Origin of the sequence: Pseudomonas sp. SWRI99, assembly GCF_014270125.1 — a bacterium.
Taxonomy (GTDB): domain Bacteria; phylum Pseudomonadota; class Gammaproteobacteria; order Pseudomonadales; family Pseudomonadaceae; genus Aquipseudomonas; species Aquipseudomonas hamedanensis.
On sequence record NZ_JABWQR010000042.1, the window covers coordinates 1 to 40,924 of the forward strand.

General features: G+C 60.0%; 31 protein-coding genes. 18 read left to right on the plus strand and 13 right to left on the minus strand.

Going from position 1 to position 40,924, the window contains the following annotated elements; genetic code table 11:
* Window positions 1-199: 199 nt before the first annotated feature.
* Both HU743_RS25365 and HU743_RS25370 read right to left on the minus strand, forming a co-directional pair.
* Window positions 200-1,303, minus strand: a complete 1,104-nt coding sequence (locus HU743_RS25365; RefSeq protein WP_007949927.1) for a GlxA family transcriptional regulator — start codon at window positions 1,301-1,303, stop codon at window positions 200-202.
* A 601-nt stretch (window positions 1,304-1,904) separates the two neighbouring features.
* Complete coding sequence (locus HU743_RS25370; protein ID WP_186549264.1) at window positions 1,905-3,281, minus strand: L-serine ammonia-lyase; 1,377 nt, start codon at window positions 3,279-3,281, stop codon at window positions 1,905-1,907.
* 436 nt (window positions 3,282-3,717) lie between these two features.
* Between HU743_RS25370 and HU743_RS25375 the strand changes: the two genes are divergently transcribed.
* The 3 genes from HU743_RS25375 (at window position 3,718) to choV (ending at window position 6,763) form a co-directional block, all read left to right on the plus strand.
* Entirely contained in the window at window positions 3,718-4,665 is a 948-nt protein-coding gene (locus tag HU743_RS25375; protein ID WP_186631576.1) for a choline ABC transporter substrate-binding protein, read from the plus strand.
* Window positions 4,666-4,742: 77 nt separating this feature from the next.
* On the plus strand, window positions 4,743-5,588 hold the full coding sequence (choW, locus tag HU743_RS25380; protein WP_186622747.1) for a choline ABC transporter permease subunit: 846 nt from the start codon (window positions 4,743-4,745) through the stop codon (window positions 5,586-5,588).
* Window positions 5,585-6,763 (plus strand): choline ABC transporter ATP-binding protein, encoded by a 1,179-nt coding sequence (gene choV, locus HU743_RS25385; RefSeq protein ID WP_016772804.1) that lies wholly within the window; start codon window positions 5,585-5,587, stop codon window positions 6,761-6,763. Before choW ends, choV begins: the two co-directional genes overlap by 4 nt.
* A gap of 227 nt (window positions 6,764-6,990) precedes the next feature.
* On the opposite strand, the gene betT is transcribed toward choV, so the two are convergent.
* Both betT and HU743_RS25395 read right to left on the minus strand, forming a co-directional pair.
* A complete protein-coding gene (gene betT, locus HU743_RS25390; protein ID WP_186652009.1) occupies window positions 6,991-8,988 on the minus strand; it encodes a choline BCCT transporter BetT in 1,998 nt (665 codons plus the stop codon).
* A gap of 63 nt (window positions 8,989-9,051) precedes the next feature.
* The gene (locus HU743_RS25395; RefSeq protein ID WP_186652011.1) at window positions 9,052-9,279 is read right to left on the minus strand and encodes a hypothetical protein; all 228 of its coding nucleotides are present in this window, start codon (window positions 9,277-9,279) and stop codon (window positions 9,052-9,054) included.
* 138 nt (window positions 9,280-9,417) lie between these two features.
* Here HU743_RS25395 and betI point away from each other — a divergent pair, with 138 nt between their 5' ends.
* The 9 genes from betI to yccS all read left to right on the plus strand — a co-directional run bounded on the left by betI (window position 9,418) and on the right by yccS (window position 23,552).
* On the plus strand, window positions 9,418-10,011 hold the full coding sequence (gene betI / locus HU743_RS25400) for a transcriptional regulator BetI (RefSeq protein ID WP_042561476.1): 594 nt from the start codon (window positions 9,418-9,420) through the stop codon (window positions 10,009-10,011).
* An 88-nt stretch (window positions 10,012-10,099) separates the two neighbouring features.
* Entirely contained in the window at window positions 10,100-11,572 is a 1,473-nt protein-coding gene (betB, locus tag HU743_RS25405) for a betaine-aldehyde dehydrogenase (protein ID WP_186652013.1), read from the plus strand.
* Window positions 11,573-11,780: 208 nt separating this feature from the next.
* The gene (gene betA, locus HU743_RS25410) at window positions 11,781-13,484 is read left to right on the plus strand and encodes a choline dehydrogenase (RefSeq protein WP_186652015.1); all 1,704 of its coding nucleotides are present in this window, start codon (window positions 11,781-11,783) and stop codon (window positions 13,482-13,484) included.
* 279 nt (window positions 13,485-13,763) lie between these two features.
* Window positions 13,764-15,206: a TldD/PmbA family protein gene (locus tag HU743_RS25415; protein ID WP_186549277.1), complete on the plus strand. Its 1,443-nt coding sequence runs from the start codon at window positions 13,764-13,766 to the stop codon at window positions 15,204-15,206.
* Window positions 15,206-16,543, plus strand: coding sequence for a TldD/PmbA family protein (locus tag HU743_RS25420; protein WP_186652017.1), 1,338 nt, complete (start codon window positions 15,206-15,208; stop codon window positions 16,541-16,543). Before HU743_RS25415 ends, HU743_RS25420 begins: the two co-directional genes overlap by 1 nt.
* 213 nt (window positions 16,544-16,756) lie before the next feature.
* A complete protein-coding gene (gene mdtD / locus HU743_RS25425; protein WP_186549281.1) occupies window positions 16,757-18,184 on the plus strand; it encodes a multidrug transporter subunit MdtD in 1,428 nt (475 codons plus the stop codon).
* A gap of 232 nt (window positions 18,185-18,416) precedes the next feature.
* Entirely contained in the window at window positions 18,417-19,802 is a 1,386-nt protein-coding gene (gene dbpA / locus HU743_RS25430; RefSeq protein WP_186549283.1) for an ATP-dependent RNA helicase DbpA, read from the plus strand.
* Window positions 19,803-19,980: 178 nt separating this feature from the next.
* The gene (locus HU743_RS25435) at window positions 19,981-21,159 is read left to right on the plus strand and encodes an NAD(P)/FAD-dependent oxidoreductase (RefSeq protein WP_186652019.1); all 1,179 of its coding nucleotides are present in this window, start codon (window positions 19,981-19,983) and stop codon (window positions 21,157-21,159) included.
* 218 nt (window positions 21,160-21,377) lie between these two features.
* Window positions 21,378-23,552: a YccS family putative transporter gene (gene yccS, locus HU743_RS25440; RefSeq protein WP_186652021.1), complete on the plus strand. Its 2,175-nt coding sequence runs from the start codon at window positions 21,378-21,380 to the stop codon at window positions 23,550-23,552.
* Window positions 23,553-23,667: 115 nt separating this feature from the next.
* On the opposite strand, the gene HU743_RS25445 is transcribed toward yccS, so the two are convergent.
* Window positions 23,668-24,405 (minus strand): transporter substrate-binding domain-containing protein, encoded by a 738-nt coding sequence (locus HU743_RS25445; protein ID WP_186631599.1) that lies wholly within the window; start codon window positions 24,403-24,405, stop codon window positions 23,668-23,670.
* A 255-nt stretch (window positions 24,406-24,660) separates the two neighbouring features.
* Here HU743_RS25445 and HU743_RS25450 point away from each other — a divergent pair, with 255 nt between their 5' ends.
* Window positions 24,661-25,113 carry a GNAT family N-acetyltransferase gene (locus HU743_RS25450; RefSeq protein WP_186652023.1) on the plus strand — a complete coding sequence of 151 codons (453 nt, stop codon included), beginning with the start codon at window positions 24,661-24,663 and terminating at the stop codon, window positions 25,111-25,113.
* A gap of 114 nt (window positions 25,114-25,227) precedes the next feature.
* Here HU743_RS25450 and HU743_RS25455 read toward each other — a convergent pair whose 3' ends face one another.
* From HU743_RS25455 to HU743_RS25465, 3 genes are read right to left on the minus strand one after another with little or no spacing between them, the layout of a single operon-like run.
* On the minus strand, window positions 25,228-25,524 hold the full coding sequence (locus HU743_RS25455; protein ID WP_186652025.1) for a winged helix-turn-helix domain-containing protein: 297 nt from the start codon (window positions 25,522-25,524) through the stop codon (window positions 25,228-25,230).
* A gap of 18 nt (window positions 25,525-25,542) precedes the next feature.
* On the minus strand, window positions 25,543-26,037 hold the full coding sequence (locus tag HU743_RS25460; protein WP_186652027.1) for a M48 family metallopeptidase: 495 nt from the start codon (window positions 26,035-26,037) through the stop codon (window positions 25,543-25,545).
* Window positions 26,038-26,082: 45 nt separating this feature from the next.
* A complete protein-coding gene (locus HU743_RS25465) occupies window positions 26,083-28,206 on the minus strand; it encodes an EAL domain-containing protein (RefSeq protein ID WP_186631607.1) in 2,124 nt (707 codons plus the stop codon).
* 314 nt (window positions 28,207-28,520) lie between these two features.
* Here HU743_RS25465 and HU743_RS25470 point away from each other — a divergent pair, with 314 nt between their 5' ends.
* From HU743_RS25470 to HU743_RS25485, 5 genes are all read left to right on the plus strand, one after another.
* Window positions 28,521-29,189 carry a polysaccharide lyase family 7 protein gene (locus HU743_RS25470; RefSeq protein ID WP_186549299.1) on the plus strand — a complete coding sequence of 223 codons (669 nt, stop codon included), beginning with the start codon at window positions 28,521-28,523 and terminating at the stop codon, window positions 29,187-29,189.
* A 228-nt stretch (window positions 29,190-29,417) separates the two neighbouring features.
* Window positions 29,418-34,250 (plus strand): hypothetical protein, encoded by a 4,833-nt coding sequence (locus HU743_RS25475; RefSeq protein ID WP_186652029.1) that lies wholly within the window; start codon window positions 29,418-29,420, stop codon window positions 34,248-34,250.
* Window positions 34,251-34,966: 716 nt separating this feature from the next.
* Window positions 34,967-35,656, plus strand: a complete 690-nt coding sequence (locus HU743_RS25480; protein ID WP_186652037.1) for a transposase — start codon at window positions 34,967-34,969, stop codon at window positions 35,654-35,656.
* A 113-nt stretch (window positions 35,657-35,769) separates the two neighbouring features.
* Complete coding sequence (locus HU743_RS27390) at window positions 35,770-35,898, plus strand: hypothetical protein (protein ID WP_273509091.1); 129 nt, start codon at window positions 35,770-35,772, stop codon at window positions 35,896-35,898.
* A 279-nt stretch (window positions 35,899-36,177) separates the two neighbouring features.
* Complete coding sequence (locus HU743_RS25485; RefSeq protein WP_186652031.1) at window positions 36,178-36,450, plus strand: hypothetical protein; 273 nt, start codon at window positions 36,178-36,180, stop codon at window positions 36,448-36,450.
* Window positions 36,451-36,551: 101 nt separating this feature from the next.
* Here HU743_RS25485 and fba read toward each other — a convergent pair whose 3' ends face one another.
* The 5 genes from fba to epd all read right to left on the minus strand — a co-directional run bounded on the left by fba (window position 36,552) and on the right by epd (window position 40,798).
* Complete coding sequence (gene fba / locus HU743_RS25490; RefSeq protein ID WP_008081027.1) at window positions 36,552-37,616, minus strand: class II fructose-bisphosphate aldolase; 1,065 nt, start codon at window positions 37,614-37,616, stop codon at window positions 36,552-36,554.
* Between the two features lie 307 nt (window positions 37,617-37,923).
* On the minus strand, window positions 37,924-38,256 hold the full coding sequence (locus HU743_RS25495; protein WP_186631629.1) for an MliC family protein: 333 nt from the start codon (window positions 38,254-38,256) through the stop codon (window positions 37,924-37,926).
* 57 nt (window positions 38,257-38,313) lie between these two features.
* On the minus strand, window positions 38,314-38,535 hold the full coding sequence (locus HU743_RS25500; protein ID WP_186549309.1) for a hypothetical protein: 222 nt from the start codon (window positions 38,533-38,535) through the stop codon (window positions 38,314-38,316).
* A gap of 34 nt (window positions 38,536-38,569) precedes the next feature.
* The gene (locus HU743_RS25505; protein WP_186652033.1) at window positions 38,570-39,733 is read right to left on the minus strand and encodes a phosphoglycerate kinase; all 1,164 of its coding nucleotides are present in this window, start codon (window positions 39,731-39,733) and stop codon (window positions 38,570-38,572) included.
* Between the two features lie 12 nt (window positions 39,734-39,745).
* Complete coding sequence (epd, locus tag HU743_RS25510) at window positions 39,746-40,798, minus strand: erythrose-4-phosphate dehydrogenase (RefSeq protein WP_186652035.1); 1,053 nt, start codon at window positions 40,796-40,798, stop codon at window positions 39,746-39,748.
* Window positions 40,799-40,924 lie beyond the last annotated feature (126 nt).

Sequence of the window (40,924 nt, forward strand, 5' to 3'; positions counted from 1 at the left end):
CGCGTAATGAGTCCACTTTTGCCAGTGTGAGGCTGTAGACCCGCACAGCTTTTGTGGCGAGGGAGCTTGCTCCCGCTGGGCCGCGAAGCGGCCCCAGACCGGCAAATGCATTGTTCCAGATAAAATCGCATTCGCAGGTTTCACGAGCGCCTCGCGCTCGAGCGGGAGCAAGCTCCCTCGCCACAAAAGCTGTGCGGGTCTACAGCCTCACACTGGCAAAAGTGGACTCATTACGCGCCTGACTCAGCGCCGACATCGGCCCCGACAGCGGCGACATCACAATGGCCTGCGGCAGCGGCAGCATCGCCACTTGCTGGGTGGTGTTGGAGCCCACGCGCTCGTCACGCGGCGGAATGCCGAAGTATTCGCGGTAGCACTTGGAGAAGTGCGGCGTCGAAACGAAACCACACACCGAGGCCACTTCGATGATCGACATCGGCGTCTGCTTGAGCAGTTGCCGGGCGCGGATCAGGCGTAGCTTGAGGTAATAGCGCGACGGCGAGCAGTGCAGGTATTTCTGGAACAGCCGCTCCAGCTGGCGACGCGACACCGCGACGTAGACCGCCAGTTCGTCCAGGTCGATCGGCTCTTCCAGGTTGGCCTCCATCAGCGCGACGATTTCCTGCAACTTCGGCTGGTTGGTGCCAAGCATGTGCTTGAGCGGCACGCGCTGGTGATCCTGCTCGTTGCGGATGCGCTCGTAGACGAACATTTCCGAGATCGCCGCCGACAGTTCACGGCCGTGATCGCGGCTGATCAGGTGCAGCATCATGTCCAGCGGCGCGGTGCCGCCGGAGCTGGTGAAACGGTTACGATCGAGGGTGAACAGGCGTGTGCTCATCGCCACCCGCGGGAAGGCTTCCTGCATCGCCGCCAGACATTCCCAGTGCACGCTGCAATCGAAACCGTCGAGCAGACCGGCGCAGGCCAGCGCCCAACTGCCGGTGCACACCGCACCGAGACGCTTGGACTGACGCGCCTGGCTTTGCAGCCACGAGACGTGTTCACGGGTCACGGTGCGCTGGATGCCGATGCCGCCGCAGACGATCACAGTGTCCAGCGGCGGGGCTTTGTGCATGGAGGCGTCAGGGGTGATTTGCAGACCGTCACTGGCCCACACCTGACCGCCATCGACGGTGAGGGTGCTCCAGCGATACAGCTCGCGACCGGACAACTGGTTGGCCATGCGCAGTGGTTCTACTGCGGACGCCAGAGAAATCAGCGTGAAATTGTCCAGCAGCAGAAAGCCGATGGATTGAGGCGCACGGTTCTGGGGTTGGGCCCCGGAGTTGAACGACGTCATCGCGGTATCTCCTCACACAAAGCGGGTGATGGCCTCAGGCGGAGGCTCTTGTTATTGCCGGCGTACTCACGGGGAGACGGGCTTTGTTATGACAGAGCAATTGCCATGCCTAAAATTGGATGAGCGTTCAATAACTCCTGAAAACGACCTCGCGACGTGTCTATTCGAGACCTCGGAACAGGGCATTTCGAAGTGCCATCAAGCGCTGCCAGGGGCCTGCTGCGCAGTCTGTGAGCAGATCGGTAGCACTTGTGGGAACGGGCCTGCGCGCGATTCAGACAGAGTGTCACCGCAAGCACGGGCGATGGACGGTCAAGTAGCGACTAGACAGTCACGACCGACAACGACTCTTGTCTGATTGCGACGCGCCAAAAGGTGGCGTGGCTGGGTTGTGGTGTTCGTTTGTTGAGCAGTTTTGACTGGTCTGATCTCATCACAATGAATGTGGTTCATGGCCCATTGTGGCGAGGGAGCTTGCTCCCGCTCGGCTGCGCAGCAGTCGCAATCAGCTTTGATGCATTTCGATTGCAGAACCGCGAGTCTGATTTGGGCCTGCTTCGCAGTCCAGCGGGAGCAAGCTCCCTCGCCACAAGAATATGCGTCAGCATTCAACGGCGCTGACCGCCAATCCACCCCGGGAGGTTTCTTTATATTTGTCATGCATATCCGCGCCGGTGTCGCGCATGGTGCGGATCACCCGGTCCAGCGAGATAAAGTGCTGACCGTCGCCACGCAGGGCCATTTGCGCGGCGTTGATCGCTTTCACTGCCGCGATTGCATTGCGCTCGATGCATGGCACTTGCACCAGGCCACCGACCGGATCGCAGGTCAGGCCCAGGTTGTGTTCCAGGCCAATCTCCGCCGCGTTGCACAACTGCTCCGGCGTAGCCCCGAGAATCTCCGCCAGCCCCGCCGCCGCCATGGCGCAAGCCGAACCGACTTCGCCCTGGCAACCGACCTCGGCGCCAGAGATGGAAGCGTTCTTCTTGCACAGAATCCCGACCGCCGCCGCGCCGAGGAAATAGTCGACGACGTTGGCGTCCGTGACCGCTTCGCTGAACTTCATAAAGTAGTGCAACACCGCCGGGATGATCCCCGCTGCGCCATTGGTCGGTGCCGTGACCATGCGCCCGCCCGCGGCGTTCTCTTCGTTGACCGCGAGGGCGAACAGGTTGACCCACTCCATCGCGCTGAGGGTTGAGCCGATCACATTAGGCTTGCCCAACTCCTGCAGGCTGCGGTGCAACTTCGCCGCGCGCCGCCGCACGTTCAAACCGCCGGGGAGGATGCCTTCGTGTTTGAGGCCCTGCTCGACACAGTCCTGCATGGCCCGCCACAGCTTCATCAGCCCGGCGCGGATTTCTTCTTCGCTGCGCCAGACCTTTTCGTTGGCCATCATCAGTTCGGCGACGCGCAAATTGTTCTTCTTGCACAGGTCGAGCAGCTCGACCGCACTGGAAAAGTCGTAAGGCAATTCGGTGCGATCCAGATCGACCACGCCGCTGCTGGCTTGCGCCTCATCAACGACAAAGCCGCCGCCGACCGAATAATAGGTGTCGCGGTGCAGCTCACCGGATTCACCTTCGGCAACCAGGGTCATGGCATTGGGATGGAACGGCAGGTTTTCGTCGATCAGGCGCATGTCGCGCGCCCAGACGAACGGCACCGACAAGCGACCATCAAGTAACAGCGTGTGGGTTTCGCGCAGTGCCTGAATGCGCGGGCCGATTTGCAACGGATCGATTGCGTCCGGCCATTCGCCCATCAGACCCATGATGACGGCGTTGTCGCTGCCGTGGCCGATGCCGGTGGCCGACAGCGAACCGAACAACTGCACCTCGATGCGCCGCACCTGCTCCAACTGATGCTTGCCGCGTAGCGACTCGACGAACAATGCGGCGGCGCGCATCGGCCCGACAGTGTGGGAACTGGAGGGGCCGATGCCGATTTTGAACAGGTCGAAAACGCTGATAGCCATTGCTGCGAAGCTCCTGAAGATGCCGGTCCGGATGTGAAAAGCACCCGCTGGCGGAGCTGCTACGCTCAAGCTGCGATCCGCCGAATGCCCGCATCATCGGGCTTTTGCCGGCTCGTGCGGCGTCTGACACCGACGCACTCATGTCCACCAGCGCCGTAGTGTTTTCACCCCGCAAATGCGCCGTTTTTATGCAGTTCAGAAGGTCATCGGGGGCGGAAAAAAGCTGTAAGCGACGTCACCGACACTGGAAGCGACCATCCCTGTACTGGATACGACCCTCCCTGTAGGCGTCAGATTTTCACTGGTACATGATCGGGATGACTCGATTGCAAGGCGCTGCGGTACAGCTGTCTCCAGAACGCCACCCAACCGCAACCTATAAGTGCGGTGGTCCACAGTCGGAACACTGCCAAAAAAAACACCAAGGAGTCCATCCATGAAAGGTTCCCCGTCGTTGTTGTTGGCTGCCCTGCTGAGTCTGCCATTACTGGCGCAAGCTGCAGAACCGGCACAGTGCAGTACCGTTAATTTCTCCGATGTCGGCTGGACCGACATCACCGCGACTACCGCCACCACCTCCGTGGTGCTCAATGCCCTCGGCTACAAGACCAAGACCACCATGATCTCGGTGCCCGTGACCTACAAGTCGCTGGCCGACGGCAAGAACATGGACGTGTTCCTCGGCAACTGGATGCCGACCATGGAGAACGACATCAAGGCCTACCGTGACGCGGGCACCGTGGAAACCGTGCGCACCAACCTCAAAGGCGCCAAATACACCCTGGCCGTGCCGCAAGCGCTGTACGACAAAGGCCTGCATGACTTCGCCGACATCGCCAAATTCAAGAAAGAACTCGACGGCAAGATCTATGGCATCGAGCCGGGCAACGACGGCAACCGCCTGATCCAGAGCATGATCGACAAGAACGCCTTTGGCCTGAAGGACGCCGGTTTCAAAGTCGTCGAATCGTCCGAGGCCGGCATGCTCTCGCAGGTCGACCGTGCACAGAAACGCGACACCGCCGTGGTCTTCCTCGGCTGGGCGCCGCACCCGATGAACAAGCGTTTCAAGATTCAATACCTGACCGGCGGCGACGATTTCTTCGGTCCCGACTTCGGTGCCGCCACCGTGGCCACCAACACCCGCAAGGGCTACGCCACCGAATGCAGCAATGTCGGTCAGTTGCTGAAAAACCTGGAGTTCACCGTCGACATGGAAAGTGAACTGATGGGCAACATCCTTGACGACAAAATGAAGCCTGACGCGGCCGCCAAGGCCTGGCTGAAAAAGAATCCACAGGTGCTCGAAACCTGGCTCGCTGGCGTGACCACCATTGACGGTAAACCTGGCCTGGAGGCCGTGAAAGCCAAGCTCGCGCCTTGATTCCAGAGGCACCGCTTATGCCGGGCAGGCGTGCCTGCCCGGGCTGTTAATTTCCTTGCATGCGGACGTTCACTACCATGCTGATTGATCAGAAAATACCTTTAGGCCAGTACATCGCGGGCTTCGTCGAATGGTTGACGCAACACGGCGCCAACACCTTCGACGCAATCGCCGTGACACTGGAAACGATGATCCACGGCGTGACGTTTGCGCTGACCTGGTTCAACCCACTGGTCTTGATTGGCCTGATCGCGCTACTCGCTCACATGATCCAGCGCAAATGGGGCCTGACTGCGTTCGTGGTCGCCTCGTTCCTGCTCATCCTCAACCTGGGTTACTGGCAGGAAACCATGGAAACCCTCGCCCAGGTGCTGTTCGCGACCCTGGTCTGCGTGTTGATTGGCGTGCCGCTGGGCATCATCGCCGCGCACAAACCGATGTTCTACACCATGATGCGGCCGGTACTCGATCTGATGCAGACCGTACCGACCTTCGTTTACCTCATTCCTACCCTGACCCTCTTCGGGCTGGGTGTGGTGCCAGGCCTGATCTCCACGGTGGTGTTCGCCATCGCGGCGCCGATCCGCCTGACCTATCTGGGCATCCGCGATGTCCCGCAAGAACTGATGGACGCCGGCAAGGCCTTCGGCTGCTCGCGTCGCCAACTGCTCTCACGGATCGAACTGCCGCACGCCATGCCGAGCATCGCGGCCGGCATCACCCAGTGCATCATGCTGTCGCTATCGATGGTGGTGATCGCGGCACTGGTCGGCGCCGACGGACTTGGCAAACCGGTGGTCAACGCACTGAACACTGCTGATATTGCGCTGGGCTTCGAAGCAGGCCTGGCAATCGTACTGCTGGCGATCATGCTCGACCGTATCTGCAAACAACCCGACGCTAAAGTAGGGGGTGACGCATGAGCATTATTCGCTTCGAAGACGTCGACGTAATCTTTTCCAAGGATCCACGCGAGGCGCTCAAGCTGCTCGACCAGGGCATGACCCGCAACGAGATCCTGAAAAAGACCGGTCAGATCGTCGGCGTGGAAAAAGCCACGCTGGACATCAACAAGGGCGAAATCTGCGTGCTGATGGGCCTGTCCGGCTCAGGCAAGTCGAGCCTGCTGCGCTGCATCAACGGCCTCAACACCGTGAGCCGCGGCAAGCTGTTCGTCGAGCATGAAAACCGCCAGATCGACATCGCTTCCTGCACCCCGGCCGAGCTGAAAATGATGCGCACCAAGCGCATTGCCATGGTGTTCCAGAAGTTCGCCCTGATGCCCTGGCTGACGGTGCGCGAGAACATCAGTTTCGGTCTGGAAATGCAGGGCCGACCGGAGAAGGAACGCAAGAAACTGGTCGATGAAAAACTCGAACTGGTCGGTCTGACCCAATGGCGCAACAAGAAGCCCGACGAACTCTCCGGCGGCATGCAGCAGCGCGTCGGCCTGGCCCGTGCGCTGGCGATGGACGCCGACATCCTGCTGATGGACGAACCGTTCTCGGCCCTTGACCCGCTGATCCGCCAAGGCCTGCAGGACGAACTGCTGGAGCTGCAACGCAAGCTGAGCAAGACCATCGTGTTTGTAAGCCACGACCTCGACGAGGCGCTCAAATTGGGTAGCCGCATCGCGATCATGAAAGACGGCCGGATCATCCAGTACAGCGTGCCGGAAGAAATCGTGCTCAACCCGGCGGACGACTATGTACGCACCTTCGTCGCCCACACCAACCCGCTCAACGTGCTCTGCGGGCGCAGCCTGATGCGTACGCTGGACAAGTGCAAACGCATCAACGGCTCGGTGTGCCTGGATCCGGGCGGCGATTCGTGGCTGGATCTGGCCGAAGGCAACACCATCAAGGGCGCGCGGCAGAACGGTTCGGTGCTGAACCTGCAGAACTGGGCACCGGGCCAGGCGGTGGAAGGCCTGGAGCGCAAGCCGACGCTGGTGGACTCGAACATCGGCATGCGTGACGCATTGCAGATTCGTTATCAGACCGGCAACAAACTGGTGCTGCACGACAACAACCATGTGGTCGGAATTCTGGGGGACAGCGAGTTGTATCACGCGTTGTTGGGCAAGAATCTGGGGTAAACCCGCAGACACAAAAACGCCGCGAGACTATCGCGGCGTTTTTGTTTGTACAGATATTGAACTTGAAATATGGACAACTGTGGCGAGGGAGCTTGCTCCCGCTCGGCTGCGAAGCAGTCGTGAATCCGGATAACACGTTCTGACTGAATCACCGCGCTGTCGGGTTTGGGGCCGCTTCGCAGCCCAGCGGGAGCAAGCTCCCTCGCCACATCACTGCACCGCCAAACCTAGCTGTATACCCGGCCAAGAAGCTGCCGATGGCTCTCGAACTGATCCAGCACATCCCGGGTGATCTGCTCCGGGGTGAAGCCCATCAAGTCGTAATCCTGGCTACCGTTGTGCAGATACACCTCGGCCCGGTAATAACGCTGACGAGCCTCATCCGATTGCGCCGATTCGGTCGGGGTCGCCAGATAACCCTCCAGGCTCACTTCGTAAACGAAAGGGTTGCCCTCTTCCATCTCGACCCGCACGCCCATGCAGCGCTTGGCTTTACCCAACAGCGTCTGCACTTCAATTCCCTGATTGCGCAATTGCGCCGCCGCATCCTCCAGCGCCGGGGTTACGTGCTTGTCCATGAAACGCTGCACCACCGATTGGCTCGGCTGCAGATCCAGTTGCGTCAAACGCTCGCTGAATCCACGACGCCCGCGCTCGGCCAGTTGCGCTTGCTCCTGTTCAATCTGCACGTCCTGGCGCATCGCCTTGTGCAAGCCGAACATGAAGCAGATCAGCACCACCGAGAACGGCAGACCGGCCAGCACCACCATGGTCTGCATGGCTTCGAAATTACCGGCGAACAGCAAACCGATGGTCACCAGGGTAATCACCACCGACCAGAAGATCCGCAGCCAGTGCGGTGCGTCTTCATCGACGTTGCCGCCCTTGCACGACAGATTCGCCATCATCACCGCGCCGGAGTCGGCCGGGGTCAGGAACAGCACGAAGCCGACGAAGATCGACACACCAATGACAATCTTCGACGCCGGGTAATGCTCCAGCAATTGATAGATCGCCATCGACGGCTGTTCCAGCGCCGTTTTGCCCAGCTCCACCGCGCCCTGGTTCATCACCAGATCCAGCGCCGAGTTACCGAAGATCGACAGCCAGGCCAAGGTGAAGCCCAGTGGAATCAGCAGCACGCCCGCGACCAGCTCACGCACGCTGCGGCCACGGGAGATCCGTGCGATGAACATGCCCACGAATGGCGCCCAGGAAATCCACCACGCCCAATAGAACAGCGTCCACAGGCCCAGCCAGCGATCAGACTTGGCGTTGTCGCCTTCATAGACGTACAGGTCGAACGTCTTCAGCACCACGCCATTGAGGTAGTCGCCGATGTTCTGCACGAAGCCGTTGAGCAAGTGCAGGGTCGGGCCGAACAGCAGAACGAAGATCAGCAGACCGCTGAACAGCACGATGTTCAGGTTGGACAGGCGACGGATGCCGTTTTCCACGCCGGACACGGCAGCGATGGTCGCCACGGTGCTCATGACGATGATCACGATCAGCAGATTGGTGTTGCTGTGTTCCATGCCGAACAGGTTTTCCAGCCCGGACGACACTTGCAACGAACCAATGCCCAGGTTGGTCACCAGCCCCAGCAGGGTCACGAACATGCCGAAGCCGTCGACCGCATGACCGGCCGCGCCTTTGACCCAACGCTCGCCAACCAGCGGATACAGCGCCGAACGCAACGCCAGCGGCTGGTTATGCCGATAGGCAAAGTACGCCACGGCCAGGCCGACCAGCGCGTAGATCGCCCAGCCGTGCAGGCCCCAGTGCAGGAACGTCAGTTGCACCGCCTGACGCGCGGCCATGTGGGTGGCCGATGTGCCTTCTGGCGGATTGAAATAGTGATCCAGCGGCTCGGACGCGCCGAAGTACAGCAGCGAAATACCGATGCCCGACGAGAACAGCATCCCCGCCCAGGCGCCGTAACTGAAATCCGGGGTGTCGTCCTTGCTGCCCAGTTTGAGTTTGCCGTACGAGGAAAACGCCAGACCGACCACAAACACCAGGTAGGCCGCGATCACCACCATGTAGTACCAGCCGAAGCTGCGCGACAACCAGGCCTGAGCGATACCCAACACTCTGCCGGCCTCTTGCGGGGCGATGATCAGAATGGCGGTCAACAACAGAATCAGCGCGGTCGAGGTGTAGAACACCCAACCGTTGACCGTCACCTTCTCGGGCGGGGTCTTTATTAGCGAGGCAGAACTCATGGCACAAATGCTCCAGGCAGTGCGAGAGAAGAACACAAGGCAACACGGGACCCGATCAATCGGTTAGTTGGCAGCCGACCGGCGGGTGATATAAAGACACTCCGAAAAAAGCCCGAACCTGCCGAAATGGCGTTGCGTATTCGCTTTCGTGGCCAGCGATGCCGGACGTTCATCCGAAACCTGGCCCCGAGCGTCTTGCCCTTTCAACACGTCCATCGAATCGCGAACCGCGCCATGCCCCACGCAGGTTTCGAGCCGTTTCAGGTGTCGGTTTTTATCGTCATCACGCATAGGAAAAATCTGTAGGCAGCGACGAATTGTCGCAGATCTTATTCTTTGTTGATTGAACGTTCAATCAAAACAAAATAGACTGGCCCTCAATCCGATCGGCGTCATTCGCCCCTCGGAAGGCCTAAGGAGATGTGCAAGATGCCCAAGGTCGGTATGCAACCCATCCGCCGCCAACAACTGATCGAAGCCACATTGCAGGCGGTCGATCAGGTCGGAATGGGGGACGCCAGCATTGCGCTGATCGCCCGTCTGGCCGGTGTCTCGAATGGCATCATCAGTCATTACTTTCAGGACAAGAACGGCCTGATCGCCGCCACGATGCGGTACCTGATGACCGCCCTCAGCGAGAGCGTCACCGCGCGCCGTCAGGCGCTGGCAGATGACAGCCCACGGGCGCATCTGCAGGTGATCATCGAAGGCAACTTCGACGCCAGCCAGGTCAATGGCCCGGCAATGAAAACCTGGCTGGCCTTCTGGGCCACCAGCATGCACCAGCCGTCTTTGCACAGGTTGCAGCGGATCAACGATCACCGTCTGTATTCCAACCTGTGCTGCCAGTTCCGCCGTGTGCTGCCGCTCGAAGACGCGCGCAGCGCCGCCCGAGGCCTGGCAGCTTTGATTGATGGCTTGTGGTTGCGCGGCGCGCTGTCGGGAGACGCTTTCGACACGGCGCAGGCGCAACAGATCGCTTACGAATACATGGATTTCCAATTGGCCAAGCAGGTGAGCTAGAGCACACAGAAAACGCTCAGCCCCTGAACTCCACCGCAGCGTGATCGCGGTGGGCAACGCCAACCACCAATGCACTTGCGAGGACACTATGGCCCGTTTCGAACTGCAAAAACTCTACATCGATGGCGCGTACACCGACGCTGGCAGCGATGCCACCTTCGAAGCCATCAACCCGGCGAACGGTGAAGTCCTCGCGCTGGTGCAACGTGCAACCAAGGAAGACGTCGAGCGCGCCGTAGTCAGCGCCGAAAAGGGCCAGAAAGTCTGGGCCGCGATGACCGCCATGGAGCGTTCGCGCATCCTGCGTCGCGCCGTCGACATCCTGCGCGAGCGCAACGATGAGCTGGCCGCGCTGGAAACCCTGGACACCGGCAAATCCTTCTCCGAAACCAAGTACGTCGACATCGTCACCGGCGCTGACGTGCTGGAATACTACGCAGGTCTGGTGCCCGCCATCGAAGGCGAGCAGATCCCGCTGCGTGACACTTCTTTCGTTTACACCCGTCGCGAGCCACTGGGCGTGGTTGCCGGTATCGGCGCGTGGAACTACCCGATCCAGATCGCCCTGTGGAAATCCGCACCTGCGCTGGCCGCCGGTAACGCGATGATCTTCAAGCCAAGCGAAGTCACCTCGCTGACCACCCTCAAACTAGCTGAAATCTACACCGAAGCCGGTGTGCCGAATGGCGTGTTCAACGTGCTGACCGGCAGCGGCCGTGAAGTCGGCACCTGGCTGACCGAGCACCCGCGCATCGAGAAAATTTCCTTCACCGGCGGCACCGACACCGGCAAGAAAGTCATGGCCAGCGCCTCGGCCTCGTCGCTCAAGGACGTGACCATGGAACTGGGCGGCAAGTCGCCGCTGATCATTTGCGACGACGCCGACCTCGATCGCGCCGCCGACACCGCGATGATGGCCAACTTCTACAGCTCCGGTCAGGTCTGCACCAACGGCACCCGTGTATTCGTCCCGGCGCACCTGAAAACCGCCTTCGAAGCCAAGATCGTTGAGCGCGTTGCACGCATCCGCGTCGGCAACCCGGAAGACGAAAACACCAACTTCGGCCCGCTGGTCAGCTTCGCCCACATGGAAAGCGTGCTGTCCTACATCGAAAAAGGTAAGGAAGAAGGTGCCCGCGTACTGTGCGGCGGCGGTCGTCTGACCGACGGCGAATTCGCCAAGGGCGCGTTCGTTGCGCCAACCGTGTTCACCGACTGCACCGACGAGATGACCATCGTCCGTGAAGAAATCTTCGGCCCGGTCATGGCGATCCTCTCCTACGAAACCGAAGAAGAAGTGATCCGCCGCGCCAACGACACCGACTTCGGTCTGGCCGCCGGTATCGTCACCCGCGACCTGAACCGCGCGCACCGCGTGATTCATCAACTGGAAGCCGGTATCTGCTGGATCAACGCCTGGGGCGAGTCCGACGCGAAAATGCCGGTCGGCGGCTACAAGCAGTCGGGTGTGGGCCGTGAGAACGGTATCAGCTCTCTCAATAACTTCACCCGCATCAAATCGGTACAGGTCGAGCTGGGCGATTACGTCTCGGTGTTCTGATCTGACGCCATTCTTAAGTCGGGCCCTTTGTGGCGAGGGAGCTTGCTCCCGCCGGGCTGCGAAGCGGCCCCGACTGCAGACACCGCGATTAATCCAGACAGAGCACGGTCGCAGTTTGCGACTGCTGCGCAGCCGAGCGGGAGCAAGCTCCCTCGCCACAGAGAGTGGCCACTCGACAGCCTGACCACATCCAAAGAGGGTGCATTCAATGTCCCAAGAATTCGATTACATCATCATCGGTGCCGGCTCGGCCGGTAACACCCTGGCGACCCGTCTGACTGAAGACGAAGGCGTCACCGTGCTGCTGCTTGAAGCCGGTGGCCCGGATTACCGCCTCGACTTCCGCACGCAAATGCCAGCCGCACTGGCCTTCCCGCTGCAGGGCCGTCGCTACAACTGGGCTTACGAAACCGATCCAGAGCCACACATGGACGGTCGTCGCATGGAGTGCGGTCGCGGCAAAGGCCTCGGCGGTTCTTCGCTGATCAACGGCATGTGCTACATCCGCGGCAACGCCATGGACTACGACGGCTGGGCGAAACTGCCGGGCCTGGAAGACTGGTCCTACCTCGACTGCCTGCCGTACTTCCGCAAAGCCGAAACCCGTGACATCGGCCCGAACGATTACCACGGTGGCGACGGCCCGGTCAGCGTGACCACGCCGAAAGCCGGCAATAATCCGCTGTTCCACGCCATGGTCGAAGCCGGCGTGCAAGCCGGCTATCCGCGCACCGAAGACTTGAACGGCTACCAGCAGGAAGGCTTCGGCCCGATGGACCGCACCGTAACGCCGAATGGCCGTCGTGCTTCCACCGCGCGTGGCTACCTCGACATCGCCAAGAAGCGCTCGACCCTGACCATCATCACCCATGCCCTGACCGACAAGATCCTGTTTGAAGGCAAGCGAGCGGTCGGCGTGCGTTACCTGATTGGCGACGCCGAAGAGCGCGTTGAAGCCAAGGCGCGCAAAGAAGTCCTGCTGTGCTCCGGCGCCATCGCCTCGCCGCAGATTCTGCAGCGCTCCGGGGTCGGCCCGGCGAAACTGCTGGAAAGCCTCGACATCCCGGTGGTTCACGACCTGCCGGGCGTGGGCGAAAACCTGCAGGATCACCTTGAGCTGTACCTGCAATACGCCTGCACCCAACCGGTCTCGCTGTACCCGTCGCTGCTCTGGTACAACCAGCCGGCGATCGGTGCCGAGTGGCTGTTCAACGGTACCGGCATCGGCGCCAGCAACCAGTTCGAGGCCGGCGGTTTCATCCGTTCGCGCCCGGAATTCGAATGGCCGAACATCCAGTACCACTTCCTGCCGGTGGCGATTAACTACAACGGCAGCAACGGTGTGAAAGAACATGGTTTCCAGGCGCACATGGGTTCCATGCGTTCGCCGAGCCGTGGTCGCATCCAGGTCAAATCCAAGGATCCACGCCAGCACCCGAGCATCCTGTTCAACTACATGGCCACCGAGCAGGACTGGCAGGAATTCCGCGACGGTATCCGCCTGACCCGGGAAATCATGCAACAGCCGGCACTGGACGCCTTTCGTGGCCGCGAAATCAGCCCGGGCATTGAAGTGCAAACCGATGAGCAGCTCGACAAGTTCATCCGCGAGCACGCCGAAACCGCGTTCCACCCGTCCTGTTCGTGCAAGATGGGCACCGACGAGATGGCCGTGGTCGATGGCGAAGGTCGTGTGCATGGCATGCAAAGCCTGCGCGTGGTCGATGCCTCGATCATGCCGATCATCACCACCGGCAACCTCAACGCGCCGACGATCATGATGGCCGAGAAAATCGCCGACAAGATCCGTGGCCGCAAGCCGCTGCCGCGCAGCAATGCGGCGTACTTCGTGGCAAACGGTGCGCCGGTGAAGGGCAAGCCGATGCGTGATATCACCCCGGTTACTCAGTAATCCAGTTACACCGCATCAAGGCTGATCGCGAGCAGGCTCACTCCTACAAGGATCTCCAGTGAACACAAACTCTGTGGACACTGACGATTAACTGTAGGAGTGAGCCTGCTCGCGATGAGGCCCTGCCATTCAGCACAAATCCCTCTGTTTCAAGTAAATCCCCCTACACCCCCTCTTCACTTGATCCTACCCCCACGCAGGCCTACTCTAGACCTCGCGCAACCGTTTCACCCCGCCCCGCCGTCGCTCTACCGCTTCCCCCTACAAGGAGGTTCCCGAATGTTCGATTTCCACCCCCAGCTCAAGCAGCGCTTCGCTGCCTTGCGCACGGGCGCTGAATTCTTTTCCCTGCGCTATGTGCGCGAATCCGGGCAGTACCTGTCGGTGCGCAAGAATGTCGCCGAACCGCCGAGCCTGAGCCGGGACGAAGGGGCGATGCTCACCGTGCGCGTCAATGGCGTCGAAGCCTACGCCGCGACCAACGACCTGTCGCAGCAAGGCCTGCAAGCGGCCCTCGAACGCGCCGAACAGCAAGCACGCCGGCTCAAGCCGCATGCCCTGCTCGACCTGCGCGAGCAACCGGTCTCAAGCGACCGCGCCGATTATTTTTCACCCAACCTGGAACAGCCCTTCCCGTCCCTGAGCGAATGCTTCGAACTGCTCGGTGCAGAGTCCGCCTCGGTGCCCAAGGACGAGCGCCTGGTCAATTGGCAGGTGAGCATCGGCATTACCCACGTCGAGCAGATTTATTTGAGCAGCGCCGGCGCCGAATTGCGCCAGGCCCAACGCTTCGTCTACCCGAGCCTCGACGTCACCGCCTACGACGGCAACGACAGCCAGACCCGCAGCCTGGGCCGTGAAAACTTCGGCCAACAGGGCGGCGCCGACGTGATCAGCCGTTGCGGCCTGGTCGGCGCCGGCCCGCAAGTCGCCGATCAGGCGCTGCAATTGCTGCTCGCCCCCAATACCCCGCAAGGCCCGCGCGATCTGTTGTTGATGCCGGACCAGATGATGTTGCAGATCCACGAGTCCATCGGCCATCCGCTGGAGCTCGACCGGATTTTGGGCGACGAGCGCAATTACGCCGGCACCAGTTTCGTCAAGACCAGCGATTTCGGCAGCCTGCAATACGGCTCAAACCTGCTTAACGTAACTTTCGATCCGGGCATTCCTGAAGAACTCGCCAGCTACGGCCATGACGACGACGGCACTGCGGCGAGCAAACAATTCCTGATTCGCGATGGCCTGCTGCTGCGCCCATTGGGCGGGGCGCTGTCGCAGTATCGCGCCGGCCTCGACGGCGTTGCCAACAGCCGCGCCTGCGGCTGGAACCGGCCGCCGATCGACCGCATGGCCAACCTCAATATCGAGCCGGGCGATCAGACGCTGGAGCAGATGATTGGCGGTATCGAACACGGCATTCTGATGAGCACCAACCGCTCGTGGTCGATTGATGATGCGCGCAACAAATTCCAGTTCGGCTGCGAATGGGGCCAGTTGATTGAGAAGGGTGAACTTAAAGGCGTGGTGAAAAATCCCAACTACCGGGCAATTTCCGCGCACTTCTGGAAAAGCCTGCGCGCGGTCGGCGACGCCAACACCGTCAAGGTGCTCGGCACACCGAACTGCGGCAAGGGCGAACCGAACCAGGTGATTCGCGTCGGCCATGCTTCGCCGGCCTGCGTATTCAGCAACATTGATGTGTTTGGGGGAGACGCCTGATGAACATTTCCAAGCGTCAGTCCGACGCCTTCAAGGTCATGGTCGACTGGCTGCGCGACAGTGTGCGCGAGCCGGAACAATTCACGCTCAGCTACGCCGCCGAAGCCTCGGCGTTCGTGCGCTTCAATCACGCCAAGGTGCGCCAGGCCGGGCAGGTGCAGCAGGCCAATGTCGGCTTGAAACTGATCAACGACGGTCGTCACGCCGACTTGCAGATCACCTTGTCCGGGGACCAGGAAGCCGATCTGCAACGTCTTGCCGAAGGCCTGCAACAACTGCGCGAAACCCTGCCATTGCTGCCGCAGGATCCGTATCTGCTGCTCAATCACAACGGCTGGCAGAGCACGCATGTACAAGCGCATCCGCTGCCGGACACCGAAGATGTCGTGGCCCAAATCTGCGCGGCCGCTGAAGGTCTGGATTTGGTCGGTTTTTACGCGGCCGGCCCGATCAGCCGGGGTTTCGCCAGTTCGGCGGGTGCGTTTGGCTGGCATGAGGCCAACAGTTTCAATTTCGACTTCAGTCTGTTTCACGAAAACGGCGAAGCGGTGAAAGCCAGCTACGCCGGCCACGACTGGAGCGATGAAGGTTTCGCCAGGCGTTTCGCTCAGGCACGCGAGCAACTTGAGTTCCTCGGTCGACCGTTACGCACCTTGGCGCCAGGTCAGTACCGCGCCTATCTGGCACCGGCAGCGCTGGAAGAAATCATGGGCATGCTCAGTTGGGGCGGCTTCTCGGCGCAGTCGATCGCCAGCAAGAGCAGTCCGTTGCAGAAACTGTATGTCGGCGATCAGGCGTTCAGCCCGTTGGTGTCGCTGGATGAAAAGGTCAGTGAATCGCTAAGCCCGGCGTTTTCCGCCGAAGGTTATCCGCGCAGCGATCTGCGCCTGATCATCGAAGGCCAGGCCGGCGATCAACTGGTCGGTTCGCGCAGTGCGGCCGAATACGGTTTGGCGGCCAACGGCGCGGGCGGCGGCGAAATGCCCAGTGCGTTGAACATGGCGGCCGGTGATCTGTCGCAAGAACAGATATTGAAAGAGCTGGGCACCGGGCTGTACATCAGCAACCTGTGGTACCTGAACTACTCGGATCAACCGGCGGCGCGCATGACCGGCATGACCCGCTTCGCGACCTTCTGGGTCGAGAACGGCGAGATCCAGGCACCGGTCAGCACCATGCGTTTCGACGATAGCGCCTACAGCCTGCTCGGTTCGCAGCTTGAGGCGCTGACCACGGAGCGCGAATTGCTGCTGTCGGCGAGTACCTACAGCCAGCGCAACACTTCGTCATCGCTGTTGCCGGGGGCGCTGGTCAGCCGACTGACCCTGACCCTGTAAGTCGCACCCCACCGAGGGGTGCACACTCAACTGTGGCGAGGGAGCTTGCTCCCGCTGGGTTGCGAAGCGACCCCAAAACCAGCCAACACGGTGTTTCAGTAGTTCCGCGTTGGCCTTATATACGACGGCTTCGCCGCCGAGCGGGAGCAAGCTCCCTCGCCACAGGGTTTCATTCAGAACGACAATCCGGATCAGCCATTCACAAGAGGTTCCATGCCCAACCGCCCGCCTCTCGACGCCATCACCGCCCGCTGGTTGCCGTGGGTCGTTGCCATTGCGTTTTTCATGCAGTCCCTCGACGGGACGATTCTCAACACCGCGCTGCCGGCCATGGCCAGCGATCTGGCCGAAGACCCGTTGCGCATGCAGGGCGTGATCATTGCCTACATGCTCACCGTGGCTCTGTTGATCCCGGCCTCAGGCTGGATCGCCGACCGCTTCGGCACCAAGAAAATCTTCTTCGGCGCAATTCTGCTGTTCAGCTTCGGCTCGCTGCTGTGCGCCTTGTCCAGCAGCCTGAGCATGCTGATCGGTGCACGGGTGATTCAGGGCCTCGGCGGTGCGCTGATGTTGCCGGTCGGGCGGTTGGTGGTATTGCGCGCCTATCCGCGCTCGGAACTGGTGCGGATCATGGGTTTCATCACCATCCCCGGCCTGCTCGGCCCGCTGATTGGTCCGACCATGGGCGGCTGGATGGTCGAATACCTGACGTGGCACTGGATCTTCCTGATCAATCTGCCGGTCGGGGTGATCGGTTGTTACGCGGTGTGGAAATTCATTCCCGACCTGCGCGGCACTGAGCGCACGCGCTTCGATAGCTTGGGCTTCCTGCTGTTTGGTGCGGCGATGATCTTGATCACCATCGCCATGGAAGGCCTCGGCGAACTGCACTTGCCACACCTGCGGGTGATGTTGCTGCTGTTCGCCGGCATGGCCTGTCTGGCGGCGTACTGGTTGCGCGCCGGGCATATCGAGAATCCGCTGTTCGCGCCGTCGCTGTTCAAGACCCGCACCTTTGCCGTCGGCATTCTCGGCAACCTGTTCGCGCGGCTGGGCAGCGGCGCCCTGCCGTTTCTGGTGCCGTTGCTGCTGCAAGTGGCCTTGGGCTATTCGCCGTCCCAGGCCGGCATGAGCATGTTGCCGCTGGCCGCTGCGGCGATGGTTGCCAAGTGGGTCGCGCGACCGCTGATCGAACGCCTCGGCTACCGCATCGTGCTCACCGGCAACACCCTGGCGCTGGGGATCATGCTGGCGAGCATGGGTCTGGTCAGCGAGCAGACGCCGTACTGGCTGCTGTTGTGCCTGCTGGCGGTGCTGGGGGCAATCAACTCGCTGCAATTCACGGCGATGAACACCGTGACGCTGATCGACCTTGACGATGCCAGCGCCAGCAGCGGCAACAGCTTGCTGTCGGTGGTGGCGCAGTTGTCGCTGAGCCTCGGCGTGGCGTGTGCCGGTGCGCTGCTCGGCGGCTTCACCGCCAAGGTCGGCAACGATGGCGTGGAAACCGTACTCGGTGCGTTCCAGTTGACCTTTGTCACAGTCGGCATCATGGCCATGCTCGCCGCGACGATTTTCTCGCAGCTGTCGAAGGAAGACGGCCGCCGCGCCAAGCGTCCTGAAGAGCACATCGAGCACTGATTTGATGCTGGAGGGATTTTGTGGCGAGGGAGCTTGCTCCCGCTGGGTCGCGCAGCGCCCCCCGCGTTTGACTTGAAAAGCAGAGGGACTGCTGCGCAGTCCAGCGGGAGCAAGCTCCCTCGCCACAGGTTTGTTTGCAGTTCGCGATTCAATCGCTGTTCGTCCAGAACTGTCGAGGAAATCGTCACGGGGCTGCTACACTGCGCGACATTTTGTTTTGCAGGCCAGTCCCGTGACCACCATCGCCACCGCTTTTAATACTCTGCCGCTGTCCGCCGCCATGCTGGCTAACCTCGAATCACTCGGTTATGCCCAGATGACGCCGATCCAGGCGCAGAGCTTGCCGGTGATCCTCAAGGGGATGGACCTGATCGCCCAGGCCAAGACTGGCAGCGGCAAGACCGCCGCGTTCGGCATCGGTCTGCTCAACCCGATCAACCCGCGCTACTTCGGTTGCCAGGCGCTGGTGATCTGCCCGACCCGCGAGCTGGCCGACCAGGTCGCCAAGGAAGTTCGCCGTCTGGCCCGTGCCGAAGACAACATCAAGGTCCTGACCCTGTGCGGCGGCGTGTCGTTCGGTCCGCAGATCGCTTCGCTGGAGCACGGCGCGCACATCATCGTCGGCACCCCGGGGCGCATTCAGCAGCACCTGCGCAAGGGTTCGCTGGTGCTCGATGGCCTGAACACGCTGATTCTCGACGAAGCCGACCGCATGCTCGACATGGGTTTCTACGACGCCATCGAAGACATCATCATCAAGACCCCGGAGCGCCGTCAGACCTTGCTGTTCTCCGCGACGTACCCGGTGGGCATCAAGCAACTGGCGTCGAAGTTCATGCGCGACCCGCAGACCGTCAAGGCTGAAGCCTTCCATGACGACACGCAGATCGAGCAGCGCTTCTACGAGATTTCCCCGGAAGAACGCATGAGCGCGGTGACCAAAGTCCTGCACCATTTCCGTCCGGCGTCCTGCGTGGCGTTCTGCTTCACCAAGCAACAGGTGCAGGAAACCGTCGATCACCTGACCGCCAAAGGCATTTCCGCGGTCGGCCTGCACGGCGATCTGGAACAGCGCGATCGCGATCAAGTGCTGGCGATGTTTGCCAACCGCAGCACCTCGGTACTGGTTGCCACCGACGTTGCCGCCCGTGGTCTGGACATCGATGCGCTGGACATGGTGATCAACGTCGAGCTGGCGCGCGATTCGGAAATCCACATTCACCGCGTCGGCCGTACCGGTCGTGCGGGCGAGAAAGGCATTGCCATCAGCCTCGTCGCGCCGTCCGAAGCACACCGTGCGCAAGCCATCGAACAATTGCAGAAAGCGCCGCTGAACTGGGACCAGATCGACAATCTGAAATCCCAGGGTCTGGCACCGCTGCAACCGCCGATGACCACCCTGTGCATCGGCGCCGGCCGCAAGGACAAAGTGCGTCCGGGCGACATTCTCGGCGCGCTCACAGGCGAAGCCGGCATTCCCGGCGCTCAGGTTGGCAAGATTGCGATCTTCGATTTCCAGGCTTTCGTGGCCGTGGAACGCACCGTCGCCATGCAGGCCTTGCAGCGCTTGAACGACGGCAAGATCAAGGGCCGTTCGTTGCGGGTGCGCATTCTCTGACAATATTTGGATGAACTGTGGCGAGGGAGCTTGCTCCCGCCGGGCTGCGAAGCGGCCCCCTCAATCTGTCAGCCACACCGAGATTGCAGGAATGACGACTGCTTCGCAGCCGAGCGGGAGCAAGCTCCCTCGCCACACAAGCTCTCCCCGTTTGAGTGATATTTCCGAGGACACCGTTTTGCGCTCTACCGAAGTCGTGATCATTGGCGCTGGCGCCGCCGGCTTGATGTGTGCCCTGACCGCCGCCGGGCGTGGGCGCGAAGTGTTGTTGCTCGACCATGCGAACAAGGCCGGCAAGAAGATCCTCATGTCGGGCGGTGGCCGCTGCAATTTCACCAACATGTACACCGAGCCGAGCAATTTCCTTTCGCAGAATCCGCATTTCTGCAAATCGGCACTGGCGCGTTACACCCAGTGGGACTTTATCGGTCTGGTCGGCAAACACGGCGTGCCGTACCACGAGAAGAAACTCGGCCAGCTGTTCTGCGATAACAAATCCAGCGACATCCTCGGCATGCTCCTTGACGAATGCGATCAGGCCGGCGTCGAGCTGCACCTGGACACCTCGATCCAGACCATCGAAAAAACCGACAGCGGTTATCTGCTCGACACCACCCTCGGTCAGGTTCAGTGCCAATCGCTGGTCATCGCCACTGGCGGCCTGTCGATTCCAACCCTGGGCGCGACCGGTTTCGGTTATCAGGTAGCGAAACAGTTCGGCCACGAACTGCTACCGACCCGCGCCGGCCTCGTGCCGTTCACCATCACCGATCAGCTCAAGGAGCTGTGCACCGAGCTGTCCGGCACCTCGGTGGATTGTCTGGTCAGTTGCAACGACCAGAGCTTCCGCGAAAACATCCTGTTCACACATCGCGGCCTCAGCGGCCCGGCGATCCTGCAGATTTCCTCGTTCTGGGAACCCGGCGACACGGTCGAGATCAACCTGCTGCCGGATCACGACGCCGCCACATGGCTGCAACAGCAAGTCGCCGAACGCCCGAACAGCGAGCTGAAAACCCTGCTTGGCGAAATCTTCACCAAGAAAATGGCCAATCTGCTGGCGGACAGCTGGCTTGTCTCCAAGCCGATGAAGCAGTACACCCACGCGGAACTGGCAGAGATTGCCGAGAAGCTCGGCAGCTGGAAGGTTGTCCCGGCGGGGACTGAAGGCTATCGCACCGCTGAAGTGACCCTGGGCGGCGTCGACACCCGTGAGGTCTCGTCCAAGACCATGGAATCGTTGAAAAGCCCCGGCCTGTATTTCATTGGTGAAGTGCTGGATGTCACTGGGCATCTGGGCGGGTTCAATTTTCAATGGGCCTGGGCCTCCGGTTACGCTGCTGCGCAGTACGCCTAACGCAGAACCCTGTAGGAGTGAGCCTGCTCGCGATAGCGGTGTATCAGTCGATGAATGCATTGGCTGACACACCGCTATCGCGAGCAGGCTCACTCCTACATTTGTCATGTGTGATGCAGTAAGGAACACTTTTTGCTGTCAGATGTGCTCGGCGCCATTGCGTCGGCGTCATTACTGGCTCAATTTAGCGGCATCGCCTCGGAAGGCCATCGCACTTCATGTCCTCGACCTCGTTTCGTCAGTCTTTGCGGCGCCTGTGGGCGCTGGATAAATTCAGCTACAGCGTGCGGGTATTCATCGCCCTGACCGGCAGCATGGCGCTGTGTTGGTATCAGGATGAAATGGGCCTGCTGATCCCGTTATTCCTGGGAATCATCGCCAGCGCCCTGGCCGAGACCGACGACAGTTGGCAGGGTCGCCTCAATGCGCTGGCAGTGACGCTGGTGTGTTTCAGCATCGCCGCGCTGTCGGTGGAGCTGCTCTTCCCCTACCCGATCATTTTTGCCGTGGCCCTGGCACTGGCCAGTTTCGGCCTGACCATGCTCGGTGCGCTGGGCGAACGTTATGGGGCGATTGCCTCGGCGACGCTGATCCTCTCGGTGTACACGATGATCGGCGTCGACCAGCGTGGCGGCGCGGTCACTGACTTCTGGCATGAACCGATGCTGCTGGTGGCCGGCGCGGCGTGGTACGGCCTGCTGTCGGTGCTGTGGCAGGCGCTGTTTTCCAATCAGCCGGTGCAGCAGAGCCTGGCGCGGTTGTTCCGTGAGCTGGGTTTTTACCTGAAGCTGAAATCCTCGCTGTTCGAGCCGATCCGGCAAATGGACGTCGAGGCTCGACGTCTCGAATTGGCGCAACAGAACGGGCGCGTGGTCGCCGCGCTCAATACGGCCAAGGAAATCATTCTGCACCGGGTCGGCAACGGCCGCCCCGGCTCGAAAGTCAGCCGCTACCTCAAGCTGTACTTCCTCGCACAGGACATTCACGAACGCGCCAGCTCATCGCACTATCCCTACAACGCGTTGGCCGAGGCGTTCTTTCACAGCGATGTGCTGTTCCGCTGCCAGCGTCTGCTGCGCCAGCAAGGCAAGGCCTGTCGTGCGCTGGCCGAATCGATTCAGATGCGCCAGCCGTTCACCTACGACGCCAGTTTTGCCGAAGCCCTGAGCGACCTCGACGCTTCCCTTGAACACCTGCGCATCCAGAGCAACCCGGCGTGGCGCGGCCTGCTGCGCTCGCTGCGCGCACTGGCGACCAACCTCGGCACCCTCGACCGTCTGCTCAGCGACGCGAGCAACCCCGATGCCCTCGCCGACGCCACCGACAGCAGCTTGCTCGACCGCTCGCCGCGCAATCTCAAAGACGTATGGATTCGCCTGCGTACGCAACTGACGCCGACCTCATTGCTGTTCCGCCATGCCCTGCGCCTGCCACTGGCGCTGAGCATCGGCTACGGCATGGTGCATCTGATACACCCTTCGCAAGGCTACTGGATCATCCTCACCACGCTGTTCGTCTGCCAGCCGAATTACGGCGCGACGCGGCGCAAACTCGGCCAGCGGATTATCGGCACGGCAATCGGCCTGACCGTGGCGTGGGCATTGTTCGATCTGTTCCCCAACCCATTGGTGCAGTCATGTTTCGCCATCGCCGCCGGGGTAGTGTTCTTTACCAACCGCACCACCCGCTACACCCTCGCGACGGCGGCGATCACCATCATGGTGCTGTTCTGCTTCAATCAGGTGGGCGACGGTTACGGACTGTTCCTGCCACGATTGTTCGATACGTTGCTGGGCAGTCTGATTGCGGGGCTGGCGGTGTTCATGTTCCTGCCTGACTGGCAAGGTCGGCGCCTGAACAAAGTGCTGGCCAACACCCTGACCTGCAACAGCATTTATCTGCGCCAGATCATGCAGCAATACGCCGCCGGCAAAAGCGACAACCTCGCCTATCGACTGGCCCGCCGCAATGCGCACAACGCCGATGCGGCACTGTCGACGACACTGGCGAATATGCTCATGGAGCCAGGGCATTTCCGTAAGGAAGCCGATGTCGGCTTCCGCTTTCTGGTGCTGTCGCACACGCTGCTCAGCTACCTGTCGGGGCTGGGCGCGCATCGCGAGACGCAACTGCCGGCCGATGTGCGTGAACACTTGATCGAAGGCGCCGGGGCGAAACTGGCCGCCAGCATCGACGAGATCGCCCAAGGCCTGGCGAGCAAACAGCCGGTCGCGATTCAAAGCGATGAAGAGGAAGCACTGGCCAATGAGCTGGAGCAGATGCCCGATGAAATCGATGAGGGCCAGCGTCTGGTGCAAACGCAATTGGCGCTGATTTGTCGGCAGTTGGGGCCGTTGCGCACGTTGGCGGCGCATCTGATCAAGGAGGTCTAGCTACAAGCTACAAGCTACAAGCTACAAGCTACAAGCTGCAAGCTGCAAGCTGCAAGCTGCAAGCTAAACACTGCCCCTGCTTCTAACTTGTCGCTTGTCGCTTGCAGCTGCCTGCTCACATCCCGTGTCGTCGCAACAACTTCTCGTAAGTCCCGTCGGTCTTCATCTCGGCAATCGCCCGATCAAACCCGGCCACAATCTGCTCATGCTGCGGGTTCTTCAGGCTGACCAGGATATGCAGGCTGTTCTCACTCAACGGCTTGGGTAGAAACTCCACCGAGTTACGCACCTTGGCCGATTCCCGCGCCAGGTAGTATTTCGCTACGTACTCGTCTTCCAGCGTCAGCTTGACCCGATCCGCCGCGAGCATGCGCACGCCCATGGCGAAGTTATGCACAGGGACTTTCTGCAGCGCGGTGTCGGCATCGAACGGCGCCGAGTACGCATAACCACGCACGACCGCAATCGGATAAGTGTGCAGCTGTTGCAGATTGCTGTATTCGACCGGAGTGTCCTTGCGCTTGAGGAAGCGAATGCGGTTAGTCAGGTATTCGCCAGAGAACTGGCCGATCAGGGTGCGCTCGTCGTTGTACCAGGCGTTGACCAGCACGTCGTAACGCCCTTCGCCAATCCCCAGCAACGCCCGCGCCCAAGGCACTTGTTCATAACCGCTGGCATAGCCGGAGCGGGCCAGCGCAGTGCTGACAATGTCGGTGGCCAGGCCACCGTTGACCAGCGCGTCGTCGGTAAAGGGCGGCCAATTATCGAACACCAGCCGCAGCTTCTGCGCCGCAGCGCTCTGGGCCAGCAGCAACAATCCGATCAAAGCAACGACTTGCAGCAATCGCAGCATGCTTGAACATCCTCAGCGGGCATCTGCCCGACGTGTCTTCACGTCAAAATCCAAGGCCCCTTACCGGCAAAACCCAAGCGTTGAACATTAGCTCATGCAAGCCGGTGCGCAGTGCTCACCAGCAGATTACACAAAGTCGGCATGACTGCGCGAAAGGAATGATGGCATTTTGACCTTTGTCCCCGACGCTTACGCCATACAGACATCTTCGGCGAGTGCGCTTAGTATCGGCCGACACGTTCAAGGAATCGAAAAATGACTATCGAGTGGATCTGCAAACATCACAGCGATCTGGGCAAAGAGCAGCTTTACGCGATTTTGAAGCTACGCTCGGACGTGTTTGTGGTGGAACAGAAATGCGCCTACCCGGATCTCGACGGTCAGGATCTTGAGGGCGACACCCACCACCTGATGGGATGGGAGGATGATCAGTTGATGGCTTACCTGCGCCTTCTGGATCCGGAGTCCCAGGGCGGTGACGTCGTCATCGGCCGCGTGATCACCGCGCCTGCCGGTCGCGGCAAAGGGCTGGGGCACGCGATGATGGAGCAGGCGCTGAAACAGGCCGAGAAGCACTGGCCGCAGGTGCCGATCTTTCTGTCGGCACAGGCGCATTTGCAGGGGTATTACGGTCGCTACGGGTTTGTCGTAGCGGGTGAGGAGTATCTGGAAGATGGCATCCCGCATATAGGCATGCGTCGTTCTTGAGGGCCCTTTCGCGAGCAAGCCCGCTCCCACATTTTGACCGGATTTTTCTGAAGAACTCGGTCTACTGTGGGAGCGGGCTTGCTCGCGAAGGCGTCAGCCCGATCACCGCGGGACTCAGGGATATTCGAGGACAGCCTTTATCTGCCGCAAATTCTGCTCTATCCACCCTCGATCAATCGCCCCCCACTCACGAATCCGATAGCGCCCGGCATGGTTGCGCGCGCCCTCCTCCTGCTCGAATTCACAGACAATATCCAGATCGGCCAGCGCAGCGATGGTGTCCTGCGCCGTGCGCCGGGGCATGCCAGTGACTTCGATCAACGCGGGCACACTCGGCGCCAGGCCGCTGTCGATCAGCCAGGCCACGTACAAACGACGGTAGAAACTGCTTTTGGTCTTGCTGACGTCCATCCACACCTTCCTGATTGGTCAAGCCTGCATATCGCGCCACGTCAGGTAAACGCGCAGATCGAACTCGATCTGGTGATACCCCGGCAGCATGTGTTCGCACAGCTTATAAAACGCCTTGTTGTGATCCGACTCTTTAAAGTGCGCCAGTTCGTGCACGACGATCATTTTCAGAAAATCCGGCGCGGCATCCTTGAACAGCGAAGCGATGCGGATTTCCTTATTGGCCTTGAGCTTGCCACCCTGCACCCGCGAGACCGTGGTATGCAGACCCAGCGCACGGTGGGTCAGGTCGAGGCGGTTGTCGAACAGGACCTTGTCGATGGCTGGGGCGTTGCGCATGTACTGCTGTTTGAGATCCAGTGCGTAGCTGTACAACGCCTTGTCGCTCTGCACGTCATGCCGCCCTGAATAGCGTTGATCCAGATAGTCACCCAGGCGCCCCTCGGTGATCAGTTGACGCACCTGATCCTGCAAACGCTCGGGATAGGCCTGGAGGTACTTCAATACAGTCATGGACGGGCAGCACGGTTCGAAAAAAGGTGCGCCAGTGTAGCGAATTCAGCCGGGCACTGCGCTCCAGTCAAACGGCTCGACGAAGCGAGCGGCGTCTTCGGCCATCAACGGACGCGCGACCAGGAAACCCTGCACATATTCGCAGCCATGGGCTTGCAGCCAGTGGTATTGCTCAAGGGTTTCGACCCCTTCGGCGATCACCAGCAAGCCGTATTGTCTGCACAGCGCGAGTACCGTACTGACCAGCGAAGCGTCTCTGGACGAATCAGGCAAGCGCGCGATCAGGCGACGGTCGAGCTTGAGCGTATCCAGTTCCAGATCGCGCAGATGCGCCAGCGAACACGGGCCGGAGCCGAAGTCATCGAGGGCCACGCGCACACCGAGATTGCGCAACAGACGCAGTTGCTTGCGGGTCTCGTCCGGGTTTTGCATCAGCGCCTCTTCGGTGATCTCCACCTCGAGCTGCCGGGGTTGCAAGGCGTGCCGCTCCATGACCTGGCGCAGCTCGGTGACCAGATTCGGCAGGCTGAACTGGGTGTTGCTCAAACTTACGCCAAGCACCAGATCTTCACCAAACAGCGATTCCCAGGCTTTGCGCTGGCCGGCGCCACGATGGTAAATCCAGCTACCGAGGCGACTGATCAACCGAGCCTCTTCCAGCAACGGCAGGAACAACCCCGGCGGCACATCGCCAACGCTCGGATGCTGCCAGCGCAACAAGGCCTCAAAGCCACGAATCACACCGCTGCCGATAGCCACCTGCGGCTGGTAGACCAGGTTAAAGTCACGATTGTCGATGGCGGCCCGCACGCTTTCTTCAAGCATCAGCCGCGAGCGCGCCCGGCCGTTCATTTCGGGGTCGTAGAAACGATACTGCTGACGCCCGGCCCGCTTGGCTTCGTACATGGCAATGTCGGAGGCGCGCAGCAAGCCATCGAGGTTCGAGCCGCAGTCCGGATACGTGGCGATGCCGATGCTGGCACCGAGCGCGATGTCCAGGCCTTCGATCTGCTGGCAGACCGATACCCGTTCGATGAGTTTCTCGGCGATTTTCGCCGCCTGCTCGGGAAACTCCAGGTCCAGCAGCGCGGTGAATTCATCGCCGCCCATGCGCGCCAGAATGTCGAATGGCCGCAGACAGGCTTTCAACTGTTCGGACACCCAGCGCAGGACGCGATCGCCGGCATCGTGACCGAGCGAATCATTGACCCGTTTGAAGCCGTCCAGATCCAGATACAAGAGTACCCAACTGCTGTCACTGCGCTCGCCGCGCAGCAGCAGATTCTCCACCGTTTGATAAAAACCACGGCGATTGAGCAAACCGGTCAGTGGATCGGTGACGGCCTGGAATTCGAGTTGCTGGTGCAGATGACGCACCACCGACATGTCCAGCACCGTCACCACCATGGCGTGTTGCTCCGCTGGCAACGCAGCGCAGGACAAGGCCACCGGCACCTGCTGACCAGGCGCGGTGCGCAGCAAGGCATCGTGCAGCCTCAGCGTCTCGCCACGCTTGTAGCTGGCATAAAAGTCGCAATCGGCCCACACCGGGATGTGCGGTTTCTGCAGATAATCAAGAAACTCCCGCCCTTCGAGCTCCCTCACCGGCGCATTGAGCAACCGTGAAATCGCCGGATTGGCAAAGCGGATCAGCCCGTCCTCAGCCAGCACCAGAATCCCTTCGGCCGCGTTATCCAACACCGAGGCGTTGAACGCACGGGCAACCTCCAGATCATGGCTCAAGCGCTGCAAGGCGCGGCGATTGCGCTGGTGCTCCAGCAGCGCTTGCACTTTCGGCTTGAGAATCTGCGGGTCGAAGGGTTTGAACAGATAATCCACGGCGCCGTTGGCGTAGCCCTTGATCACCGCGTCCTGGGATTGCTCATTGGCCGTCAGGAAAATAATCGGGGTCAGGCGCGTGCGCTGGCTGCCGCGCATCAGCCGTGCGACTTCAAAACCGTCCATGCCCGGCATCTGCACATCCAGCAGCACCAGGTCGACGTCGTGTTCGAGCAAAAGATTGAGCGCCTCGAAACCGGAGGCGGCGGTGATGACGTGCCAGTCCTGCCGCTGCAACAAGGCTCGCATGCTGATCAGGTTTTCGGGGTAATCGTCGACGATCAATAGGACCGATCTGCCTTCACCTGGCTGGGGTTGCGCGCATTCCATGCTGCTTCTCTTATCGGGACCGGTAGCCGGCAAAAACCATAAACATACTGAGCCTTCACTCTAGTCGTGGATCCGCTAAAGCAGAAGCTGTCATCCCGCCATCATTTCGCCAAAGTTTCCTCCAGCCGACTAACGGTCGCGCCTGAAGGCCCCGAAAACCGGCGAAGATGGCATTTCGACAGGATGTTGACGTCAATCATCCGCCGGACGGGCATTAACAAAAATTGCCGCTACGCTTATAAAGGCCGGCCCAAAAGGCGCGGGCTAGAGCTTCTGGCACCCGCGTTCCGGATGAATCGAGTGGAAGAACCGATATGATCGACCTCGCAACCTGGAACCTCAGCGTTCCCGTTGGCAGCCCGCCGTACACCGTCGAAACCGAAAAACTGGTGAACGGCTTCAAGGATCAATACTTCCATTCCGACACTGGCACGTTGTTCTTCTGGTCACCGGTTACCGGGTCAAAAACCGCCAACGCCGTCTATCCGCGCACCGAATTGCGCGAGACTTACAGTAACGGCACCCTGCGCAACTGGTATTACCCGGACGCCGACAACCTGCTGCGCGCCACCCTCACCGTCAACCAGGTCCCGAGCTCGGGCAAGATCGTCATCGGCCAGATCCACGCGTACGAGAGCCAGCGGCCGATGGTCAAACTCGAATATCAGTACAAGGAAAAAACCCAGACTGGCAATCTGGTGATCAAAGTGCGCATGCGCCCGGACGATGCCGAAAGCCGCGTCATCACCCTCGCCACCGGCATCAAGCTTGATCGCGAATTCAACTACCTCATCCACCTAAGCCCCGGCGGTGCGCTGGGTGTAAGTGCGGCGGGCTATCAGTGGGACTCGCAGATCAGCGCGACCTGGCGTGACAAGCCGCTGTATTTCAAGGCGGGGGTTTATGTGCAGGACAACACGGGGTACACCAGTGAAGGTGGGCAGGTCACTTTTTCGAAACTTGATATCGATCACGACAAGTAATGCGGGCAGGCGCACCGACACAAGCGGCAACAGGGTTGGGGGCGATGTAGTAGCTATGTATATCGGGTGCGTTTGCACGAGTGATTAGGGTAGGGCGAGTCGACTGTTCGATTCGCGCGCAGCTCGCCAACGAGGGCGGCGCTGCACGGCAAACCTACCTCTAAGGAAACTCGGGTCATGACTCCACTCCCCCTCAATCCCGGTGATGACGCCCTGCGCCGATTGCCGGTGTGCGTCACCACCATCGAGCATCTGCTGGATGCGCAACCGGACTTCGCGGCGGTAATGGCCGCTCATTTACGCCAGGGTCTGGCAAACCTAGTACCCGACAACCCGCCCGATCCCGATGCGGTTTTTCTCAACGAATACGTGTACGACCCGCCCTCGCCGGATGCCCAGGAAAGCCCTGCGCCCACTGCCCGTCTCATCCGCACGCGCAACCTGACTCAGGTGCTGCAAGAAGCCATTGCGACGCAAAGAACGCCGACCGCGCTTGAGAAAGAACCGCAGAATCGCCGAGTCGAGCGGGCGGTGGGCTTCTACTATCGGCCTCACCACACGGGGCGCGACGGTGTAGTCACCGGCCTTGAAGTCGCGGCAGTGAATACGCTGATCGGTGATTTGCAGCAGGACAGCCCAATGCTCTATTGGCTTGCGCTTGAGGCATTCTGGTCGTCGCCCCATGTCACCACGGGTGCGCTGACGGTGCATGAGGCCGTCAGTCAAAAACAGCGCATGGCGTTTCGTCTTGAGGCAGACCTCAAACTGCACGATGCCCAACAACAGCTGCTGCAAGCCGAGCAGGCGTTGCAGCAAAAGCCTGCCGACATACAGCGTCAGACCGCCGTGGACACCGCCAGGACCTACGTGACGGTGGTGATCGAAGGCCGGCAACTGATCGAAAATCTTGTGCTCCACGAGACCACGAACAACGCCACACCGGCGCAAGTCGTCGGCATTACGTTGTTTGCGACAGATTTGCCCGAATGGTCAGCCCCGCTGAGCGGCTGTTTCATCATTACCGAACAATTGCATGGCGCGCGCCCCACCGTGCTGTACACCCCACAATTCGGCGTCGAGATATTCCAGCACTTCAACGCCATGGAAAACTTTCTGCGCCGTCGCCTCGTGGCGGGCCTTGAGAAAACCCTTTTGCTCAAGAACATTGCCCTCAGCGAAAGGACTCGCGCCAGCGAGGTGTTGAGCCAAGGACAGAACTTGCGTTACAGCCCGATCACCGGCGCGGTGTTCAGTGCCTGCCTGAAGGCGTGCCGCCAACAGCAGGACACCGAACTGGATCACGCCTTCGACTCGCCCCGGACCACCTTCGACGCCCTGGCCACGCGCTTGCACACCACACTGGCGTTGCCACTCACGGGATGTCCGGACTTGATTGCGCGCTTGCCTGAAACGCCCGCGCCGATGGCCATCACCGCGCAGACGCTGCCGGACATCGAGCAGCAGACACGCTTGATTCAACGCTGGAACGATCTCAATCAGCAGATCGGCGATGTACTCGACGAGCAGCGGCATCCTTCACTGCAGACGGCCCTCACATCTCTGCTCAAGGAGACCTTCCCACAGCTGCCGACCGATAGCGGATTCGCCGGTTTATATGTAAACCACTACCAGACCGATGACGATGGTCTTCGCCGACTGGAGTCTTCTCGCCCATTGCTCGAAGCGCTGCGCACCTTGTTGCTTTGGGAAAACACCGCTGTGCCCAGTGATGAGGATGACGCTGTGCAACCGGAGGACGCCGCTCCGGTCACCGAAGGCGTATTCAGCAGCCCCACGGCTTGCAACGAAGCCGAGCAGATCCTGCAAAACGGCTCGCTGCCGCAATTGGCTGAGGCCCTGCAAGCGCGTTTGTCCGAACAGGTCAGCGCTTACTGGCAGACTCCGGTCGCCCCCGAGCTGAGCTGCCCACAGGTGCGGTTGATTGACCTGCATCGCCAGGCCCTGGATGTACAGGCGTGCCTGCGCACAGCCGACCAGACCCTGAGCCCACAGGCGAAACAGTTGATCGACAGCGCGCTGCGCTATCCGACTTTGGCCCGGCGTGAGACCAAATTCAGCTATGGCGCGCGGCCTGGCGTCTATCAATTGACAGTCAACAGTGGCACCGCCGAAGGCGCGCGCCTGGCGGGCAGTTTCGTCCTGACGGCCCGGGACGGTTCCAGCCCGGTGCTTCCTCATTGGCCCCATGGACACAAAAATCTCGATAGCCGAGGCGTCGGCGGGAGCAGCGACGCCGGCCTGGTGGTGCTCTATACACCGCATCGGGGCTTTGAAGAAATGCCGACCCTGCAAGCGCTGCGTGATACGTTGGTGGCACGCTTCAATGCCGGCGACGATACCGGCAGATTGCTCGCCGTCGGTTTGCCGCTAGCGGTACAACACACGAAAACCGGTTTGTGGGGCAGCGACCTGCGCCACGCCTTCGCACCGATAGCGGACGACTTTGTCGCCGACAGTATCCAGACATTGCTGGACAAGCAGCAGGCGGATATCCAGACCATTCTGGGGCTGACCGAAGATGAGCCGGACAGTGCAAGCAATGGCCGCACAGAACTGATCGAATTGCTGGATATGGCCGACGCGTTCGTGGCACGTAATCGGCAGTTGCTGGAGCACTGGCGTCCGGACTGGGAAAAACGCCTCAGCCTGAATGACCGCAAGGCCCTGCAAGAGCTGGCGCAGACCGCAGAAGAAAAACAGCAACAACTGAGTCAGCAATGGAAAGCCCTCATCCCCTCCCTGGCGGACTACGCCAAGGGACAGGTGCTGCTGAAGATACGCACATTCCTCGCAGAAAAAGGGCCGGACGGCCAGGCCAGGGCAGACTACCCGTCCGAGGGCGTCGACCCGGACCAGACCATCGTCATCCGAGCCAGCAGAACCCGGACCGGCTCTGGCATACAGGCCGGGTTTGGTACGCTGCATGAAAGCCTCGCAACCACTCGCATGACGCTGACCAACCTGCTGCTGAAAAACAACAAGCCCTGGGAAAAGAGCCTTGCATGGACAGAGCACGACTCGCTGGCGGCCAGGCTGGTTACAACGCAAGGGCGCTGGGTACTTGATCGCCAGGGCAAAGCCGTCAGCCTCGATCAACAATGCCTGGAGCGCTGGGTCAAAGAGCTGAACATTGGTCAGCGATACACGCAAAGCGTGCTGGACAGCCATCTGGCTCCCCAGGCCACTACGACCGATGCCATAGCCCTGAAACAGGTCTGGATGAACAATCAGGCGTGTGCGCTGGAATACTCGGCGCTGTCGGCCCGATTGAGCCCTGATGCCTATCGCAGTGCATTGCACAGCGACAATACGCAGAAAAAAGCCGCGGCATGGATGGCGGCAGTCCTGGCCGGCCCCGATCCGGCAACGCGCCAGACCGTCGACGGACAGACAATCATTGCCAATGCCCTGATGTTCAATCCGGCCAACAACGCCCCTGAGGGACGCGGCGGCCAAACCGTGAACGGCGTGCTGATTCTCTCTGCCGCCAACAGTGACATGCGCGTGCTGTATACGCCGGATGCACCGGACGGCATGGACCTGCGAGAGATCGCCAGCGAAGCACATCTGCCCGCGCTGATGCGCAGCCCGGCCTGGCAGGCTTACCTGAAGGCGCGATTACCAGCGAACACTCGCCTGCTCAACCACCGACTGGCCGCCTACACCGGCGATATGCTGGCCGGACTGTATCGACAGAACTACTTGCACCTGCGTGACAAGACCGACGCCGAAAGCGTGACCAACGAAGAACTGGACGCGCAGTCCAGGTTCAACAAGGTGATGTTCGGGGTCGATGTCGTAACGACGATGCTGGGCGCGTTCCCCTGGGCTGGCCATCTGGGCTCTACGGCGTTGCGCTGGGCCGGTGGCGCCGGTCGTATCAGCGTCCAGACCGTGCGCCACCTGGGACAAAACGTTGCGGGCCTCATTCTCCGTCGCGGGATGGCTGGGCGCGTGCTGTTCGAGGTCGCGACGGCGACGACGAAAGTCGGCAGCGTTGCGCGGTCCACCGGCATTGGCATCAAACCTTTGCAGATGCTGCTCAGGCCGGTGAAGCAAACACCAATCGCCGATCTGAGCGGGTACCAAAGCGCCTTTATGCAGGAACACACGCGCCTGCTGGTCAAGGGCGGTATTCCGGCCGGCTCTTCTCTGGCCGAAGGAACGGGCATCTATAGGTCCCCCGCCAATACCTTGCTGGTGCGCAGCACGGGCGCAAAGGGTGAGGAGCAGGTATTCCGGATCCAGAACTCATTCAACCTCTACGACCCCAAAGGGCTGGTCGCTCCGGTGCTCACGCCGAGTGGAGCGTTTACCTCTTTCAGATTACGCAAGATGCCCAATCAACTCTGGGCACTCGACACTCTGAACCGGTTACCCGGTGGTGGCCCCAAGGCCGACAGCCGAACAGTAAAGGCGCTTAGAGAGTGGGAAGAACGGATCACCGCCAATGCCCGCTCTGCCAATCCTTTACCTACTCTCGACCCCGTACCTTTTTTCAATGAACGAAACATTCCGATACGGTCCTGGAACAAATTCGTCAGACGAAACACAGGAGAAATCAATACGCTCGGCTATGCGATGCTCATGCCGGCAAAACACCAGAAGCTGACAGACGACCTTTTTCAAATATGGCTTTCCATGAATCAACCCACCGAAGAGGCCGCAGAGGCGTTTGCCTGGACTCACCGCCTGCACCCTTTGAGGTGGCGCACCTTCGTTGCAAAAAATGGCGAGCTGACCATCTCCGGCACTATCAGGGCAATAAAACTGCAAAAAGGCGCCGCGGGAAAGTACACCAGGATTACCGACCAGCACTTTCGGGACTGGCACCAGCTTTCTCTCAAACCGGAAAACCGCAACCGCTACGCGGTCGTCAAGTTCGCACTCGATAACGACATTCATGCTGAATCGTGGATGAAATACGTCAAAACCAACGGCGAATTCAGGATGACGATCCGAACGGTTGCTGAACGTGTAAACCGGCTGGGGCTGATAAACACGCAGCCTCAACCGGGGCCTTCGGGGTCCTCTGCCTGAACAGGCGGTGCTGGAGGACCTGAAGCTCCCTTGAAGCAAGCCTGCTTGCGATTGCGCAATATCGCCCGGCGACATTATCGGCCGGGGTATCGCCATCGCGAGCAGGCCCGCTCCTGCAAGCTCAGCTGTGCACCGCGGAGTCCGCCACCTCGACGTGATCCAGCACCCGTTTCACCGCCAGCTCCGCCAGTAGGGTGATATGCGCAATTGCCAGAATCGATTCGGGTGATTCCCTGGAGTTTAATAATTCTGTCCCTTTTTAGAAACAAAGAAACAAAGGGACAACAAAGGGCAACAAAGGGGACAGATTTATTTAAATCCGATGGATCAAGCCGGGGCAACAAAAGCAACAAAGGGGACAGATTTATTTAAATCCGATGGATCAAGCCGCGCAGCCTTCCGAACTGCAGTTGATAAGAGGGGCGTTGCAACGAGGGCAATTGACGGGCAGTCCGCGCTTCACAGACGAAATTGCAACAAAGGGGACAGATTTATTTAGATCACTGCCCCCCCTGTGACGAGGGAGCGTGCTTCCGTTCGAACACGTAGTAGGCCCCGCTTTTTTAGGACCGCTTCGCGCCCCAGCGGGAGCAAGTTCCCTCGCCACAGGTATTTTGTCACTGAAAAAGGTGAAAAAAGGGGGCAGAACTATTGAAATCACCTGCCCTTCTCCGCTGCTACACTTACCTTATCGCTACAAGGACGTAGGAGGCTACATGCCAAGAATGGCACGAATTGTATTACCCAATTATCCGCATCATATCGTACAGCGAGGCCACAACAAGCAAGTCGTATTTGCCGAGCCAGAGGACTTCCGGCGCTATCTCAGCGATCTAAAAGAACTTAAACACCATTTCGGGGTGAAGGTCTATGCCTTCTGCCTAATGACCAATCATGTCCATTTACTACTCGCTCCTGGAGAAGACGCATCTGCACTCGGGCAGCTAATGAAAGGCTTGGCGGGCCGCATGACGCGTTATCGCAACAAGCTCGAAGGACGTTCGGGCACTCTGTGGGAAAGTCGGTACAAATCCAGTGTCGTCGAAACAGACACCTATTTGCTGGCCTGTAGCCGATATATCGAACTCAACCCGGTGCGAGCTGAAATGATTGCTCGGGCACAGGATTACCCTTGGTCGAGCTATTCCTTGAGGCTCAAAGAGACTGCTGAGAACACTTGGCTGGATGAAGGCCCTGGTTTCAAAGGACTTGGCTTGGACCATTCAACCCGCGTGGATCGTTACATAGAGTTCATGGATCAAGCCGCGCCACCCTCCGAACTGCAGTTGATAAGAGGGGCGTTGCAACGAGGGCAATTGACGGGAAGTCCACGCTTCACAGACCAAATTGAAAACATCACGGGAATGCGGATTTCACGGCGCTCTAGAGGGCGACCTGCGAAATAGTGCGGACGCTTACACAAAATCGAAGGGGCAATAGGGATGAGTTAATAAATCTGTTCCCTTTTTCCGTCCTTTTCCCTTTTTCCGTCCCCTTTTTCCTGGGTTCGGCCAGCGAAATGCTCAACAACTTCGCCGCGACGCTCGACGCCTCGCACCGCAAGACTGCGCTGGGTATCGCGCAAGTGGTCATGCTCGGCGAGTTGGCGGTGAATCAGGCGCTGGATCATGTCGAATTGAAGGAGTAGTTCTGCTCCGGAAAAAATCCGCCTCTTGGCGGATTTTTAGGAGAACGCTCTAAAAAATTTACCCCCTTTTACGCCCCCTAAACCTACCAAAGTTATATACCAAGACAAGTTTATCGCCAATGAACATAAAAACCTGTCAGTTATTACAGGTTCAACTTACAAAACAACCGCCTAACCTTCTTCAAGCCAAGAGCTATCACAGCAAAATAATTGGCTGAACGTGCGTGTCTTATTTAGAAACCAGGTAAGACTCGACTCATATTACAAGGAGCAATAAAGATGGCTAATGAAACAACTATCACATCCATCCGAAAAGACGTAAATGGCTTTTTTATTACCGGAAAATCCGTTCCTAACAGCAGGATTTACGTCACGCTATCTCCAAACGGCGCGACTCAACTGGGATCAGGAGAGTCTTACGGAGACGGAAATTTTGGCTTTACAATTAGCTTCCCGGAAAAAGGATTACAAAAAGTTGTTGCAACAGCCTTGGTAAATGGTGTCGCTGACAATACAAGATGGTCAGCCGTATATTCGTATAATGTTGCATAATTTAAACCCCATAATCTCATGCCCTCTATTTTAGCGAACGAGTCCTCCACAAAAAACCCGCCTCTCGGCGGGTTTCTTTTAAATCAGCTTAACACTCAGGCTCAGTTAACCTTGGCGTTCAACTCACCCTTCAGATAACGCTGGTACATCGCTTCCAGCGAGATCGGTTTGATCTTCGAAGCATTACCGGCAGTACCAAACGCTTCGTAACGAGCGATACACACGTCACGCATTGCAGTCACAGTGGCGCCGAAGAATTTACGTGGGTCGAATTCGCTCGGATTGGTGGCCATCAGGCGACGCATCGCACCGGTGGAGGCCAGGCGCAGGTCGGTGTCGATGTTGACCTTGCGCACGCCGTGCTTGATGCCTTCGACGATTTCTTCAACCGGTACGCCGTAGGTTTCTTTGATGTCGCCGCCGTACTGGTTGATGATCGCCAGCCACTCTTGTGGCACCGAGGACGAACCGTGCATAACAAGGTGGGTGTTCGGAATGCGCTTGTGGATTTCCTTGATGCGGTCGATCGCCAGCACGTCACCGGTTGGTGGCTTGGTGAATTTGTAGGCGCCGTGGCTGGTGCCGATGGCGATGGCCAGGGCATCGACCTGGGTGCGCTTGACGAAGTCAGCGGCTTCTTCCGGGTCGGTCAGCATCTGACTGTGGTCCAGAACGCCTTCAGCGCCGATACCGTCTTCTTCACCGGCCATGCCGGTTTCCAGCGAACCCAGGCAGCCCAGCTCGCCTTCTACCGATACGCCGCAGGCGTGGGCCATGGCGACGGTTTGTTGGGTGACGCGGACGTTGTAGTCGTAGTCGGTCGGCGTCTTGCCGTCTTCGCCGAGCGAGCCGTCCATCATTACCGAGCTGAAGCCCAGCTGGATCGAGCGCTGGCAGACGTCAGGGCTGGTACCGTGGTCCTGGTGCATGCACACAGGGATGTGCGGGAATTCTTCGATTGCCGCCAGGATCAGGTGACGCAGGAAAGGCGCGCCGGCGTATTTGCGGGCGCCGGCCGAAGCCTGGACGATCACCGGGGAGTCAGTCTTGTCAGCGGCTTCCATGATGGCGCGCATCTGCTCAAGGTTGTTGACGTTGAAGGCTGGAACGCCGTAGCCGAACTCGGCTGCGTGGTCCAGCATCTGGCGCATGCTGATAAGTGCCATTGTGTGTGTCTCTCCCGGTTGAGGGTCGTTGATCGTGCCAGCCTGCCGGAGCGGCGGCGGCTATTCAAGTTAATGCAGATCGGGGGTTGAGGCCCGGTCTGGTGATTCGATGAAGCCAAACCTGTATGGATACCGACCTGTGGCGAGCGAGCTTGCTCGCGCTCGGCTGCGAAGCAATCGTAAACCCTGCCAACACGGTCATTCTGAAACACCGCATCGTAAGGTTTCGGGATCGCTTCGCGCTCCAGCGGGAGCAAGCTCCCTCGCCACAAAAGCCATTGCCACAATGAATCTGCGGCGTATTCGTTTACTGCGTTTTGCAACCGCGGCCAATCAGGTCATTGGTGGCGACCCAGTACACCAGGCCTTCGTCACCTTTGACGTGAAACGCCAGCATGCCGTCGCTGTACAGCGTGCCCGAGGCGCCCGGTTCTTCTTTCAAGCGATAGACCTGATCGCCGCCGCCGAGGCGAACGTCGACTTCCTTCTGGCCGGCATCGGCGTAACGCCACAACACCTTGGCCTGGCTGTCGCAGGTCCAGGTCGTCCAGTTGTCCGCCGGGGCCGACGACTGAAACAGATTCAATTGCGCGCAACCGCCCAACAATGCCAACGCCGCAACGGCGATCAAGCCTTTCATCCGTGTTCCTCGACTGACAGCACACGCCGCCAGCCCTGAGTTAAATAGTCAGACCCGTCAAGGACAACCATGTTCCTTGACCGGGGTTTGCGTCTCGTATTTGTCCAGGCCATCCGGCCCCGAGCGCTTGTTCAGCACCGGGTTGGTTTCGGCCTGCCAGTCGGCCTGGTAACAGCCTTTCTGCGCCTCACTCGGTGCAGGCGTGGCTTCGGCCTTCGGGTTACTCCCGCAGGCCGCCAGCGTACCGGTCAGCAACAACAGTGCTAACGACTTGACCATGTGAACACTCCTTTGCCTGGCCAAACGGGCGGCCTCAGGCCTTGGCCCGGCTTTCCAGGACTTCAACCGCTGGCAGCACCTTGCCCTCGACGAATTCGAGGAACGCGCCACCCCCGGTGGAAATGTAGGAGATTTGCTCGGACACGCCATATTTATCGATGGCCGCCAGCGTATCGCCACCGCCGGCAATGGAAAACGCCGAGCTTTCGGCGATGGCCTGGGCCAGCACTTTGGTGCCGTTGCCGAACTGGTCGAATTCAAATACGCCGACCGGGCCGTTCCACAGAATGGTCTTCGACGATTTCAGCAGTTCGGCGAAATTGGCCGCGGTTTGCGGACCGATGTCCAGAATCATGTCGTCAGGCGCAACGTCGGCGATCAGCTTGACGGTGGCTTCGGCGCTTTCGGCAAATTCCTTGGCGACCACCACGTCAACCGGCAAAGGCACGCTGACTTTGGCCGCGATTTCACGCGCAGTGTCGAGCAGGTCTGGTTCGTACAGCGATTTGCCGACCGGATGACCGGCCGCAGCGAGGAAGGTGTTGGCGATGCCGCCGCCGACGATCAGTTGGTCGCAGATCTGGCTCAGGCTGTTCAGCACGTCGAGCTTGGTCGACACCTTGGAACCGGCAACGATGGCCGCCATTGGCTTGGCCGGTGCGCCAAGGGCTTTGCCCAGCGCATCCAGTTCAGCGGCCAGCAGCGGGCCAGCGGCAGCAACTTTGGCGAACTTGGCGACACCATGCGTCGAACCTTCGGCGCGGTGAGCAGTACCGAAAGCGTCCATCACGAACACGTCGCACAGGGCCGCGTATTGCTGGGCCAGTTCGTCGGCGTTCTTTTTCTCGCCTTTGTTGAAGCGCACGTTTTCGAACAGCACGATGTCGCCGGCCTTGACGTCGACGCCGCCCAGGTAGTCGGCCACCAGCGGCACTTCGCGGCCCAGGGCCTTGCTCAGGTAGTCGGCGACAGGCTTGAGGCTGTTCTCGGCCGAGAACTCGCCTTCGGTCGGACGGCCAAGGTGCGAGCAAACCATCACGGCCGCGCCTTTTTCCAACGCCAGCTTGATGGTCGGCAGCGAAGCCAGGATTCGCGCATCGCTGGTGACAACACCGTCCTTGACGGGGACGTTGAGGTCTTCGCGGATCAATACGCGCTTACCTTGCAGATCGAGGTCGGACATCTTCAACACGGTCATGGGTCGCACTTCCTACGGTTTTTTTGAAGTTGCTGTTTGCAGATAGTGGTCTGCAACGTCCAGCATTCGGTTGGCAAAACCCCACTCGTTGTCGAACCAGGCCAGGATGTTCACCAGCCGTGGGCCGGAAACGCGGGTCTGACTGGCATCGACGATGGCCGAATGTGGGTCATGATTAAAATCACAGCTGGCGTGCGGCAACTCGGTGTAGGCCAGCAGGCCTTTGAGCGGGCCGTGGCTAGCGGCTTCGCGCAGGATCCGGTTGACCTCGTTGGCATCCGTCGCCGTGGCGGTCTGCATCGTGATGTCGAGGCAGGACACGTTGACGGTCGGCACGCGCACGGCTTTGGCCTGAATTCGCCCGGCAAGTTCCGGCAGCAGGCGCTCGATTCCGCGCGCCAGACCGGTGGACACCGGGATCACCGACTGAAACGCCGAACGGGTGCGGCGCAGGTCTTCGTGATGATAGGCGTCGATCACCGGTTGGTCATTCATTGCCGAATGGATGGTAGTGATCGATACGTAATCCAGGCCAATCGCCTTGTCCAGCAAGCGCAACAGCGGCACGCCGCAGTTGGTGGTGCAGGACGCGTTGGACACCAGCAACTCGTCGCCGGTCAGGCAGTCCTGATTGACGCCGTAGACGATGGTGGCGTCGACATCCGCTTCGCTGGCCATCGGCTGCGAGAACAGCACCCGTGGCGCGCCAGCATTGAGAAAGCGCTGGCCGTCTTCGCGGGTGTTATAGGCACCGGAGCATTCAAGCACCAGATCGACGCCCAGAGACGCCCAATCGATGCCTTCGGGGGTGGCGCTGCGCAGAACCTTCACGCAATCGCCATTGATATGCAGACAATCGCCCTCTACACGCACCTCGCCAGGGAAGCGACCGTGAGTGGAGTCGAAGCGTGTCAGGTATTCGATGCTGGCCATGTCGGCCAGATCATTGATCGCGACAATTTCAAACCCGGCCTTTTCGCCTCGCTCGAACAATGCCCGCAAGACGCAACGACCAATGCGGCCGTAGCCGTTGAGTGCAACTTTGTAGGGACGCGGTTGAGGCATGGGGTTCTCGATTACCGTGGTGAATCAGGCATTGCGATGTTGCCTGAACCAACGCTTTCGCGAGCAGGCTCGCTCCCACATTGGGATGCATTTCCCTGTGGGAGCGAGCCTGCTCGCGAATGGGCG

Bases quoted from the DNA above. Each gene is read 5' to 3' on its own strand.
- yccS (WP_186652021.1), top strand. From the start codon at position 21,378: ATGTCCTCGACCTCGTTTCGTCAGTCTTTGCGGCGCCTGTGGGCGCTG.
- choW (WP_186622747.1), top strand. From the start codon at position 4,743: ATGCTGATTGATCAGAAAATACCTTTAGGCCAGTACATCGCGGGCTTC.
- HU743_RS25450 (WP_186652023.1), top strand. From the start codon at position 24,661: ATGACTATCGAGTGGATCTGCAAACATCACAGCGATCTGGGCAAAGAG.
- HU743_RS25505 (WP_186652033.1), bottom strand. From the start codon at position 39,733: ATGACCGTGTTGAAGATGTCCGACCTCGATCTGCAAGGTAAGCGCGTA.
- HU743_RS25480 (WP_186652037.1), top strand. From the start codon at position 34,967: ATGCCAAGAATGGCACGAATTGTATTACCCAATTATCCGCATCATATC.
- HU743_RS25455 (WP_186652025.1), bottom strand. From the start codon at position 25,524: ATGGACGTCAGCAAGACCAAAAGCAGTTTCTACCGTCGTTTGTACGTG.
- HU743_RS25420 (WP_186652017.1), top strand. From the start codon at position 15,206: ATGAACATTTCCAAGCGTCAGTCCGACGCCTTCAAGGTCATGGTCGAC.
- HU743_RS25365 (WP_007949927.1), bottom strand. From the start codon at position 1,303: ATGACGTCGTTCAACTCCGGGGCCCAACCCCAGAACCGTGCGCCTCAA.
- HU743_RS25465 (WP_186631607.1), bottom strand. From the start codon at position 28,206: ATGGAATGCGCGCAACCCCAGCCAGGTGAAGGCAGATCGGTCCTATTG.
- HU743_RS25375 (WP_186631576.1), top strand. From the start codon at position 3,718: ATGAAAGGTTCCCCGTCGTTGTTGTTGGCTGCCCTGCTGAGTCTGCCA.
- betT (WP_186652009.1), bottom strand. From the start codon at position 8,988: ATGAGTTCTGCCTCGCTAATAAAGACCCCGCCCGAGAAGGTGACGGTC.
- mdtD (WP_186549281.1), top strand. From the start codon at position 16,757: ATGCCCAACCGCCCGCCTCTCGACGCCATCACCGCCCGCTGGTTGCCG.
- HU743_RS25485 (WP_186652031.1), top strand. From the start codon at position 36,178: ATGGCTAATGAAACAACTATCACATCCATCCGAAAAGACGTAAATGGC.
- HU743_RS25495 (WP_186631629.1), bottom strand. From the start codon at position 38,256: ATGAAAGGCTTGATCGCCGTTGCGGCGTTGGCATTGTTGGGCGGTTGC.
- betA (WP_186652015.1), top strand. From the start codon at position 11,781: ATGTCCCAAGAATTCGATTACATCATCATCGGTGCCGGCTCGGCCGGT.
- HU743_RS27390 (WP_273509091.1), top strand. From the start codon at position 35,770: ATGCTCAACAACTTCGCCGCGACGCTCGACGCCTCGCACCGCAAGACT.
- HU743_RS25370 (WP_186549264.1), bottom strand. From the start codon at position 3,281: ATGGCTATCAGCGTTTTCGACCTGTTCAAAATCGGCATCGGCCCCTCC.
- HU743_RS25445 (WP_186631599.1), bottom strand. From the start codon at position 24,405: ATGCTGCGATTGCTGCAAGTCGTTGCTTTGATCGGATTGTTGCTGCTG.
- HU743_RS25470 (WP_186549299.1), top strand. From the start codon at position 28,521: ATGATCGACCTCGCAACCTGGAACCTCAGCGTTCCCGTTGGCAGCCCG.
- HU743_RS25500 (WP_186549309.1), bottom strand. From the start codon at position 38,535: ATGGTCAAGTCGTTAGCACTGTTGTTGCTGACCGGTACGCTGGCGGCC.
- HU743_RS25460 (WP_186652027.1), bottom strand. From the start codon at position 26,037: ATGACTGTATTGAAGTACCTCCAGGCCTATCCCGAGCGTTTGCAGGAT.
- HU743_RS25395 (WP_186652011.1), bottom strand. From the start codon at position 9,279: ATGCGTGATGACGATAAAAACCGACACCTGAAACGGCTCGAAACCTGC.
- epd (WP_186652035.1), bottom strand. From the start codon at position 40,798: ATGCCTCAACCGCGTCCCTACAAAGTTGCACTCAACGGCTACGGCCGC.
- HU743_RS25415 (WP_186549277.1), top strand. From the start codon at position 13,764: ATGTTCGATTTCCACCCCCAGCTCAAGCAGCGCTTCGCTGCCTTGCGC.
- betB (WP_186652013.1), top strand. From the start codon at position 10,100: ATGGCCCGTTTCGAACTGCAAAAACTCTACATCGATGGCGCGTACACC.
- betI (WP_042561476.1), top strand. From the start codon at position 9,418: ATGCCCAAGGTCGGTATGCAACCCATCCGCCGCCAACAACTGATCGAA.
- fba (WP_008081027.1), bottom strand. From the start codon at position 37,616: ATGGCACTTATCAGCATGCGCCAGATGCTGGACCACGCAGCCGAGTTC.
- choV (WP_016772804.1), top strand. From the start codon at position 5,585: ATGAGCATTATTCGCTTCGAAGACGTCGACGTAATCTTTTCCAAGGAT.